The following is a 53,538-nucleotide window of genomic DNA, read 5'->3' as shown; positions in this document are numbered from 1 at the left end:
TGCCGAGGACACCTTCCGCCCGCCCTGGTTCCACCGCAACACGATGAGCGAGTGCATGGGGCTGCTGTACGGCGCGTATGATGCGAAGGCCGACGGCTTCGTGCCGGGCGCGCTGTCGCTGCACAACCAGATGAGCGGGCACGGCCCCGACGTCGCGAGCTGGCAGGGTGCCAGCGCCGCCGACCTCAAGCCGCACAAGCTCGACGGCACGATGGCCTTCATGATCGAGAGCCGCTGGGTCTTCACACCGACCGAATTTGCCTTGGAAACGAGCGCCCTGGACGTCGATTACGATCAAGCGTGGGACGGTTTTCCCAAGGCACAAGTTCGTGAAGCGTCTGATTGAGATCAACTAGGTTTTTGGGAACCTTACGCAGGCGGGAGTCGTCTTGATGGGCATGCCAGCCCCGTCCACTCCGCTCTTTCCCTGGCGCCACCGCGCGCAGGGCGATTTCCAGGCCTTGCTCGACGCGCACGTCGCGGCGGCCGATTTCCCGTGCGTTGGGGCCAAGGCCGCGCTGGCCAAGGGCACGCTCGCGGTCCTCGCCTGCGACCGGATCGACAGCGCGTGGGACGATTTGCGCATTCACGACGGGCTGATGCATTTCGCCGCAGACTATCGTGCCGAGCCCGGGCTTTTCCGCAGCTTTGCGGTGATCTTCGATGGACCCGATGCGCTCAGCGAAGACGCGTTCGAGACGGCGCTGTGGCAGCGTGCTCAATCGATCTCGGACAAGGACGTGTGGCGTGGTCAGGGCTATGACAAGGGCGTCAGCGCCGACCCGGACAGCCCGCATTTCTCGCTGAGCTTCGGCGGCGAAGCATTTTTCATTGTCGGTCTGCACCCCAACGCCAGTCGCCCTGCGCGCCGCTTTGCGCGTCCGACGATGGTGTTCAACCTGCACGACCAGTTCACCACCTTGCGCGACCAGGGCCGCTACGAGGGCATGCGCGAGAAGATCCTCGTGCGCGACGAGGCGCTGGCGGGCAGCCGCAATCCGATGCTCGCGCGCCACGGCGAAATCAGCGAGGCGCGGCAATATAGCGGGCGCGTGGTCGACGCCGAGTGGAAATGTCCGTTCAGCTATGCAGGCACGCCCGAATGAGCGCGACGATCGAAATCCCCGAACGCAGTGGCACTGCCTTCCGGCTGTCGCACGGCGAGACGCTGACGGTGATCGACCCACGCGGTCGGCAAGTTGCCGATTTGCTCGCGTTCAACGCTGAAGACCTCGATGAGGTGATATCGTCGGGCAGGACGCTCGATTATGCCGAGACGATCTTCTTGACGACGGGCCATTTGCTCTATTCCAACCGCTCGCGGCCGATGCTCGAGATTGTTGCCGATACCGTCGGGCGGCACGATTTTTTGCTCACGCCGTGCTCGTACGACACCTTCCACCACTTCTATCCCGACTTGCCGCCGCATCGCGGATGCTTCGGCAATCTGGCGGCGGCGCTCGAGCCGTATGGCGTCGCGCCCGACCGGATTCCGGTCGCATTCAACTGCTTCATGAACGTGCCGGTGGACGCGACCACCGGCAAGCTGTCGGTGCTGCCGCCGATCAGCCAGGCGGGCGATCACATCGTCTTTCGCGCGGCGATGGACCTGGTGATCGGCCTCACCGCCTGCTCGGCACCGGCGAGCAATGGCGGAAGCTTCAAGCCGATCCACTACCGGATCGACTCTGCTCGCTAACATTTGGTTCGAAGCCCTACTTCGTCACCCCGGCCTTGTGCCGGGGTCCACCGTCACGCACGCGCCGCGGCCGCAGCGCTCGCGGCCCGGTGGACCCCGGGACGAGCCCGGGGTGACGGTTAGACGGGGAAGCTGGTAACCGCCTATTTCATCTGCCGCTTGATGCTCGTCCACGTCGCCTTGCCGTAAGGCGGCTTGAGGCCGGCCAGTTTCGCTACGTCGAGCTTGGCTTGCTTAAACACCGCCTTGGCGTGGCTGAACGTCTTGAAGCCGTCAGTGCCGTGATACGATCCCATCCCCGAGGGACCGATCCCGCCGAACGGCAGTTCCTCCATCGAGACGTGGAACACCACGTCGTCGAGCGTCACCCCGCCCGAAATCGTCCGGTCGAGCACGCGCCGCCGCTCGTCGGCATCGGGCCCGAAATAATAGAGCCCGAGCGGCCGGTCGCGACGGTTGACCTCGCCGATCGCGGCGTCGATGCCGCTATAGCGCCGCACCGGGAGGATCGGTCCGAAGATCTCCTCCTGCATCACGATCATGTCGTCGGTCGCGTTGCGGACGATGTGGAGCGGCATCTTGCGGCTGTTCGAGCCGGCGAAATCCTCGCCCGCCGGATTGACCGTCTCGACCGTCGCGCCCTTGGCGCGCGCATCGGCGACCCATTCCTCGAGCCGCTGGTGATGCCGATCGTTGATGATCGCGGTGTAATCGGGATTGGCGAGCAGCGTCGGGTACATCGCCGACACCGCTGCCTTGAGGCCATCGACCACAGCTTGCTCCTGCGCTTCGGGCACGAGCATGTAATCGGGCGCGAGGCAGATCTGGCCGGCGTTGAGCATCTTGCCGATCGCGACGCGCTCGGTCGTCTTGGCGATATCGGCATCCTTGCCGACGATCACCGGCGACTTGCCGCCGAGCTCGAGCGTGACGGGCGTGAGATTGTCGGCGGCGGCATGCAGGATGTACCGCCCGATCCCGGTCGCGCCGGTGAAGATCAGATGATCGAACGGCAGCTCGGAAAACGCCTTGCCGACCTCGGCCGCGCCGCTGAAGAACGCGAGTTCGTCGGCTGCGAAATATTTCGGGCACACTGCTTCGAACAGCGCCGCCGTGCGCGGAGTGAATTCGCTCGTCTTGACCATCACGCGGTTCCCCGCCGCAAAGGCGCCGGCGACCGGGCCCATCACCAGATTGACCGGGAAATTCCACGGCGCGATCACGCCGACCACGCCCTTGGGCTGATATTCGACCCAGGCGCGCGCGCCGAGCAGGCCGAGCGGGAATTGCACCGCGCGCTTGTCACGCCGCATCCAACCCTCGACCGATTTGAGCGCATGGCGGATCGGCGCGACCGACGAGGCGATGTCGGTGAGCATCGACTGCTCGCGGCTGCGATGCCCGAAATCCTCGCTCAGCGCGTCGCAGAACGCGTCGGCATTGTCGGCGATCATCGCGGCGGCGCGCGTGAGCCGGTCCTTGCGGACCGCGAGGCTGACGGGCAGCTCGGCCATGAAGGCAGCGCGCTGAGCGTTCAGAACATCGAGCATCGTCATCATTTTCCCCTCACGTGCAGCCGATCAACCCCGCGACCGGCACTATGATCGTATCCTGCCCCGCTTGGTCGATCTCGAGCAATCCCTCGGGCACGACCGCTCCACCACTGATCGATTCGCGGGTTTCAACCTTCATCGTCAATTTCGCGACGAGCGGGCCGCCGCCATATTCGGCGCGTTCGGGAAATCCGAAGCCGCTCGCGCCGGTTTGCGCGCTGCGGTCGAGATCGGTCACCTTGCCCTGAACCGAGACGCGCAGGCGCGCCGGATCGGCCCCGACCATCGCGATCAGCGCTCGAGTCCCACTCGCGGTCCAGAGATAGGCAGCGCAGCCGCGTGCGGGCAAATCCTGCTTCGGAATCGCGCCGATCGGCAGGCCATCGACCGAAGCGAGCGGCTGGGCTGGCGGAACCGGCGCCGCCTGCGGGGCTGCGGCAATCACGAGCGGCGCGAGCAAGAGAAGCGCTTTCATGACGACTGGCCTAGCAGGAACAGCCAGGCCGGGTAAGCCGCGATCGCGAGCAGCGCCCCCAGCGGCATCCGATCGCCCAGCCCCGCTTTGCGCCCGTTCAGCATACCGGCCAGGACGATCGCCAGCCCGATAAGCGCGGCCAGCAAAACGACCGCCGGGAGCAGCCGCCAGCCGAGCCATAGCCCGATCGCGCCGAGCAATTTCGGGTCTCCCCCGCCCAGCCCCTCGCGGTGCCGCAGACGCTTATACCCTGCCCCGATCGCCCACAGCACGGCAAAGCCGCTCACCGCGCCGATCAGCCGGTCGACGAGCGAGGGCTCGACACCGAGTAACCCCGTTACGAGCCCGCCGCCCGCTAGCGTCGCCGTCAAAGCGTCGGGCAGCCAGAATTCTGCGATATCGAGTGCGGCAAGCGTCAGCAGCAGCCAGCCGAACGCGGCGCCCGCCAGCCCGACAGGCCCCGGCACCGCCCAACCGGCGAGCGCGCCGATCACCAGACAGCCAAGCTCGATCTGCCAATGCCGCGCGTCGATCGGCGCCCTACAGCGCCGGCATCGCCCTCCTGCCAGCGCCGCGCTCACCAACGGGATGAGATCGCGCGCGCCGAGCGACGCGCCGCAGCCGTCGCAGTGCGACCGCCCGCGCATCACCGATCGCCCCTCCGGCCAGCGGATCACGAGCGTTGCGACAAAGCTCCCGATCACGGCGCCGAGCAGCCCGAGCAGCGCCGGCCATAGGAGCATCTCCACCATGCGCCTCCTTATCGCCATTCCCGTCGCATCGGGAAGCCACCCGATCGCGGCTCGTTTGTAAAACCGCCGGCTCCGTCCTAAATCACGCGCATCCTTTATCCTCGCGAAAGATCGCCAATGTCCGCTGATCCCGTCATCATCGTCTCCTATGCCCGCACGCCGATGGGCTCGTTCCAGGGTGCGCTTACCGGCGCCACCGCAACCGAGCTCGGCGCCGCCGCCGTCGGTGGCGCGGTCGAGCGCGCCGGCGTTTCAGGCGACGCGATCGAGCGGATCTATATGGGCTGCGTCCTCCCTGCCGGACTCGGCCAGGCCCCCGCGCGCCAGGCCGCGCTGAAAGCCGGCCTCCCCGACCATATCGAGGCGACGACGGTCAACAAGATGTGCGGATCGGGCATGATGGCGACGATGCTCGCAGCCGATGCGCTGGCTGCCGGCTCTGCCGACCTGATCGTCGCGGGCGGAATGGAGAGCATGACCAACGCGCCCTATCTATCGCTGCGGCATCGCGGCGGCGCGCGGATCGGGCACGACGTGCTCAAGGATCACATGTATCTCGACGGGCTCGAAGATGCGTATCAGCCCGGCAAGCTGATGGGCAATTTTGCCGAGGACACCGCCGCCGTCTATCAATTCACGCGCCAGCAGATGGACGAGTACGCGATCGAGTCGCTCCACCGCGCCCAACGCGCGCAGCAATCGGGCGCGTTCGACCGCGAGATCGTCGCGGTCGAGGTGAGCGGTCGCAAGGGGCCGACCACCGTCAGCCTCGACGAACAGCCCGCCAAGGGCGATGTCGCGAAGATCCCGACGCTCAAGCCTGCATTCTCCAAGGAAGGCACGATCACCGCAGCGAACGCCTCGTCGATCTCGGACGGCGCCGCGGCGCTGGTGATGACGCGCGCGTCGGTCGCCGAAAAGCTCGGGCTCACGCCGATCGCCCGGATCGTCGCGCAGGCGGCACACGCGCACGCGCCCGAGCTGTTCACCACCGCGCCGGTGTTCGCGATGCGCAAGGCGCTCGCCAAGGCGGGTTGGTCGGTCGACGATGTCGATCTGTTCGAAGTCAACGAAGCCTTCGCCGTCGTCGCGATGATCGCGATGCGCGACCTCGGCATCGCGCATGACAGGCTCAACGTGCATGGCGGCGCGTGCGCGCTCGGACATCCGATCGGCGCGAGCGGCGCACGCATCCTCGCGACATTGCTGTCGGCGCTGCAGACCAGCGGGCAGAAGCGTGGCCTCGCTTCGCTGTGCATCGGCGGCGGCGAAGCGACCGCGGTCGTGGTGGAATTGATGAACTGAGGCGTAAGCCCGGCAGCGCCCTTCCCCTGCGCCCGGGGGAAGGACGTTATTCCAGCACGAGCGTGTAGTACCGCGCGAACACGCAATCGCTATAGCCCGCAAACGGATCGCATTCGATGAATCCAATGCGCTCGTATAGTGCATGCGCCGCGGCGAACGGGGCGGTCGTCCCCGTCTCGAGGCTCAAGCGTCGATAGCCGCGCCCACGCGCTGCGGCGATCACATGCGCAAGTATCGCGCCAGCGACACCGCGCCGCAGCTGCGCGGGCGCGGTGCGCATCGACTTGATCTCGCCGTGGCGCGCATCGAGCTGCTTGAGCGCACCCATGCCGAGCAGCGTCGCGCCTTCCCACGCTGTCCACAGCGTCACCGCGGGATCGCGCAGACCGGTGAGGTCGAGCGCGAAGACGCTGCCCGGCGGTGAGTTTTCGTTGGCGCTGCGCACGTGAAGTTCGAGCAAGGCGACCACCGCAGGATGGGTGAGATCATCCTCGACGATGCGCCAGCCGTTCACGGCAGCTCTTCGGTCGGCTCGACGCCCCACAGATGGTTTGCTTCGACATAGCCGCCGCGCCCGCGCACGTCGAAATGGCACCACCCGCGCGAACAGCGGCTCAACCGCCCGACGACGCCGGGCGCCGCGCGCCACAGGATCCGCCCGCCATCGCGCGGCGAATCGCGGAGCTCGGCCACCATTCCCAGCACCACCGCGGTGCGCTTCTCGCTCACCAGCGTGCCCATCATCCAGCCTTGCGTGCCGCCCGGATCCTCGACCTTGTACCACGCACCATGGTCGTAGACGTCGAGCACCTTCACCGGCAGGTCGGCGCGCTGGTACAGCCAGCTCGACGGATAACTCCGCGCCGGGCCGGTCCGCATCCGCGCCTTGCCCGCCGAGATCGAGGCGAAATAGGGCGGCTTCTTCTGGACGAGCCCGGCCAGCACCGGCGCCATCGCGCTGCCGCCGAGCGTGATCGCCGTTGCCGCCAGCAAAATTCTGGCCCCAATACGCATGCTATTTCCCCGTCTGTGTTCGCGCCCGTTTATCGTGCTTCGCGCGCACGCTTCAACACCGTTGACGAGGCCAAAGCGCTCCGCCAAGCCATGTCCATGCCCGAAACGAGACGCGTGCCGAACCCGAAAGTCGCCGTAACGCGCGAATTGCCCGACGCGGTGATCGAACGCATGACGCAGCTGTTTGACACCCGGCTGTTCCGCGGGCCCGTCGGCATGACGCGCGATCAGCTCGCCGCCGCGATGGCGGACTGCGACGTGCTGGTCCCGACCGTCACCGACGAGATCGATGCCGAATTGATCGCCAATGCCGGCGCGCAGCTCAAGCTGATTGCCAATTTCGGCGCGGGCGTGAACCATATCGCGCTGAAGGCCGCGCGCGCGCGCGGTATCATCGTCACCAACACCCCCGGCGTGCTCACCGAGGACACCGCCGACATGACGATGGCGCTGATCGTCTCGGTCCCGCGCCGCCTCGCCGAGGGCGAGAAACTGGTGCGATCGGGCGCATGGCAGGGCTGGTCGCCCGGCGGGATGCTCGGCCACCGGATCGGCGGCAAGGCGCTCGGTATCCTCGGCATGGGGCGGATCGGCCAGGCGGTCGCGCGGCGTGCGCGCGCCTTCGGGCTGTCGATCCATTATCATAACCGCCACCGCCTGCCGAAGGTGGTCGAGGCGGAATTGCAGGCGCAGTGGCACCCCAATCTCGACGAGATGCTGGGCGCGATCGACATTCTGACGATCCACACTCCACGCAATGCCGACAGCGAGGGCCTGCTGAACGCCGACCGCATCGCGCTGCTGCGCCCGCACGTCTATCTCATCAATGCCGCGCGCGGCGGGATCGTCGACGAGGATGCGCTGATCGACGCGCTCAAGGGCCGGCGCCTGGCAGGTGCCGGGCTCGACGTGTGGAAGCACGAGCCGCAGATCGACCCGCGGCTGCTGGCTTTGCCCAACGTCGTGATGACGCCGCACATGGGCTCGGCGACCTATGAGGGCCGGATGGCGACGGGCGAAAAGGTCATCACCAACATCCGCATGTGGGCCGACGGCCATCGCCCGCCCGATCAAGTGCTCGAGGGCTGGGCCTAAACCTCGCCTACCACAGCACGCCGCGCGCATCGGGCCGCAGCGGCTCTGGCGCTTGATCGCCGATCGCCTGAAGCAGATCGATCTCGATCGTCCGGCACATCGCCGTCAGCGGCACGTCGTGGACGGTGTTGGCGAACGGATCGACCAGATCGTCGCCGATCGCGAGCACCACGAGGAACATCAGCCCGGCGATGCTCGACCCGAGCGGGGTCGCGAAACCGAGCGTATCGACCAGCCCGATCGGCAGCAGGATGCACAACAGGTGCGTGAAGATCGTCGGGAAGAAGCGATACTGGCTCGGCAACGGCATGTTCTTGAGCCGCTCCATCCCGCCCTGCGCATTGGCGATGTCGACGAGGATGCTTTCCATCGATGCCTGCTGGATCGTGTCGATCCAGCCCTGCGCGCACGCCCCGTTGATCCGGCGACCGGTGCCGTCGACGATGCCGTTGGCGACATTGACGCGTCCCAGCGCGAAATCGGCCTCGCCGCGCGACAGAAAGCGCAACACCTCGCCGTCGGGCGCCTGACGCCGCAACTGGCAGCGCAGCGCGTTGACATAGGCGATCTGGCGCAAGACGATCGTGCGCTTCAGATCCTTCGCTTCGTCAGGCAGATAGTTGCGCGCCTGGCGTGCGAGGCTGCGGCTGGCGTTGATCATCTGCCCCCACAGCACGCGCCCTTCCCACCAGCGCTGATACGCCGAATTGCTGCGGAACCCGAGGAACAGCGCGAGCGCCGTGCCGAACAGCGTCAGCGGGAGCGATGGCGCGGTGAACGGCACGACGTAATAGGTGACCGTCACGATCACATCCCAGACGAACAGCAAGGCAGCAGGCCGCCAGATCTCGCGGAGGATGTGGCGATAGCCGGGGGTGTTGGTGACGATCATCGGTTCTCAGGGCTCTCAAGGGCGCTGCTGCGCGATAGGGCCGAATGGTGCCTGCGGCAAATCCACGCCATTACGGCGCGACGTCCGCGGCCGCCGCACCAACCCGTGCGGTCTCATGCGTATCGACCGGTTTGACCGACGCCTTGGCCAATGCAGCAGCGGTGCCCGATGCCGGACGCAGAACGAACCATTGCGGGCGGTCGATTGCAATCAGGAACGCCAGCAGCGCCAGACCGAACCCTAACAAGGACAGCGAAGCGCGCGCCGTTGGGGTGATCTTCGAGCGTTTCGGGGATTGCGACGTGTGCATAACGGAACTCCTCTTTCCAACGCCACCAAGCTGGGAAGAGGTCGCAACTCGCGTGTTAGCGAACGATGACGTTTTATTGCTGCGGCGCAGCATGAATAAGAGAGCGAGCAAAGACAAAACGATAGCGCGCCGCCATCGCTGCGGAATACTCCAGGTCTCGCGCCTTGAACTTTCCGATTGACGCCTACCGCACGGCGTTGCAGCTTGATGACAATTATAAAAGATGGAGAGTGATGATGGACCGAATGGGGTCGTTTGCCGTGGTCGCGGCGCTTGTCTTGGTATCAGCGCTGCACATCATCAGTGCCCCGGCGTATTTCAACATCGTTCCTGCCATGCTGCTTGTCGTCGGCTTCATCCGCCTCGTCAGCCATCCCGCCCCTTCCGAGACCGCCGCGAGCGAAGATCTTTCGCTCGCTCCCACCGCCGAAGCTTGATCCGAAAATCATAAGGCGGCGGCGCGGTCGAATAGACCGCGCCGCCGCTTTTCAGCGTGCGTGGAAGAAATCGTAAAGCTGCTGCGCGACCGCGGCACTCACGCCCGGTGCCTTCTGCAAATCCGCCAGACTCGCGCCGCGCACCGCGCGGGCGGTGCCGAAATGCATCAACAGCGCCTTCTTGCGCGCCGGACCAATTCCCGGGACATCGTCGAGCGGCGATGCACCGATCGCCTTCGAGCGCTTGTCGCGATGCGCACCGATCACGAAGCGGTGGACCTCGTCGCGCAGCCGCTGGAGGTAGAACAGCACCGGCGCGTTGACGGGCAACTGGAACTCGCGCCCGTCGAGCAAGTGGAACACCTCACGTCCGTCGCGGCCGTGCAGCGGCCCCTTGGCGACGCCGACGAGACATACGTCCTCGATCCCCATTTCCTCGAGCACAGCCTTCGCCGCGTTGAGCTGGCCGCGCCCGCCGTCGATCAGCACAAGATCGGGCCAGTCACCCGCATCGCGATCGGGATCTTCGCTTTGCGCGCGCGCGAAGCGGCGTTGGAACACCTCGCGCATCATGCCGAAGTCGTCGCCGGGGATCGTGTCGGGGTTCTTGATGTTGAACTTGCGATACTGCCCCTTGCGGAAGCCCTCGGGCCCCACGACGACCATCGCGCCGACCGCGTTGGTCCCCTGGATGTGGCTGTTGTCGTAGACTTCGATCCGGTCTGGCGGTTCGGCCAGATCGAACAGTTCGGCCACCTCGCGCAGCAGCTTGGCCTGCGTCGTGCTCTCGGCGAGGCGGCGGTCGAGCGCTTCCTCGGCATTGCGCTTGGCCTGATCGAGCAGCCGCCGTCGCGTGCCGCGCTGGGGCATCGATAGCGAAACCTTGAAGCCCACCCCTGCCCCAAGCGCCTCGCCGAGCAATTCGCCTTCCTCGAGTTCACGATCAAGGAAGATCGTCTTGGGCGGCGGCACTTCCTCATAAAATTGCGCGAGGAAGCCGGTGAGTATCTCGTCCTCGGGCACATCGGCGGTGTGCTGCGGGAAGAAGCTGCGGTGCCCCCAATTCTGCCCCCCGCGAATGAAGAATGCCTGGATCCCGATCACGCCGTTCTTGTTCGCCATCGCGAAGATGTCGGCATCCCCAAGACCCTCGGCGTTGATCGCCTGGCTGCCCTGGATAAAGGTCAGTGCACGGAGCCGATCGCGCAGGATCGCGGCGAGCTCGAAATCCATTGCCGCAGCGGCGGCTTCCATCTGCCCACCGAGCTTGGCCTGCACTTGGGTCGACTTGCCGCCGAGGAACGCCTTCGCGTCGTTCACCAGATCGGCATAGCCCGCCTCGTCGATCCGCCCGACGCACGGCGCCGAGCAACGCTTGATCTGGTAGAGCAGGCACGGCCGGTCGCGGTTGCGGAAGAAGCTGTCGGTGCATGAGCGGAGCAGGAACAGCTTTTGCAGCGCGTTAAGCGTATTGTTGACCGATCCTGCACTGGCGAACGGCCCGTAATAATTGCCCTTCGCGCGCCGCGCACCGCGATGCTTCTGGATCCGCGGGAATTCGTGATCCGCGCGCAGCAGGATGAACGGGAAGCTTTTGTCGTCGCGCAGCAGCACGTTGTACGGCGGACGATAGCGCTTGATCAGCTGCGCCTCGAGCAACAGCGCCTCGGCCTCGTTGTTGGTCGTGACGATCGTCATCGAACGCGTCTGCGCGACCATCCGCTGCAGCCGCTTCGACAGGCGATCGACTTGGGTATAGTTGGTCACACGGTTCTTGAGCGCCTTGGCCTTGCCGACATACAGCACGTCGCCGCGCGCATCCTGCATGCGATAGACGCCGGGACGGATCGGCAGCGTGGCCAGCACGTTGCGAATCGCGGCGACGCCCGCTGCGAGATCGGGCGTCTCGCCGGCGCCGCGGACGGCAAAGGTGGATTTCTCTTCGTTGAAACGATCAGGCGCATTGGGCGAGGACATGCGATTGATCTAGGGAGTCCGCGCGGCGGATGCCACGGTTATGCGCATCCACGCGCACACCGCGCGCTCGCCCGCGATGGAGAAGACCCGCGATGTACGTTTCGATCACCGGCCTGAAGCCAAAAAGCCTGTTCCAGGTGCCGCGCTTCTGGTGGCACGCCATCCGTTCGATGCAGCAGGCGCAGCGCGCGCCGGGCAATCTGTCGGTCGCGGCGCGGACGATCGCCGGGACGCACCATACGATGTCGCTTTGGCAGGATCGTGGGGCGATGTGTGCCTATCTGGCTGCCGGTGCACATCGGGACGCCATGCGTGCGTCGCGCAGCATTGGCACGGGTGCGGTCCATGGCTATGAAAGCGAAGCGGCGCCCGAGTGGGCCGATGTACCGGCGTTGCTCCGAGCGAATGGCCGTATCATCTGATGTGATGGTGGCGGTGCACCGGCACCGCCACCGCACGCACTTATTTGATCGCTTCGAGGTCGATCTTGACCTTGGCGAGCGCAGCGTCGGTCAACGCGCCCTGCGACATCGGCTGAACCTGCGCGAGCGACATCGACTTGAACTGGTCGTACATCGGGTGCGCGGTGATGTTCTGGAGGTCGGTGTCGAGCACCGCCTTGCCCTTGGGATCGGCAGCGATCGTCTCGATCGGGGTTTCGAGCGTGAATTTGGCGGTGGAGGCAGTAGTGGTCGTCGAGGTTGTGGTTACGGCGGGCGCAGGTGCGGTCTGGGCAGCGAGCGGCGCCGCGGTCAAAGCGACGAGCACGGGCAGAAGGACAGACGTCATGGGAGAGCCTCTTTCGAAAGCGAAAGCGGCGCGAATCGCCGCTGACCAGGGTTTACCCCGGCCAGTGGCGAAACGAAATGGACTGGATCAAGTGAAACCCTGCGGAATTGCCCCGCATGTGAGCGCCGGACGCCTTTAGTTCAGACGTCCAAGCCCAGCGATCGTACGATCGACCAGCGCTTTGTCGGCATCGACGCCGTGACGCTCGGCCAGGATGGTCGCCGCGGCGCGAGTCGCAGCTTCAGCCGCAAGCGCCCTGACTTCCGCGATAGCGCCACGCTCGGCGGCGGCGATCTTGTCTTCAGCCATCGTCTGACGACGCGCGACCAAATCGGCAAGATCGGCCTCGGCCTTGGCGAGCATCGCTGCTGCTTCGGCCTGCGCATGCGCCACGATCGCGGCAGCATCGCCGGCGCTTGCCGCATTGCGGGCCTTGGCTTCGGCAAGCTGCGCCTCGGCTTCGGCACGCAGCTGTGAGGCTTCGTCGAGCTGGGTCCGGATCGTCGCGATGCGCGAATCGAGCGCGCCCGCGATCATCTTCGGGACCTTCTTCCAGATCATCAGCCCGATCACGACCAACATCGACAAAGCGACGAAGCCCGGAGCGGTGATCCCGAAGACCGACGGTTCGTGGTGCAGTTCGGCGACGCCGGTCTGCGCCACGGTCTTGACTGTCGAGGACTCAGCCATGCGCCAATTCCGCCTTCACTTGCGTTTCGATCGTCGCACGATCGACCGCCACGCCCGAAAGCTTGGCGACGATCTGCTCGACCGCGTCGGTCGTCGCGGTCTCGATTTCGGCGAGCGCCTCGGTCTTGGAGGATTCGATCCGTCCGGTGGCCGCGTGCAATTGCGCGGCCAGACCTTCGTCGCTCGTCTTGAGTTTGGCCTCGGTGCTGGCGGTCGCCCGCGCCTTGGCTTCGCCGACCGCGATCATCGCTTGCGACCGGGCTGCTTCGAGCCCCGCCTGATAATCGCGCTCGGACGCCAGCGCGGTCGCCCGCGCCGCCTCCGCCGCGGCGAGGTCACCCGCGATCCGGCCGTTACGATCTTCGATCGTCGCCTCGATCTTGGGGACCATCGCCTTGCCGATCCCGAAATAGATCAGCGCGAAGACGATCGCGAGCCAGAACAGCTGCGACGCGTAGATCTCGCCGATTTGGGATAGCTGCGGCATTGGCTGGTTTCTCTTCTTACTTGACGACGAAGAGGATGAGGATCGCGACGACGAACGCGATCAGGCCGAGCAGCTCCGATGCTGCGAAGCCGATGAACAGACGGCCCTGCTGGCCGTCTGCTGCGCCCGGGTTACGGAGTGCGCCTTCGAGGAACGAGCCGAACACGTTGCCCACGCCGAGTGCGGCAAGACCAACACCGATCGCTGCCAGGCCGGCACCGATGTACATTGCACCAAGATCAGTCATGATAAGCTCCCTAGGAATACGTAGATTGGGTTATGGAAATTCTAGTGCAGATGCACTGCGTCGTGCAGGTACAGCGACGTTAGCAGGGCAAACACATAGGCCTGGATCGCGCACACCAGCAGCTCGAGCGCGCTGACGCCGACGATCATAATGAAGCTGAGCACGCCAACCACCGAGCCGAGGCCGCCGCCGGCGGTGAAGCCCTGGACGACGAAGCTGCCGAACACTTCGAGCAAGATGTGCCCCGCGGTCATCGCGACGAACAGTCGCAGTGCCAGCGAGAAAGGACGCACCATGAACGAGACGAACTCGACCGGGATGATCACCGGCATCAGCCACGCTGGCGCACCGTGCGGCACGAACAGCGTGAAGAACTTGAGGCCATGCTTCCAGAAGCCGACCGCGAGCACGATCGCGAACGACAGAAAGGCGAGGATCGCCGTCACCGTGATGTGGCTCGTCACCGCGAAGGTGTGCAGCCCCGGCAGGATCGCCAGCGGCATCACGCCGATCAGGTTGGCGAACAGGATGAAGTAGAAGAGCGAGAAGATGTACGGCGCGAACTTCTTGCCGCCGCTGCCGATGTTCACCGACACCATATTGTCGATGAAGCTTACCGCGTCCTCAGCGGCAACCTGCCAGCGACCGGGCACGAGCTGGCGCTTGAGGCCGCCCGAAATGAAGAGCGCGAGCAGCACGAACACGACGACCATGAAGAGCGCCGAGTTGGTGAAGGATACGTCATAGCCGAACAGGTTCAGATGGCGGCCCAGGATGGGCTCCACCATGAATTGTTCCATCGGATCGATTTTGCCGGCGCTCACTCTGCGCGCTCCTTCGAAATCTTCATGATGTTGAGGAACGCCCCGATGATCGCAAGTGTAAGCACGATCAACAGCGCCCAAGGCGACGTGCCGAGCCACTGATCAAGCGCCCAGCCCATGATCCCGCCGCCGAACAAGGCGCCGAGCAATAGCGCCAGGACCTTCGATCCCTGGCCATAGCCCTTCGCCTGCGGCAAGGGCCCCGACCCACGCGCCTGACCAGCCGCCTTTGCCGAAGCAATGCGGGCGTCCAGATCGTCGTTAGGGCGGTTCTCGGCCAAGCGGCGTGTATCCTGATAGAAAAACGCCGCCGTGCGTGCAGCACCGCGACGATGATATGCGGAGAGTTGGAGACCGACGCCCCCGCTTCCCGCGCCGTTTAGGAAGCTGTCTTGAGAGTGTCAACTCTTGTGGCCACCCCGGTCCTGCTGCGGCGTTGCGCGGGCGGCGCGCGAGGATTATCCAATGGTACGATGAACGCGCCCCTCCCCGACCACGCCGGACACCGCGCGCGGCTGCGACAGCGGCTGATCGAGCAAGGCGGCGACGGGCTGCTCGATTACGAACTGGTCGAATATTTACTCATGCTGGCGGTCCCGCGGCGCGATACCAAACCGCTGGCCAAGGCGCTGATCGCCGAGTTCGGGGGATTCGGCGGCGTGTTCAGCGCCGATGCCGCCGCGCTGATGCGCGTCCCCGGAATGGGCGAGACGACCGCCGCTGCGATCAAGATCGTCCAGGCGGCGGCGCTGCGCTTGCTGCAGGTCGAGGCCAAGGCGCAGCCGGTGCTGGCGAGCTGGCAGGCGCTGATCGACTATCTCCACGCCGACATGGCGCATCGCGGCACCGAGCGCGTACGCGTGCTCCACCTCAACACGCGCAAAATGCTGATCCGCGACGAAGTGATGAGCGACGGGTCGATCGACGAGGCCGCAGTCTATGTCCGCGAGGTGATCCGGCGCGCGATCGATCTCGGCTCATCGGCGATCATCCTGGTGCACAACCATCCGAGCGGCGACCCGAGCCCGAGCCGCGCCGACATCGACGTCACCCGGAAAGTCGCCGAGGCGGGGCGGCGGCTCAACATAACGCTCCACGACCACATCATCATCGGCGCGAACGGGCATTCGAGCTTGCGCGCGATGGGGCTGCTCTGAGCGTCACCCTTGCTGCGAGAGGAATGCCGTCAATTCGGCCTTCGAGACCGTCTTATTCTTGTCGGCATCGGCCTGCGCAAAGGCCTGGGCGAGATAGGTGTTCATCGCCGGCGAAGCCGAATCGGTCGTCGGGTCGCTCACTTTCTTGAGCGCGACCATCCACGCGCCGAACTCGGCTGCATTGAGAACGCCGTCGCCGTCCGTGTCGTAGCTGCCAAACTCGGCGTTGATGATGTCGGCCGCCGGCGTTCCCGCCGCTGCGGGCTTGGCGGCAGCCTCGGCTTCGGGGGCGACGATCGATGCCGGGATCGCCGCGTCGCGCGCCGCGCTGCTCTGCGGGGGCCCAGCTTGATCGACCGTGGTCGGCGCGGATTGCGGTGCGGGCGATGTCGCGGGCGGCGCGTCCTGCGCAAGAGCGGGGCTGGCAAGCGCGATGGCGCTCGCGAGCAGGGTAAATCTCACCATCGGTATCTCCTGTGCGAATCGATCGCGTCGGTTCCCCAACGCACCGGACCACGCGACGCTCCACGCGCCCGCATTTGAAGGGGCGGCTGGTCCCTGCTAACGCGCGGCTCATCGTCGATCGCGGCGATTCCGTGCCCGCCCGATCTCAAGCTCATCGAGGAATTCCCATGGTCCCCCGCTATTCCCGCCCGGACATGACCGCGATCTGGACCCCGGAGAATCGCTTCCGCATCTGGTTCGAGATCGAAGCGCACGCGACCGACGCGCTCGCCGAGCTCGGCGTGGTGCCGAAGGAAGCCGCTGCCGCGTTGTGGGCGTGGTGGAACACCAACCCGGTGATCGACGTCGCCGCGATCGACGCGATCGAGGCGGTGACCAAGCATGACGTGATCGCCTTCCTCACCTGGGTGGCGGACAATGTCGGCGACCAGGCGCGCTTCATGCACCAGGGGATGACGAGCTCGGACGTGCTCGACACCGCGCTCGCGGTCCAGCTCGCGCAGGCGAGCGACTTGCTGATCGCCGATATCGACGCGCTGCTCTTCGTGCTCGAGCGCCGCGCGCGCGAGCACAAGATGACCCCGACGATCGGGCGCAGCCACGGCATCCATGCCGAACCCGTCACCTTCGGGCTCAAGATGGCACAGGCGCATGCCGAATTCGCCCGCAACCGCGCGCGACTCGTCGCGGCGCGCGAGGATGTCGCGACCTGTGCGATCTCGGGCGCGGTCGGCACCTTCGCCAATATCGACCCGGTGGTCGAAGCACACGTCGCCGAGAAGCTCGGCCTGACCGTCGAGCCCGTCTCGACCCAGGTCATCCCGCGCGATCGTCACGCGATGTTCTTCGCCACGCTCGGCGTGATCGCCTCGTCGATCGAGCGGATGGCGACCGAGGTTCGCCATCTCCAGCGCACCGAAGTGCTCGAGGCCGAGGAGTTCTTCTCGCCCGGCCAGAAGGGCTCGTCGGCGATGCCGCACAAGCGCAACCCGGTGCTGACCGAGAACCTCACCGGCCTCGCCCGCATGGTGCGCGGCTACGTCACCCCCGCGCTCGAGAATGTCGCTTTGTGGCACGAGCGCGACATCTCGCACTCCTCGGTCGAGCGCTATATCGGCCCCGACGCGACGATCACGCTCGACTTCGCGCTGCAGCGGCTGACCGGCGTGATGGACAAGCTCGTCGTCTATCCCGCGCGGATGGAGAAGAACCTCAACAAGATGGGCGGCCTCGTCCATTCGCAGCGCGTGCTGCTCGCGCTCACCCAGGCGGGCGTCAGCCGCGAGGATTCGTATCGGCTGGTGCAGCGCAACGCGATGAAGGTGTGGGATTCGGACGGCGCGCTGTCGCTGATGGAGCTGCTCAAGGCCGATCCCGAGGTCACCGCGGCGCTGTCGGTCGCGGAGATCGAGGACAAGTTCGACCTCGGCTATCATCTGAAGCACGTCGACACGATCTTCGCACGCGTGTTCGGACAGGCCTGATTGCGACGGATTCGCAGGTAGCTTGACTCGATTGACCCCCGGACGCGCGATGTTCGGGGGCGATCGTTTCCGTTTCTGCACTTATGCGACGCGTGAACCCGACGATTTCAAAGAGCCGAATCGGTATACCCGAATCGGCCCTTGTAGGACAGCGCCCGTTCGAAATCGCCTGAGACGGAGCGCTCCGCGTCCGCCTGAAACCCTTCATCGATGATTTTGCACAGTTCAACGTGCAAATGCTGCACCTGCGAATGCTCGTAATAAAATTGCGTGGATAAGCAACAATCTCCACATGCCTCCTCGCCGGGACGAGCCCGGTATCGGAGACACCTACCATGCGCATTCTTCAAAGCCTTGCCGGCGGCCTGTTCGCTGTTGCAGGCGTCGCGCTGGTGGTCGAGGTTCTCATCCTCTGACCCATCGGCCCGCCCGCCCCTTCTTTTGACGGGGCGGCCAGGGCCGTGGGGTCGAGAGCAGGTTTAAAGAAAATTCTTGGCAACGCACCCAGCATGGCAGCCCCTCCCCTGACGGGGAGGGGCTAGAAATCGCTCAGCCCCAGGCGCTCTTCATCTTCTTGAAGAAGCCGCTCGTTTGCGGGCATTCCTTGCCCGTCTCGGTCGCGCGGAATTCCTCGAGCAGCTCGCGCTGGCGCGAGGTGAGATGCGTCGGCGTCTCGACCTCGATCTGGATGACGAGATCGCCACGACCGCGCCCTTGCAACACGGGCATGCCCGCGCCGCGCTGACGTAGCTCACGACCGCTCTGCGTGCCCGCCGGGATCTTGATCTGGTGATCGACACCGTCGGGGCCGGCAATATGGACTTCGCCACCCAGCGCGGCGGTGGTGAAGCTGATCGGCGTGCGCGCGAACAGCGTCGTACCTTCACGCTCGAACAGCGGATGCCGCGCGACGTGGAGGAAGATGTAGAGATCCCCCGCTGGCGCCCCGCGCAAGCCCGCCTCGCCCTCGCCGGTCAAGCGAACGCGCGTGCCCTCGTCGACGCCGGGCGGGATGTTGACGGTGCGCGTCTTGGTCTTCTCGACGCGGCCCTCGCCGTGGCAATTGCCGCACGGATCGGCGATCGTCTGGCCGGCGCCGTGGCACGTCGGGCAAGTCCGCTCGACGACGAAGAAGCCCTGCTGCGCGCGGACCTTGCCGTGGCCCTTGCACATCTGGCAGGTCTTGGCGGCGGTACCCTTGGTCGCGCCCGAACCGTCGCACACGTCGCACACGCCCGAGACATCGATCGTGATGTCGCTCGCCTTGCCGTGAAAGGCTTCCTCGAGCGTGATCTCCATGTCGTAGCGCAAATCCGCGCCGCGCTGGGGTCCGCGCGATCCGCCGCGCTGGCCGCCCATGAATTCGCCGAAGATGTTCTCGAAAATGTCGGAGAAGCCGCTGAAATCCTGCGCGCCGCCACCGCCGCCGCCCTGCTGCTTGAACGCAGCGTGGCCGTAGCGATCGTACGCCGCGCGCTTCTGCGGGTCCTTGAGGCAGTCATACGCCTCGCTGATCGCCTTGAAGCGCTCTTCGGAGTCGCCGCAGCCCGGATTCTTGTCGGGGTGATAGCGCATCGCGAGCCGGCGATACGAGGATTTGAGCGTGCCGTCGTCGGCAGTCCGCTCGCACTCCAGCAGTTCGTAGAAATCGATGTCGGTGGTCACGTTTCAGCCCCCGCCTCTCCGCCGTCACCCCCGCCAAAGCGGGGGTCCCGCCTCTCCACCGACCCGCAAAGGCCGGGAGAAGAAGCGGGATTCCCGCGTGCGCGGGAATGACGGGCTGGGCTCATTCCAGTTTACGCTTTGTGGTCGTCGACCTCGGAGAATTCCGCGTCGACCACGTCTTCCTTGGGCGCTTCGGCCTCGGCGGCGGGCGAGGCATCGGCCTGCGCCTGCTTCTCGTAGATCGCCTGGCCGAGCTTCATCGCGACCTGCGCGAGCGCCTCCGACTTGGTCTTCATCGCTTCGGGATCACCACCTTCGACCGCGGTCTTGGTCTCGGCGATCGCCGCTTCGATCTCGCCCTTGAGCGCGGCATCGACCTTGTCGGCATTGTCGGCAAGCTGGCGCTCGGTCGTGTGGATCAGCGATTCGGCGTTGTTCTTCGCCTCGGCCGCTGCACGGCGCTGCTTGTCGTCCTCGGCGAACTGCTCGGCATCGCGGACCATCTGCTCGATGTCGCGATCCGACAGGCCACCCGAGGCCTGGATGCGGATCTGCTGCTCCTTGCCGGTGCCCTTGTCCTTGGCCGACACGTTGACGAGACCGTTGGCGTCGATGTCGAAAGTGACTTCGATCTGCGGCACGCCGCGCGGCGCCGACGGGATACCGACCAGATCGAACTGGCCGAGCATCTTGTTGTCGGCCGCCATTTCGCGCTCGCCCTGGAACACGCGGATGGTGACGGCCTGCTGGTTGTCGTCCGCGGTCGAATAGGTCTGCGACTTCTTGGTCGGGATCGTCGTGTTGCGATCGATCATGCGGGTGAACACGCCACCCAGCGTCTCGATGCCGAGCGACAGCGGGGTCACGTCGAGCAGCAGCACGTCCTTGACGTCGCCCTGCAGCACGCCGGCCTGGATCGCCGCGCCCATCGCCACGACCTCATCGGGGTTGACGCCCGAATGCGGCTCATTGCCGAAGAAGTCCTTCACAACCTGACGGACCTTGGGCATGCGCGTCATGCCGCCGACGAGGACGACTTCCGAGATGTCGCTGGTCTGAATCCCGGCGTCCTTCATCGCCTTCTTGCACGGCTCGAGCGTACGCTGGATCAAGTCCTCGACGAGACGCTCGAGATCCGAGCGCGTGATCGCCTTGACGAGATGCTTCGGCCCGTTCTGGTCGGCGGTGATGAAGGGCAGGTTGACCTCGGTCGTCGCTGCCGACGAGAGCTCGATCTTCGCCTTCTCGGCCGCTTCCTTCAGACGCTGGAGCGCCAGCTTGTCCTTGGTGAGGTCGATGCCCTCGGCCTTCTTGAAGTCTTCCGACAGGAAGTTGAGCAGCTTGTTGTCGAAATCCTCGCCGCCGAGGAAGGTGTCGCCGTTGGTCGCCTTCACTTCGAACACGCCGTCGCCAATCTCGAGGATCGAGATGTCGAAGGTGCCGCCGCCGAGGTCATAGACCGCGATCGTCTTGTTGGTGTCCTTGTCGAGACCATACGCAAGTGCCGCTGCGGTCGGCTCGTTGATGATGCGGAGCACTTCGAGACCGGCGATCTGCCCGGCGTCCTTGGTCGCTTGGCGCTGCGCGTCGTTGAAATAGGCCGGAACGGTGATGACCGCCTGCGTGACCGTCTCGCCGAGATACGCCTCGGCGGTTTCCTTCATCTTCTGCAGCGTGAACGCCGAGATCTGCGACGGCGAATATTCCTTGCCGCCAGCGCCGACCCAGGCGTCGCCATTGTTGCCGCGCACGATGTTGTACGGGACCAGTTCGGTGTCCTTCTTGGTGATCGGGTCGTCGAAACGACGGCCGATCAGGCGCTTCACCGCGAAGATCGTGTTCTCAGGGTTGGTCACTGCCTGGCGCTTGGCCGGCTGGCCGACCAGCCGCTCGCCATCCTTGGCGAACGCGACGATCGACGGCGTGGTGCGCGCGCCTTCTGCGTTCTCGATCACCTTCGGCTTGCCGCCCTCCATCACCGAGACGCAGCTGTTGGTCGTGCCGAGATCGATTCCGATTACTTTTGCCATTGGTCCTCTGGGGCCCCCATCGCTAGAAAAATTGCCATTCCATCGCGCCCTTAGAATAAGCAGCGCGACACTTCACTCCGGCGATATAGGGGGGCTTTCGCTTGTCGCAAGATTTCACCGCACGTATGGCGCGACAAGTTGTTCCCAAAGCGGGAGTTCGTCGTTTGCGCAATCGTCTGGTTTTGATCGCTGCCCTGGCCCTGGGCGCGTGCGGCAGTGGGCCGCCCAAGCTCTCGGTCGAGAAGGGCTATATCCGCCTCGCCGCGGCGCCGCGCAGTCCGGCGGTCGCCTATTTCACGATCCATGGCGGCACCGCCGATACTGCGCTGATCGCGGTGAGCAGCGAGGTGTCGATCAAGAACGAGCTTCACCAATCGATGCAGTCGGGCGGCATGGCGTCGATGAAGCCGCTCGGCGATGTGCCGATCCCCGCGGGCGCGACCGTCGCGTTCGCGCCCGGCGGCAAGCATCTGATGCTGTTCGACATGAACCCGGGGATCAAGCCCGGGCGCGTCGTCACGCTGACCTTCACCTTTGCCAACAACCAGCGGATCCTGTTCGACGCGCCGACGATCGCGGCGGGCACCCCCGCCCCCGCATTCTAAGCGCGCGTCACGCCGCGAGCGTTTGTTCGATCGTGGGCGCGAGGTCGAGCGTCAGCAGGGCATAGGCCCCCTTCCCGACGCCTTCGCTTTCGAGCCGCAGCGAGCCGTGCATCGCCGCCATCGAATTGGCGCACCAGTGCAGCCCCAGCCCGCCCGATTTGTGGCGGCGGGTCGAAAAGCCGCGCTGGAACAGCGTTGGGGTATTCTCGGCGGCGAACCCCTCGCCATCGTCGCGGATCGCGATGACGGCGCGGCCGTCGGCCTCGGTGATGGTGACGGTGATCGATCCGCTGTCGGTGCCGGTCGCGGCGATCGCGTCGGCGGCGTTGGAGAAGAGATTGCCGATCACCTGGCTCAGGATGATCCGGCTCGCCATCACGTAACACGCTTGCGCGGGGAAGCTGAACGCGATCGACACGCTGCCCGAATAGCGCGCGATCGTCGCATTCTTGGCGAGGATCTCGGTCACGTCGCACGGCGCCACCTCGGGCCGCTCGTGCGCCGCGCTTTGCTGGGCACCGATGATCTCGAGCACATGGCTCATCGCTTCGCGGCCGATTTGCAATTCGCCGTGACGGTCGGCGCGATCCTTGGCTTCGGCCTCGATCGCCGCCGCGACGAAGGCGAGCAGTTTGGCGCGCCGCGCCGCTGGCAGATCGTCCTTGGCGAGCTCGGCGATCGCGCGGTCTAGCACGCTGCGCTCGACGGGCGGTGCTTGCGCGATCCCCTTGCTCAGGATCGTGCTGATCGGGTTGAGCGCGTTGCGGACGTTGTGCATCACCGCGACCGCGCTCTCGCTCTTGCCGAGCGCGAAGCTCTGCACTTCGACCTGTTCGCGCAGATCCTTCAATTGCTCGAGCATCGCATTGAAACTGTTACGCAAAGATCCGATTTCGTCCTTGCGCGGCTCATCGGGCAACAGCCCGAGCGAGCCCGAGGTGCGCACCATCTGCATATGGCTTTCGACGCGCGCGAGCGGGCGCAGCACGAGCATCGAAATCATCCGCCGCAGCATCGCGAGCACGAGCAGCAGCAACAGCGTCGACCCCGCGACCGCGAGCAGCAACATGCGCTGGCCAAGCAGCGAGAGATCGCGCGTCACGCTGAACGCCGCGCTGGCGACGGCGTGGCCGTCGGCGCCACGGATCGGCACCGCGATCCGCAGCGTCGAGCGCGCCGATACGATCGCATCGGTATCGGGGCGGTTGGCGAGGTCGATCGTCGCGGGCAGCTGAAGCACGTCGGACAGCGTCTTCGAAGTGATCCGCCGCGCCATCAGCACATAGCCGCGCGGATCGCCGGTGCCGTCGCTGCGCCGCACTTCGGCGACCCCGACCGCGACGAGCTCGTTGCCGAGCCGCAGGTAATAATGCCCCGAGTTCTTCTGGCCGAGCACGCGCTTGAAATCTGTCTGGCCAAGCGCGGCGACGAATTCGCTGCGACCCGGCGGCGTTCGCCAGCGCGCGATGACGATCCGGCCGTCCTTGCCGACATAGGCCATGCCGTCGACGTTGAGATTGACCATCGCGAGCGTCGAGAAGCTCTCCTTCTCGAACTCGGGCGTCGGGTGGACCATATAGTCGTAGCTGGCGGTCCAGTCGCCATAGTCGCGCACCGCGCCCTCGACCTTGGTCGCGAAATCGCCGAGCGCGGCGCGCGTCCGTTCGATATGCGCGGCGACCGACTTGTCCTCGAGCTGGTTGAAGCTCGGCACGATCAAGGCGGCGAGCAACGCCGTCAGCGCGACCGAACCGATCAGGCCGATCCCCATCAGGATCACGACGAGCTTGGCGCCGAGCGAACTCGGCTCGCGCAGCGCCTCGATCCGGCCGCGCGCGGTGCGCGGGGACGGCGGCGGGGGCGCGGGCATCAGCCGTGGGTTCCGTTACCCGGTTCGACCGCGTCGTCCGCCGCGGGATCGAGCATGTAGCGCGCCTGGGCGATTTCGCGCGCGCGGTCCTGCACGACCGGCCGCGAGAAGAAATAGCCCTGCATGTGGCTGCAGCCGGCGACACGCAGCGCCTGCAGCTGCGCCTCGGTCTCGACGCCTTCGGCGATCACGCCGAGCCCGAGCGCATGGCCGAGATGGATGATCGAATGGACAATCGCCGCGCTCTCGCGCTCGCGGCCCATGCCGTCAATGAAGCTGCGGTCGATCTTGAGGCAGTCGAGCGCGAACTTGCGGATGTTATAGAGCGAGGAATAGCCCGTGCCGAAATCGTCGAGCGCGATGCGGAAGCCCATCTGGCGTAATTTGTAGAGCGTGTCGGCGGCGCGATCGGCATCGTCGAAGATCGCGGTCTCGGTGATCTCGATCTGGACGCGGCGCGGGTCGATCCCGGCGCGCTGGACGGTCTCGACGAGCCTTGCCACGAAATTATGGCGGCGGAACTGGCGCGGCGAGAAATTGACCGAGACATATTGGCCCGGCCATTCGGCGAGCACTTTCAGCGATTCGCCGAGGACCCAGTCGCCGAGCTCGTGGATCAGGTTGGTTTCCTCGGCGATTGGGATGAACACCGCCGGGCTGATCGGACCATGCTCGTTGGTGTTCCAGCGCAGCAGCGCCTCGAAACCGATGACCTCGAGCTCCTCGCGCGCGACGATCGGCTGATAGACGAGGCTCAGCTCGCCCTTGGCGATCGCTTGCGACAGGCCTCCCTCGATCGCGCGGCGCAGACGGATGTTCTCGTCCATGCCCTCGTCGAACAGGCGCACGACGCCGCGGCCTTCGCGTTTCGCGTCGTTGAGCGCGAGATCGGCGCGGCGCATCAAGTCGGTCGGGTCGCGCGTCTCGCCGGGCTCGGTGACGATCAGCCCGAACGACGCGCCGCCCTGGACCGAATTGCCGAGCACCTTGAAGGTCCCGGTGCAGGCTTTCAGGATGCGCTGGCATTCCATTTCGGCCGCCTCGGCGCCGGGCGTGTCGAACAGCAGCCCGAATTCGTCGCCGCCGAGCCGCGCGACGAGGCCGCCTGCGGGAATCGAGGTCTGCAGGATGTCGCAGATCGTGCGGATCAGTTCGTCGCCGGCAAGATGGCCGAGCGTGTCGTTGACCAGCTTGAAGCGATCGAGATCGACCATCGCGACCGCGAATTGCCCCGAAAGCTGTGCGCGGTCGGTCAGCGCGCGGCGGAAGGCGAGCCGGTTGGGCGCCTCGGTCAGCGAATCGTGGTTCGCCATGTGGATCGCGCGGCTTTCGTTCGCGGCGAGCTCATGGCCTTGCTCCTGGAGCTGGACGACTTGCGCAGCGAGCGTCTCGCGGGCTTCGGCGAGTTCGCGGTCGCCGCGCCAGCGGTGCGCGAGCGCGCTTGCCATCTGCGTGACCTCGGCGACTTCGAACGGCTTGGCGATGTAGAAGATCTTGTCGGCGGGGCCGGCCGCCTTGGCGATCTCGATCGGCGAGAAATCGGAATAGCCCGTGACGATGACGAGATTGATGTTGGGATCGAGCTTGCGGATCCGCGTCGCGGTTTCCTTGCCGTCGATGCCGGGCGGCATGCGCACGTCGATGAAGGCGACGGCATAGGGTTCGTCGCACGCCAATGCGGCCTCGACCGCCGCAACGCCGTCGAGCCCCTGCATCGCGTGCGTCAGTGCGAAGTCGATCGTGGTATCGGGCGCGGGGTCGGCAGCGTCGTCGTCTTTGCCGAACAGTTCGGCAGCCATCGCCTCGAGCGCGCCGGTGTCGACGGCCGCCGGCGCGAAACTGCGCCGGTAGCTGTCGTGCATGGCCGGTTCGTCATCGACGATCAGAATTCGCATACCCACACCCGCCCGTAAGATAGTGGGCATCAAAGCCCGTTGCGAACTCGTATGCCAAGGCGGTTAATGCGTCGTAAACGACGATGCCAAAACTCAGTCGCGTTCGAGTGCCAGGACCCCGAGCTGGACCGCGCCGAGCGGCCCCGCCATTCCGCCCAGCTCGGCCGGAACGACGAAGCGGTCGATCGGCATCAGCCCGGGCGCTGCGACATAGCCGCCGAGACTCGCGACCAAGCGAGCGCGAATTTCGGGCAGCAGCTGCGGCACGCCGACCATCACGCCACCGCCCATCACGATCCGCCGCGGGATGCCGGTCAGCACCACCATGTGACAGAGCTGCGCAAGGGTATGCGCGACGGTTTCCCATGCCGGGTCGTTCGCCGCCAGATCCTGCGCGGCCGTTCCGGTGCGCGCGCGGATCGCGGTTCCCGACACCAGCCCTTCGACGCAATCGCCATGAAAGGCGCAGCTTCCGCGCCAGGCATCGCCCGTCATCCGCACCGGGCGGATATGGCCGAGCTCGGCATGCGTCATCCCCGCGACGGGGGCGCCGTGCAGCACGAGCCCGACGCCGACGCCCGTCCCCACCGTGATATAGGCATGGTCTTCGACATCATGCGCCGCACCCCAACGTCCTTCGCCGAGCGCGGCACCGTTGACGTCGCTGTCGAAGCCGAACGGCACGCCCGCAATCTTCGCGAGCCGCAGCCCGACATCGGTATCGGACCAGCCTGGCTTGGTGGTCGCGGTGATGAAACCGTAATTGGAGTCGCTCCGGTCGAGCGACACCGGGCCGAAGCTCGCGACGCCGAGCGCATCATAGCCCGACCAGCGCCGCAGCACGCCCTCGACCGCGCCGAGCGTTTCGTCGGGCGTGGTGGTCGGGATCTGGACGCGCTCGCGCACATCGTTGGGTCCGCTTGCCAGGACGCAAATGACCTTGGTTCCACCCAGCTCGACGCCGGCGATCAGGGGCGCGCTCATTCTACGGTCACCGACTTGGCGAGATTGCGCGGTTGGTCGACATCGGTGCCCTTGATGACCGCGACATGATAGGCGAGCAGCTGGACCGGCACCGCATAGACCAGCGGCGCGATCAGCGGGTGGACCTTTGGCATGGTGATCGTCGCCATGCAGCCGTCGCCCGCCGCCTGGATACCGTCGTAATCCGAGATCAAAACGACCTTGCCGCCGCGCGCCTGGACTTCCTGCATGTTGCTTACGGTCTTGTCGAACAGCGGGCCCGAGGGGGCGATGACGATGACGGGGACGTTCTCGTCGATCAGTGCGATCGGCCCGTGCTTCATCTCGCCGGCGGCATAGCCTTCGGCATGGATGTAGCTGATTTCCTTGAGCTTCAGCGCGCCCTCGAGCGCGAGCGGATAATCGGTACCGCGCCCCAGATAGAGCACGTCGCGCGCCCCCGCGATATGGTGCGCCATCGCCTCGATCGCCTCGTCATAGGCGAGCGCGCCGTTGAGCGCGGCGGGGGCTTCGGCGAGATGCTTGACGATCATCTTCTCCTCGGCCGGGCTGAGCTTGCCCTTGGCCCGCGCGAGGTTGGCAGCAAGCGCTGCGAGCACCGCGAGCTGGCAGGTGAACGCCTTGGTCGAGGCGACGCCGATCTCGGGGCCGGCATGCGTCGGCAGCAGCAGATCGGCTTCACGCGCCATCGAGCTGGTCGGCACGTTGACGACGACCGCGATGATCTGCCCCTCGGCGCGCGCATGGCGCAGCGCGGCGAGCGTGTCGGCGGTTTCGCCCGACTGGCTGATGAAGAGCGCGAGGCCGCCCTCCTCCATCACCGGCGCGCGGTAGCGGAATTCGCTCGCCACATCGAGGTCGACGGGCACGCGCGCGAACTGCTCGAACCAATATTTGGCGACCATGCCGGCGTAGAAGCTGGTGCCGCAGGCGACGATCGTGACGCGCTTGATCGTCGACAGGTCGAATTCGGGGATCGGCAGCGTGACGCGCTCTTCCATCCGCTGCAGGTACGAGCGCAGCGTCTGCGCGACGACGATCGGCTGCTCGTAGATTTCCTTGAGCATGTAATGCTTGTGGTTGCCCTTCGACACGAGGTCGCCGGTGACGCCCGAGATCGTGATCGCGCGTTCGACCGGCGTATTGGCACGGTCATAGACCTGCGCGCCCTCACGCGTGAGGACGACCCAGTCGCCTTCGTCGAGATAGGCGATTCGCTGCGTCAGCGGCGCGAGCGCGAGCGCGTCGGAGCCGAGATACATCTCGCCCTCGCCATAGCCGACGACGAGCGGCGAACCGAGCCGTGCGCCGATCAGCAGATCGGGATGCTGGCGGAACAGGATCGCGAGCGCGAAGGCGCCGTGGAGCCGCGGGAGCACCTCGCGCACCGCATCTTCGGGGGCGAGCCCGGCCTCGACCTTCTCGCTGATCAGATGCGCGACGACCTCGGTGTCGGTCTCGCTGGTGAAGGTGCGGCCGCGCGCGATGAGTTCGTCGCGCAGCGGCTTGAAATTCTCGATGATGCCGTTGTGGACGACCGCGACTTCGCCGGTCGCGTGGGGGTGGGCGTTGTTTGTGGTCGGGCCGCCATGCGTCGCCCACCGCGTGTGGGCGATGCCGGTCTTGCCGGGCAGCGGATGCGCGGCGAGTTCGTTGGCGAGGTTGATCAGCTTGCCCGACGCGCGGCGGCGCTCGATCGCGCCATCGAAATCGGTGGCGATGCCGGCCGAATCATAGCCGCGATATTCGAGCCGCTTAAGACCGTCGAGCAGACGATCGGCGACGTCTTCGGTACTCAGGATGCCAACGATGCCACACATGGAATGTCTCGACCTTAAAGGGTGTAGGGGATGCGGATGCCCGGCATGGTCGCCGGAAAATCCTTGGTGTTGCGGGTCACTAGAATGCGTCCGTGAACTTGTGCTGACGCGAGGATGACCGAGTCCGCAAGCTTCAGGCGGCACTCGTTGCGCAGTTCCGCCGCGCGCGTCGCAATCGGTATATCGAGCTCATCGATCAGGAACCCCGCCAACAGCGATTTCGTTCGCGGCATCGTGATCTGGTCGACCCGGGACATGACCTCGATCCACGTCACCCGACTGATCCAGCGATCGTCAACCGACTCGAGCTCGAGCTGCGCTGACACGTTGCCGTTAAGGGCATCGATCAGGATATTGCTGTCGAACGACGTGGCGCTCACGATTTTGGCGACGGCTGCACGCCCCGAAGCTGATCGAGATAGATCGCGCGCTGACGATCATCTTCCGCGTCGAAGAGATCGGGAAACTCGGCTTTGACGTCTTCGTAATCGTCGTCCCAGGGACGGGTCCAGCTCGCGCGTTCGCGCCGCTGCCATGCGACGGCGTCACCAATGTCAGCGCGATCCTTCCAGGCTCCGAAACCGGCGCGCAGAGCCGCCAGTCGCCGTTGCCGGTTCCCCTCTTCCGCGTCGCTCGCAATCAGCCGATCGACCGCGTCACGGATCACCGCCGCGCGCGACTGACCGTGCTCGGCCGCGATCTGATCGAGCCGCGCAATGCGATCGTCGCCGAGCGAAACCAGGGTCCTGCTAGCCATTATCGACCGATATCACCGGGTGATATCACTTGCCAGCTTTCTTCGCCGTCATCGCGTCGCGAAAGCGCTTGGCCCATCCGGGTTTGGAGACTTGCTGCGGCCGCACCAGCGCGAGCGCGTCGGCTTCGACGTCGGCGGTGATCACAGATCCTGCACCGACAATCGCGCCCGCGCCGATCGTCACCGGGGCGACCAGCGCCGAGTTCGACCCGATGAACGCGCCCTCGCCGATGATCGTCTTGTATTTGAAGAATCCGTCGTAATTGCAGGTGATCGTGCCCGCGCCGATGTTGGCGCCGGCCCCCACTTCGGCATCGCCGAGATAGGTCAAGTGGCTCGCCTTGGCACCCGCGCCGAGCACGGCCTTCTTCATCTCGACGAAATTGCCGATCTTCGACTTCTCGCCCATCACCGCGCCGGGGCGCAGGCGGGCGAACGGGCCGACCTCTGCCTTCGCGCCGATCTGCGCGCCCTCGATATGGCTGAAGGCGTGGAGCAGCGCGCCGTCGCCGACGGTGACGCCGGGGCCGAACACGACGTTGGGCTCGATCACGACGTCTCGGCCGATCACCGTGTCGTGCGCGAACCAGACGGTCTCGGGGGCGATCAGCGTGGCGCCGTCGGCCATCGCCTGCGCGCGGCGCTGCGCCTGCCACGATGCCTCGACGCCCGCGAGTTCGCCGCGGCTGTTGACGCCGGCGACTTCGGTCGCGCCGGTCTCGATCACCGCCGAGCGACGACCGTCAGCGGCGGCGAGCATGACGATGTCGGGGAGGTAATATTCGCCCGCGGCATTGTCGTTGCCGACGCGCGCGAGCAGCGCGAACAGATCGGCGCTACGCACCGCCATCAGCCCGGAGTTGCACAAATCGACCGCGCGTTCGGCGGGGGTCGCGTCCTTGAACTCGACCATCTTTGCAATGACGCCATCCTCGGCAATGATCCGGCCATAGGCGCCGGCATCGGTGGGACGAAAACCGAGCACGACCGCCACCGGCGCGTCTTCCGCGTTCAGTCGGTCGAGCATAGCCTGCATCGTCTGCGAGGAGACGAGCGGGACGTCGCCGTACAGGATCAGCACATCGCCGACGAAACCAGCGAGCGCCGCCTCGGCCTGCGCCACCGCATGCCCGGTGCCGAGCTGCTCGGCCTGCAGCGCGGTCGCAATGCCGAGCGGCGAGACCGCCGCCTCGACCTGCTCGCGCCCCGCGCCCGTCACGACGACGGTGCGCGCCGGATCAAGCGCCGCGACGCTCGCCGCCAGATGCAGCAGCATCGGCCGCCCGGCGATCGGATGCAGCACCTTGTGCAGATCCGATTTCATGCGCGTCCCCTTGCCCGCGGCAAGGATGATGGCGGCGATGGGGGGGCGAGACGGGCTTTCCATAACGCCAGCCCTGCCACGCCGGACTTGCCAATTCCATAGCAACCCTGCCAGGCGGGGCCGCATGACGACGAATTCATTTCAGATCGTGGGGTTCGACCTCGATGGCACCCTGGTCGACAGCAGCGGCGATCTCACCGCCGCGGTCAATGACACGCTCGACTTCGCTGGGCGCCCGCTGCTGACGGTGGCGCAGGTCAAGACGATGGTTGGCGGCGGCGCCAAGCATATGCTGGCGCAGGGGCTGGAGGCGACCGGCGGTTGCACGCCGGAGGAATTCCGCCCGCTCTACAAGCGGATGCTGGCCTATTATGCCGCGCACCTTTCGGTCCATACGCGCCCCTTCCCTGGCGTGATCGACGCGCTCGACCAGCTCGACGCGCGCGGCATCAAGAGCGCGGTCGTCACCAACAAGTTCGAGAGCCTTGCACTTACGCTGCTCGCCGATCTCGGGCTGACCGAGCGCTTCGCGTGCATCATCGGCGGCGACACGATGGGGCCGGGCCTGTCCAAGCCCAACCGCGCGCCGATCGACGAGATGATCCGGCGCTGCGGCGGCGAAATCGGCACGACCCGCGCGGCGTTCGTCGGCGATTCGATCTACGACATCATGGCAGCAAAGAACGCCGAAATCCCCGGCATCGCGGTTAGCTTCGGCTTCCTGCTTGAGCCGGTCGAGGAGATGGGCGCCGACGCGGTGATCGATTCGTTCGCCGATCTGCTGCCGACGCTCGATCGCCTGTCAGCCTGAGGCGGGCCCGGCGCCGCCCTTGCGCCACTTGGTCCATAAGTGCCGCGCGAGCATCGCGGGCGGCATCCGCAGCCAGTGCGAGCGGATGTAGAACGCCATCCGCGTCATCGGACGGGTGGTGCGCCCCCAACCGTCGCGCGCGGTGACGCGGCGGAGATAGAGGCGGTCGACGAGCCTTGAACCGGCGCCGTCGCCATACAGCGCGGCCGCAAGCCGCAGCGCGCGCGCGACCTCGCGGTTCAATCCGTGCATTGCGGCTCGCTCGGCCAATCCCGCGACACCGTCTTGCTCGACAAGACAGTGGACGTCCCACAAATTGCGCATCCCGCCCGCCAGATCGCCGTCGGCAAACAGATGTGCGGCGGCATGCACGACCATGTCTTCGGGCGACAGCGCCCACAGCCCCGGCGCGACCTCAACCGCATCGGCGAGCAACGCCGCAGCATTGGGGGTGATACGCGCGGTCAGGGGCAGGATCGTGTGGTGGACGTCGATCATCCGATCGCGGTGGCGGTGGATCAGCGGGGGGAGCTCGTGCATCCACTGGCGGTAATAGGCATCGTCATACGGATCGGGCTTGACCCATTCCCACCCCGCGTCGAGCAAAGCCGCCTCGACCCTATCCAGCGATGCGCGTGGCACGAGGATGTCGAGATCGCCGATCGACCGCCCCTGCCCCGCCAGCAGATCGGCGGCGACGAAGGCGGTGCCCTTGAGCAGCACGACGCGCTCGTCGATCGGCGCGAGTGCGCGGCGGGCAGCCTCGGCTTCCCACAAGGCGACGACCCGGCCCTGTTCGACCGAGCGCCACGCATCTTCGAGAATGCGCCCGACATTCGGTGGAACCGCCATTCCATCGAGCCGCCATGCGAGCGTGCCGAGCATCTGCTCCGCGCGGGCGATCGCGAGCAACGCGGTCCAGTCCTCCGCGTCGAGCGCGAGCGTGCTTTCGGGCAAGCGCAGCGCGCGCGCCAGCAGCCAGCCGTCTGGCGCGCGGCGCATCATCGCGCCGCCCACGCCGCTTCCACTTGCGCGATCGCGCTGGCGGTATCGGGATAGTCGATCGCGCGCGCCGGGACCGAGGTCACGAGCTTGGTCAGCGCATCGAAGCCGCGCTCGCCGAGCGCGACATAGTTGGTCGAGGCTTGCGTCAGCCGAACGAACACCTCGCTCGCCGCGACGTCGCGCGCGGCGGGTTCGAAGCCGAAGCTCGGGAAGAGGATCAGCGCCGGGCGCGCCGGCTGGATCATCGTCGCGATCGCGTGCGCGTCGGGTACGAAATGGCGGATCGTGCCCTTGGGGGTGCCCTCGAGCAGTGGCCCGAAGCGATCCGCCGGCGCCTCGGCCGCGACGGTCGCGATGCTCGCATTCTTCAGGCTGACGAGCCGCGGAAAGGCATGGAGCTGTCCCGTTTCGGGATCGAGCAAGGCAAATTCATCGCCCATCAGACGCCATCCGCGCAGCGACAGCAGCGCCGCGAGCGTCGATTTGCCCGCGCCCGAAACGCCCGTCATCATCAGAGCATCGCCGTCGCGCTCGACGACCGAGGCGTGGAGCAGCAGATAGCGGCGCTGGCCGAGCGCCATCTGCAGGTTCATCCCCATCTCGGCGGCGAGCAGCCCCTGCGCGAGCGGCAGCGGTGCCGCCTCGGGCAGCACGAAATCGCCGCCGATCATCACGGAGGGGCGCAGCACGCGCCGCCACGGCCGCGCGGCGAAGAGGCGCACGGTGAAATCGGGGACACCATCGGTGGGCTTGGGATAGGCGCGATACAGCGTCTCGAGCTGCGCGATCGGCGCGCGCCAATCGGAGCCGATGCGGAAACCGACAGGCCCGATCGCAACGCTGAACTGGTGGTTCATGCGCGCGACACCAGGCCGGTCGCGACGAGTTCGTCGAGCCGCTCGCGCAGCACATCCATATCGGCATCGCCGAGCGCATAGTCGCGCGCCAAGCGGTCCAGCAGCGCCGCGCGCGTCATCCCCGCCTCGCCCAAAGTCGCGAGAATCTCGGGCGCTGGCGCGGTGATGAGGTGCGTGATGCTCGAGGCGCGGTGATAGACTGCGGAAAAACTGTCGAGATGGACGATGCTCAGGCTCTCGGCCCGCGCCATGCGGTAGAGGACGGTGTCGTCCGCCAGGGCCACCGGCTCAGCCGCGCGGCATCTGCAACGACGCGAAGCAGGTGAAGCCGCTCGTCCCCGATTGCAGCCGCCGGATGTAATTGGTGTAGGCGCGGCTCTGCTGATAGCTCGTTCCCGGCAGCTGTCCGCCGGCCAGCGCGGTCTTCACCTCTTCGCCCTTGAACGGCCTTCCGGGCGGCGCGAACGCCCCCAGCGTCCCACGCGGCACGGTGGTGCCGTCGGCGGCGATGTAGCTGCCCGCCCGCCCCGGATCGGGCACCGGAATCTCGCAGGTCGAGATCGACGCGGTGGTCGCGGCGAGCGCCGGGCGGATCGAGACGACCGCGGCGGCGCCGGCCGCGCCGAGCATGAGCGCGCGGCGGCGCGTGGCGTTCGGGGTCTCTGGCGGAACGTCGGTCATGGTGACAGCCATTTCACATTCGCAAATCGCTGGCAAGCAAGGCTATCGAGCTTAAGCATCTTTGGGCTAAGGCGGCGAAATGCTCCAGGGTTTCGGTTCTCGGACGATCACGGCGATCGGTCTCATCGTCGTCGCGGCGATCGCAGTGTTCCTGCTTGCGGGCGATCTGCAGCCCGCGTTGGTCACGCTGGTCGGCGGGATTGCCGCGGCGCTCGTCGCGACGGGCACCGGCGACGGCCCGATCGAGCTGCCCCGCCCCGTCCCCGCTGCCGCCGCGCTCGCCCCGCCCGAGACGCAAGACGTGATCGAGGCGATCGTCGAGCCGGTGCTGATCGTCGCCGAAGGGCGCGTGACGCATGCCAATGCCGTCGCGCTCGGGCTGCTCGGCAAGCATATCGTCGGCGAGGACGTGCGCGTCGCGATCCGGCACCCCGGCGCCGCCGAACGCCTCGCCGGTCCGTCGACGGGCAATCTGCAGGGCCCGACCAATCTCGTCGGGCTCGGCGCGCTCGACCAGCATTGGGAAATGCATGTCAGCCGCGCTGGGGGTGGTCAGCGGATCGTGCAACTCGTCGACCGCACCGGCAATTACGCCGCCGAGCGGATGCGCGTCGACTTCGTCGCGAACGCGAGCCACGAATTGCGCACCCCGCTCGCCTCGATCCTCGGTTATATCGAGACGCTCGGCGACGAGAAGGCGGGCGAGGACGCGCAGGTGCGCGGGCGCTTCCTCAAGATCATGTTCGACGAGGCGCGGCGGATGCAGCGCTTGGTCGAAGACCTGATCTCGCTCAGCCGGATCGAGGCGGAGAAATATCGTCTGCCCGATCGCGCGGTCGATGTCGGCGCGCTGATCGGCGAAGTCCGCTCCGAACTGCTCGACGCGCAGGACACGCGCAGCGCCGATATCGTCGCCGACCTCGACCTCGGGGTGCCGCCCGTGGCCGGCGACCGCGCGCAATTGAGCCAGGTGCTCCACAATCTCATCGGCAATGCGATGAAGTACGGCCGCGCCGGTACGCCGGTGACGGTTCGGCTGTGGCGCGATCCGGCGGGAATGGTGCGGATCAGCGTGACCGACGAGGGCGAAGGGATCGCGCCCGAGCACATCCCGCGCCTGACCGAGCGCTTCTACCGCGTCGACCCGGGCCGCAGCCGCGCGGCGGGCGGGACCGGGCTCGGGCTCGCGATCGTCAAGCATATCATCGAGCGCCACCGCGGTCGGTTCGATGTGACGAGCACCGTGGGCAAGGGAACCACGGTGACAATTCTGCTTCCAGCGCACGGCCAGACGGGCGCTGTCATCAAACGGTAACGACAGTGTCACACAGGCGGTCCGTCGCGATGGTATTGCGATTCTACGGACCCTTCGGTCCGAGGGGAGAATCCATGAACCGGAAACGCGCGATCGTCGCCTTTGCCGCCAGCAGTGCGGCAGCGTTGGCACTCAGTGCCTGCCAGGACCAGGCCAATGGCGGGGGCGCCGGCTCGCGCGACCATATCACCGTCGTCGGATCGTCGACTGTCTTCCCCTTCACCACGATCGTCGCCGAGCAGCTCATCAACAAGACGCCGGGGATGAAGTCGCCCGCGATCGAATCGACCGGCACGGGCGGCGGGATGAAGCTGTTCTGCGCCGGCGTCGGGGCGGCGCATCCCGACATCGAGGACGCCTCTCGCCGGATGAAGGCGAGCGAGTATCGTACCTGCAAGGACAATGGCGTCGACAATATCATCGAGGTCCAGATCGGGCTCGACGGCGTCGCCTTCGCCGAATCGATGAGCGGCCCCAAGCTGCAGTTGACCGCAGTCGACCTGTACAAGGCACTCGCCGCCACGCCGATGGGCCAGCCCAACACCGCCAAGACGTGGAAGGACGTCAACCCAGCGCTGCCCGCGATCCCGATCCAGGTCTACGGCCCGCCCTCGACCAGCGGCACGCGCGATGCGCTCGCCGAGCTGATCCTCGCCAAGGGCTGCGACGCGATCAATCCCGCGCTCGCCGACAAGAAAGAGACCGACGCCGCCGGCTATGCCAAGGGCTGCACCGCGATCCGCGAGGACGGCGCCTATGTCGATGCCGGCGAGAACGACAATCTGATCGTCCAGAAGCTCCAGTCGAACCCCAATGCGATCGGCATCTTCGGCTATTCGTATCTCGAGCAGAACAAGGACAAGTTGAACGGCGTGCCGATCAACGGCGTCGAGCCGACCTATGAGACGATCGCGCGCGGCGCCTATCCCGGGTCGCGCCCGCTCTACCTCTACGTCAAGAAGGCGCATCTCACCGCGATCAAGGGGCTGCGCGAATTTCTCGCAGTCTATGCGCAGTCGTGGGATCCCAAGGGGCCGCTCGTCGCCAAGGGGCTGATCGCCGCGCCCGACGACGTGCGCAAGCGCAGCGCAGCCATCATCAAGGCCGAAGCGTCGCTGGATCCGTCCAAGCTGCTCTGACCGCCTTTCCCACACCTCGAACACGAAATCGAACCACCCGCTTTGTCGATCCTTACTCTTTCCCTCGTCATTGCCGGGCTCGGCCTGATCGGCTGGCTGACGGCGCGGATGCGTGCCGTCGGCTTCCGCCGCGGCAGCACCGCCCGGTTCAGCTCGCTGCCGTCGCATTTCGGCGGCTATGTCGCCTTGTGGACGGTGTTGCCCGCCGCTCTCTTCCTGTGCGTCTGGGCGTCGACTTCGCCAGCGCTGGTGACCGACCGCGTGCTGCGTGATCCCGCCGCCGCGCAGCTGCCGCCGCCGGGGTTCGACCGCGCGGCGATCCTGTCCGAAGCGCGCAGCCTCGCCGCGGGCAACAGCTTCGGCGCGTTCAACCCGTTGTCGCAAAAGCTCGCGCCCGCTTATGCTGCGGCGCAGAACCGCAACGACTGGATCGGCTCGGCGGTCGCCTTGCTGCTCGCCTTTGCGACCGGCGGGTTCGCTTATACCCGCGTCCGCCCCGATTTCCGCGCGCGCAGCAAGATCGAGCGCGTCGTGATGGCGTGCCTGCTCGCCGCCTCGCTGATCGCGATCGTCACGACGATGGGGATCGTCGCGTCGCTGCTGTTCGAATCGTGGCGCTTCTTCAGCGTCGTGCCGATCGGCGACTTCCTGTTCGGGACGCATTGGAGCCCGCAAGTCATCGACCCGGCCGACCCCGGCAAGACGCTCGGCGCAGTGCCGTTGTTCTGGGGCACCTTCTTCATCGGCGCGGTGATCGCCATGCTCGTCGCGATCCCGTTCGGGCTGATGAGCGCGGTGTATCTCACGCAATATGCGACGCCGCGCGCACGGCGCTGGATGAAGCCGATCCTCGAAGTGCTCGCGGGCGTGCCGACCGTGGTCTACGGCTATTTCGCCGCGCTGACGGTGGCGCCGGCGGTGCGCGATGTCGCGGTGTCGCTCGGCATTACCTGGGCGAGCTCGGAAAGCGCGCTCGCCGCGGGGCTGGTGATGGGGGTGATGATCATCCCGTTCGTCTCCTCGATGGCAGACGATTCGCTGGCGGCGGTGCCGGGCGCGATGCGCGACGGGAGCCTGGCGATGGGCGCGACCTCGTCCGAGACGATCAGCCGCGTATTGCTTCCCGCGGCGCTTCCCGGTGTCGTCGGTGGCGTCTTGCTCGCGGTCAGCCGCGCGATCGGCGAGACGATGATCGTGGTGATGGCGGCGAGCGGCGTCGCGACGCTCACGCTCAACCCGTTCGCCAGCGCGACCACCGTGACCAAGCAGATCGTCGACCTGCTCACCGGCGAAGCCGAGTTCGACAGCCCCAAGACGCTCGCCGCCTTCGCGCTCGGGCTCACGCTGTTCGTCATCACCCTGCTCCTCAACATCGTCGCGCTGACGGTCGTGAAACGGTATCGCGAAGCTTATGAGTGACGCCCCAATCCTGAGCGGGCTCGTCCCCGATGTCGCGACCACCGCCACCGGCCCGGCCGAGCGCGCGCCGACCGACTGGCGGACGCAGTCGATGCAGCGCCGAATCCGCAAGCGTTATGCCGCCGAGCGACGCTTCCGCTGGCTCGGGCTCGGCGCGGTCGTGCTTTCCGCCGGCTTCCTCGCGGTGCTGCTCGTGACGATGGTGTATAACGGCGCCAGCGGATTCCTGCAGACGCAGATCGCGCTGCCGGTCGATTTCGCGCATTCGGGGCTGTTGCTGACGCCGGCCGACCTGCGCGGACCCGGCGCCGATCTCGCGCTGTCGACCGCCAATATCGAAGGCTTGACCGATTCGTCGGCCAAGGCCGCGTTCGGGACCGACGGCGATCGCTGGGTGTCCGACGGCGGCTGGCTGCGCGTGCGCCAGGCGCTGAAGCGCGACCCTGCGCTGCTCGGCGCGCGCGCGACGATCTGGGTGCCCGCCGCCGATGCGATCGACGTCGCCGCCAAGCGCCAGGGCGATCCGGCCTCCGAGGCAATCGTCGCGAAGCTTAAGGCGCGGCATGCGATCTCGACCGGCTTCAACCTCCCCTTCCTCACCGCATCGGACTCGAACGATCCGACGCGCGCGGGGATCTGGGGCGCGTTCAAGGGCTCGCTGTTCACGATGCTGGTCACGCTGCTGATCGCCTTCCCGGTCGGGGTGCTGTCGGCGCTCTATCTCGAGGAATATGCGCCGCGGAACCGCTGGACCGATCTGATCGAGGTCTCGATCAACAATCTCGCCGCGGTGCCCTCGATCATCTTCGGCTTGCTCGGGCTCGCGGTCTTCCTCGGCACCTTCGGGCTGCCGCGCTCGGCGTCGATCGTCGGTGGTCTCACGCTCGCGCTGATGACGATGCCGGTGATCGTGATCTCGGGCCGCAATGCGATCAAGGGCGTCCCGCCGTCGATCCGCGATGCCGCGCTCGGCGTCGGGGCGAGCCCGATCCAGGTCGTCTTCCACCACGTCCTGCCACTCGCGCTGCCCGGCATCCTCACCGGCACGATCATCGGCATGGCGCGCGCGCTCGGCGAGACTGCGCCGCTGCTGATGATCGGGATGCGCGCGTTCATCGCCTCGCCGCCCGCGCGGCTGACCGATCCGGCGACCGTGCTGCCGGTGCAGATCTTCCTATGGTCCGATCAGATCGATCGCGGCTTTGTCGAAAAGACCAGCGCGGCGATCATCGTCCTGCTCGTCTTCCTGCTCGCGATGAACGGCTTCGCGATCTACCTCCGTAACAAATTCGAGACCCGCTGGTGAGCATTCCCAACCAACACAAGATTTCGGCGCAGCACGTGAACGTCTGGTACGGCGCCAAGAAAGCGATCGACGACGTGTCGCTCGATTTCGGTTCGGACCACGTCACCTCGCTGATCGGCCCGTCGGGCTGCGGCAAATCGACCTTCCTGCGCACGCTCAACCGCATGAACGACACAATTCCTGCGGCCAAGGTCGAGGGCGACATCACGCTCGACGGCGAGGACATCTACGCCCCCGAAATGGACGTCGTGCAGCTCCGCGCGCGCGTCGGCATGGTGTTCCAGAAGCCAAACCCCTTCCCCAAGTCGATCTTCGAGAACGTCGCCTACGGCCCGCGCATCCACGGCCTTGCCGGCAACAAGACCCAACTCGGCGAGATCGTCGAACGCTCGTTGCGCCGCGCGGGGCTGTGGGACGAGGTCAAGGATCGCCTCACCGACAGCGGCACTGCGCTGTCGGGCGGCCAGCAGCAACGGCTGTGCATCGCGCGCGCGATCGCGGTCGACCCCGAGGTGATCCTGATGGACGAGCCGTGCTCGGCGCTCGACCCGATCGCCACAGCCAAGATCGAGGAGTTGATCCACGAATTGAAGGGCCGCTACGCGATCGTGATCGTCACGCACAACATGCAGCAGGCCGCGCGCGTGTCGCAACGCACCGCCTTCTTCCACCTGGGCACGCTGATCGAATATGGCGCGACCTCGGACATCTTCACCAATCCTCGGCAGGAACGCACCAAGGATTACATCACCGGCCGCTACGGGTGAACAGGACATGCCATTGAACGACCATACAGTTAAGGCGTTCGACGCCGATATCGGCCAGCTGCGCGGCCTCATCGCGCAGATGGGCGGAATGGCCGAACACGCGATTGCCGGCGCGATGGAAGCGCTGCGCCGCCACGACCTCGAAGGCGCGCAGCTCATCATCGCGGGCGACAAGAAGCTCGACGCGCTCGAGCTCGAGGTCGAGCAGCTCGCGGTCCGCATCATCGCGCTGCGCGCGCCGCTCGCCGACGACCTGCGCGAAGTCGTCGCCGCGCTGAAAATTGCGGGCGTGATCGAACGGATCGGCGACTATGCCAAGAATATCGCCAAGCGCGTCCCCTCGATCGACAGCCATGGCGAGATCGAGCCGCTCTCGGTGCTCCCCGCCATGTCGGCGCTCGCGGTGCGGATGGTGCACGACGCGCTCGACGCCTTCGCCGCGCGCGACGCCGATGCCGCGGTCGAAGTGTGCCAGCGCGACCGCGAGGTCGACGATTTCTACAACAGCCTGTTCCGCGTGCTCGTCACCCACATGATGGAGAACCCGCGGACGATCGGCCAGGTCACGCAATTGCTCTTCATCGCCAAGAATCTCGAACGCGTGGGCGACCACGCAACGAACATCGCCGAGATGATCTACTATGCCGCAACCGGTACGCACATGGTCGAACGTGACCGCGGCACCCTTCTCAGCCTGACGGAGTAAACGATATGGCACGCGCGAAAATGCTGCTGGTTGAAGACGACGCCGCGCTCGCCGAGCTGCTGATCTGGCACTTCAAGCGCGAGGATTTCGAGATCGCGCAGACGCCCGACGGCGAGGAGGCGCTGCTGCTGGCCAAGGAGAATACCCCCGACATCGTGCTGCTAGACTGGATGGTCGAGGGCCTGTCGGGGATCGAAGTGTGCCGCCGCCTGCGCCGCATGCCAGAGACCGCCAACGTCCCGATCATCATGCTGACCGCGCGCGGCGAGGAAGAGGACCGTGTCCGCGGGCTCGAGACCGGCGCCGACGATTATGTCACCAAGCCGTTTAGCCCACGCGAACTCGTCGCGCGCGTCGGCGCGGTGCTGCGGCGGGTGCGCCCGGCGCTCGCTGGCGAGCAGCTGACCTATTCGGACATCGAGATGGATACCGTCGGCCACAAGGTGCGGCGTTCGGGCGAGGTCATCCCGCTCGGGCCGACCGAGTTCCGCCTGCTGAAACACTTCCTCGAACATCCCGGCTGGGTCTTCTCGCGCGAGCGGTTGCTCGATGCGGTATGGGGCCATGACAGCGACATCGAGAGCCGCACGGTCGACGTGCACATCCGGCGGCTGCGCAAGGCGATCAATTGCGGCGACCGCCCCGATATCATCCGCACGGTGCGTTCGGCGGGCTATGCACTCGATTCGGGTGCGTAAAGAATATTGGGACCCATGCGGCACAATGTGCGTTTGACCCGACGAGCAGCACACAATGCTGCCCGTTCGCAGGAGACTGTTTATGAAAATCATGATGTTTGCGGCGCTCGCCGCTGCCGTCGCAATGCCCGCGCTGGCGCAGACCACGCCAGCACCGGCGACCCCTGACGCGATGAGCCAGCCGGCCCCGGCGCAAACCATGCCTGCTCAGCCCGCCCCGGCAGCAGACCCCGCAATGGCACAGCCCGCCGCCCCCGCCGCTGATCCGGCAATGGCGCAGCCGGCCACGACGCCTGCCGCCAATGCATCGATGGCGACGCCGTCGGCACCGATGGCAGCGACCGGCGACTACCCGCCCTGCTCGCGCACGCTGAAGGATGGCTGCACCGAGCGGTCGAACGCTGCCGGCGCGCGGATGCACTCGGGCAAGCGCATGCACAAGCGCTGAGGCCGCGCCGGATTTTTCCGGCCGCAGCCTTCAAGACTTGCCGTTACGGCCGGCGTGCAGAAGCTCTGCACGCCGGCTTTTTCGTATCGGGAGTATGCCGATCGCGGCTTGCACGCCGCGCGCAATTGCCTAGGACGCGCCTCAAACCACCTAGAGGAGTCCATCCATGTCCATCCGTTTCGATGATAAGGTCGCCATCGTCACCGGCGCCGGCGGCGGTCTCGGTCGCGCCTATGCGCTCGAACTCGCCAAGCGCGGCGCGAAGGTCGTGGTCAACGATCTCGGCGGTTCGCGCGATGGCACCGGCCATAGCGACGCGGCGCTGAAGGTCGTCGAGGAAATCAAGGCGGCCGGCGGCGAGGCGATCTCGAACGGCGGCAGCGTCACCGAATATGAGCAGATGGTCGAGATGGTCGCCAAGGCCAAGGAAACCTGGGGCGGCGTTCATATCCTCATCAACAACGCCGGCGTGCTGCGCGACAAGAGCTTCGCCAAGATGGAGCCGGCCGACTTCAAGTTCGTGATCGACGTCCACCTCAACGGCTCGGCCAACGTCACCAAGGCGGTTTGGGAGACGATGCGCGCCCAGAATTATGGCCGCATCCTGATGACGGCGTCGTCGACCGGCCTTTACGGCAATTTCGGCCAGGCGAATTACGGCGCGGCCAAGCTCGGCCTTGCCGGCCTCACCAAGACGCTCGCGATCGAAGGCGCCAAGAACAACATCAAGGTCAACACGATCGCGCCGACCGCGGGCACGCGGATGACCGAAGACCTCTTCCCGGCCGAGGCGTTTGCCGCCTTCGCCCCCGAGAAGGTCGCGCCGGCCGCGCTCTATCTCGTGTCGGAGGAATCGCCGACCAACATGATCATCGGCGCGGGCGCCGGTGTGTTCCAGGCAGCCTATGTCACGCTGACGCAGGGCAAACTGCTGAGCGGCGACGATCTCTCGCCCGAGGGCATCGCCGCGCACTGGGCCGAGATCACCGACCGTGCTGGCGAGATGACCCCGCAGAACGGTGCCGAACAGTCGATGAGCATCCTCAAGAAGCTCCAGGGCGGCTGACCTCGCGCGTCGCCCCGGCCTGTGCCGGGGCGACGATAGTTACTGTGTTGCTACACTGATACACGCGTGATACGCTCCCCATCGACAGGGAGACGATTATGTACAGCGAAAGCGATATCGACGGGGCGGTGACGGCAGGCGCGATTTCGCGCGAGGCGGCGGCCGCGCTGCGCAATCATATCGCCGCGCGCAACGCAGCCCCCGCGGTCGATGAAGAGAGCTTTCGGCTGCTGTCGGGCTTCAACGATATTTTCGTCTCGATCGCGATCGTGCTGGTGCTCCTCGCGGTCGGCTGGATCGGCGAATCGATCACCCCCCCGCTTGCCGGCGCGCTGGTCGCGGTCGCGGCCTGGGGGCTCGCCGAATATTTCACGCGCCTTCGGCGGATGGCGCTGCCGAGCATCCTGCTGCTGCTCGCCTTTGTCGGCGGTGTCGGTGCGACGCCGGTCGGCGTGCTCGTCGCGCTGCACGCCAATTCGAGCGACCAGGCCGGCGCGGCGATCGGCGCTGGCATCGGCCTGCTGATGGCGGGCGCCGCATGGCTGCACTGGCGGCGCTTCATGGTGCCGATCACCGTCGCCGCCGGCGCATCGGCCTTGGTCGGCGTCGTCGTCGCGCTGGTGATCGCCGCGATCCCGTTGGTGAAGGAAGCGGTCTATCCACTTGTCTTCATTTGCGGGCTCGGCATGTTCGCGCTCGCGATGACGTGGGATCTGTCGGACCGCGAGCGCCGCACGCGGCGTGCCGACGTCGCCTTCTGGCTCCACCTCGCCGCAGCACCGATGATCGCGCATCCCGTCTTCCACATGCTCGGCGTGTTCGGCGGGGCAATCGCGATCGGCACCGCGCTGATCGTGCTCGCGCTTTACCTCGCCTTCGCCTTCGTCGCGCTCGCGGTCGACCGGCGCGCGCTGCTCGTCTCGAGCCTCGCCTATGTCCTCTATGCGCTCTACGCGCTGTTCCAGACGGCGGGCGCGGTCGAACTGGCGTGGGCGTTCACCGCACTGGCGATCGGCTCGGCCTTGCTGACGCTCTCCGCCTTCTGGCCGGCAATGCGGCGGATCGTGGTCGGCCTGCTCGGCGGTCTTGGCGAGCGCCTGCCCCCGGTCGCGACGCTGGTTGCCGCCTAGCGGCCGACTCGCCCGGCGGCGTTCGTCGTGCGCCTTGTTGCAAACCGGAATCTCGCGTATTCCTTTGAACGCAGGCGGATATTTGCGCCGTTTGCGCCGTTCAACGCAACGAAAGAGGCACCGAGTGACCTCGGCTCTGATCGTCGACCGCCATTCCAGAGTGCGCACTTCGCTCCAAGCGGCGTTCGAGCGCGACGGCGGCGCCTGCGCGACGCTCGATCCATTCGTAGCGCACGACGCCGTATCGCGCGCAGCGCTCGACCGTGACGGAGTCCTGGTTCGAATCGATGACGATGCGCTGCCGCGCGGGTGGGAGGTGGCGCGCCAGGCCCGCGCTGCCAACCCGGCGGTCGCGATCGGCTATCTGTCGACGCGGGGGACCAGCGACTGGGCAGCGTCAGGTGTCCCGGACAGCGTGGTCTATGCGCCGACGTCCGATCCGATCGAGATCACGGCGGCCTTCCTCGCTTTGTGCCGCCCGGCAAGCATCCAGAAAGCGATGGGCGAGCCGCATGGCGAACGTCCGTCAGGCACCGCGCGCGCGCGGCTCGGTCCGCTGGGAAACGACCTGATTCACGGATCACGCCGCAATGCGATGGGAATGATGGCGACGACGATCGCCAACGAACTCACCCAGCCGCTGACGACGATCGGCAATTACCTGGCCGTCGCGCGTGCGGTCGTCGAAAGCCGGGGGGATTCCGCGCTGGTGCTCGAGTCGCTGCAGGCAGCGATCGAGGCAAGCCGCACGGCGGGCCACATCATCCGCACCCTGCAATCGCTGACGACCCGCCCCGAAGCACGGCTGGAACAGGTCGCGCTCACCGACACGCTGCGCGACGCCGCCGATATCGTCACGCTGGGGCGACCAGACGCGCGGATCACGCTCGACCTGCCGCACTCGCTTATCGTGCTCGGCGATCGGATCCTGCTCCAGCAGACGCTGCTCAACCTTTTGCAGAATGCCGTCGAGGCCGCCGCCGGCACGCCGGTCGACATCCTCGTCACCGCGTCCGACAAGGGGCAAGTCGTCGAGGTCTGCGTGGCGGATTCGGGTCCCGGGGTCGACCGGATGCTGCTCCCCAATGTCTTCGAGCCGTTCGTCACGACCAAGGCCGACAGCCTGGGAATCGGCCTGTCGATCTGCAAGGCGATTATCGAAGCGCAAGGCGGGGTGATCACGCTGCGCAACCGCGCCACCTGCGGAGCGATCGCGTGCTTTACCGTGCCGGGTATAGCCTAAGCGCTCAGTCGACCACCTTCATCAGGCGCCGCTCGACCGGGGCAAGGACCGGGCCGAGTTCGGGGCCGCGCTTGAGGACCATGCCATGTTCGCCGATCAGCGCCCACATCCCCTGCTTGTGGCGCAACGCGGGACGCTTCTCGATCCGGAATTCGGGGCGTTCGGCGGCGCGGCGGAAGGCGGCGAAGACCGCGGCTTCATAGCCGAGATCGATCGCGTAGTCGCGCCACAGGCCCGCTGCGACCATCCGCCCATAGAGATCGAGGATGCGGTTGAGTTCGAGCCGTTCGAAGCCGATCTGCAGCGGCGTACCGCGTGGCGCCGGAAAGGGTGTTATCGTCCCCATCAAGCCCGATCGCGCAGGTCGTGATTTTCCACCAGCAAGGCGTCGAGCCGCTTGCGCATCGTCTCGAGCTCGCAGCGCAGCAGTTCGACCTTCTGCGTCGCAGGATCGAACATCTCGCTGCACGGCGTGCCGTATGCGAGGAACTCGACGGGCTTCTGCCCGCCTTCGACCATCGTCGCGCGCGCCGGGATGCCGACCATGACCGCGCCCTCGACCACGTCACGCGTCACGACGGCGTTCGCGCCGACGCGCGAGCCCTTGTTGAGCGTGATCGGGCCGAGCACCTGAGCACCAGACCCGATGATGACATTGTCGCACAAGGTCGGGTGGCGCTTGCCGGCAATGCCATTGTCCGGGCTCGTGCCGCCGAGCGTGACGCATTGATAGATCGTGACGTTGTCGCCGATCTCGGCTGTCTCGCCGATCACGACAAAGCCGTGATCGATGAAGAAATTGCGGCCGATCGAGGCGCCGGGGTGGATATCGATCGCGGTCATCAAGCGCGAGAAATGGTTCACCGCGCGCGCAAGAAAGAACAGCCGCGCCTTGAACAGCCGGTGCGCGATACGGTGATAGCCAAGCGCCCAGACGCCAGGATAGGTCAGGATCTCGAGCCGCGAACGCGGGGCGGGATCACGAGCCTTGATCGAATCGAGATAGGCGATCAATCGTCCCATCATTGCGGTTTCCCCTTCATCTGCGCGATATCTAGTCCTTCGGTCGGTCGAATTAAAGGCGCGTCCGGTCGCTAACTTTATCGAACAAAACCCCATCTTTCTTGTGGGATTTCAAAAAAGGCGCGATCTGCTTAGCATGCCAGAGGTTTCGACCATCGATTTCCCCGCGATTTTCGCGGCGATGCTGCCCTTCATTCTGATCGGCTTTGCCGCGCAAGTGGTCGATGGTGCGCTCGGCATGGCGTTCGGGGTGATCAACAATACGCTGCTCGTCGTGCTGCTCGGGATGCCGCCGGCGCTCGCTTCGGCAAGCGTCCACGCGGTCGAGACCTTCACCACGGCGGCCTCGGGCGTGAGCCATATCGTGCATCGCAACGTCGACTGGCGGTTGTTCCGGCGGCTGGTCATCCCGGGGATGATCGGTGGTGCGCTGGGTGCCTATGTGCTGAGCAACATCGACGGCGCGGTCGCGCGGCCGTTCGTGATGGCGTATCTCTCGCTGATGGGGCTCTATTTGCTCTACCGTGCCTATCGTGGACCGGTGACGCCCAGGCAGCCCAAAATCATCGAGCCGCTCGGTCTCGTCGGTGGCTTCCTCGATGCCGCGGGCGGCGGCGGCTGGGGGCCGGTGGTGACCTCGAACCTGCTCGTCCAGGGCGCTGCGCCGCGCACCACGATCGGCACGGTCAATACGTCCGAATTCTTCCTCACCGCGACGATCTCGGCGACGTTCATCGCGACGCTCGGGCTCAAGGCGTTCACCTTGCAGACGCTCGGGATCCTGATCGGCGGGCTGCTCGCCGCGCCGATCGGCGCGGTCGTCGCCAAGCGCGTCCCGGCGCGCAAGCTGATGGCTATGGTCGGGATCCTGCTGACGGTGACGAGCGCCTATTCGATATGGTCGGCGCTCGCCACCTGAACGTCAGTTGATCGCCGAATGCACCGTGGCAACGGCCTTCATCACCGCGCCGATCCGCACCGCGGTCTGGATCGCCTCGGCGGTGGCACCGGCCTTCTTGAGGATCTGCTCATGGCTGTCGATGCACATGCCGCAGCCGTTGATGGCCGAGACCGCCAGGCTGAACAGCTCGAAATCGACCTTTTCGATTCCCGGCTGGCCGATCACGTTCATGCGCAGCTTGGCGGGCATCGTCTGGTACTCGGCATTCCCGGCGAGATGCGTGAAGCGGTAATAGACGTTGTTCATCGCCATCACCGCAGCGGCGGCGCGCGCGGCGTTGGCGGCCTCGGGCGAGAGCTTGGCGGCGACTTCGGCCTCGGTCACGTCGACCAGCGGCTTATAGCCGGTGGCGTGCGCGCAGCACAGGAACAGGCCGAACTTCTGCTGGTCGGGCAGATGCGCCTCGTTGAGCAGCGAGCCGACGTTGAGGCGGATGTCCTTGGCGAAATCCGGGAGCGTCCCGGCGAAATCCTTGAGCGACATTGATGTTTCCCTATCCACAAACACGTCACCCCAGCGCAGGCTGGGGTCTCTCGAGGGCGAGCGTCAGGCCCGCCCCATAAAGACCCCAGCCTACGCTGGGGTGACGATGATGGCGGGCACGACCGTCAGGCCGCGCCCGCGCGTCCAATTTTACGCGGCGATCTGGAGGACGTCGTCGCCCTTGTTCCAGTTGCACGGGCACAGCTCGTCGGTCTGCAGCGCGTCGAGCACGCGCAGCGTCTCGGCGGGGTTGCGGCCGACGTTGAGGCCGTTGACCTGGACTGCCTGGATCACATTGTCGGGATCGATGATGAAGGTCGCACGGAACGCGACATGCTCGTGCTTGTCGAGAATGCCGAGCTGCGCGGCGAGCACGCCACCATTATCGGCCAGCCACGGGAAGTCGGCAGCCGCCAGATCGGGATCCGACTTGCGCCAGGCGAGGTGGACGTGCGCGGTGTCGGTCGATGCGCCGATCAGCACGGCGTCGCGATCCTCGAAGTCACCCTTGAGGCCAGCATAGCCGACGATCTCGGTCGGGCAGACGAAGGTGAAATCCTTCGGCCAGTAGAACAGCACCTTCCACTTGCCCGGGAACGCGTCCTGGCTGAGCGTCTCACCGGCGGGGAGCGCGGATACGCCCTGCTGGACGGGAACGGTAAAGTCGGGGAGCTTGTCGCCGATGGTCAACATGTTGTGGGCCTCCTGGAAAAATTGGGGCCTCGTCGGACATCCTCATGCGCGGCGCTGAACGCCGTCTCGTTGCAGGGCCCATATAGGGACTGTTCTTATCGATCCAATGGGTTATTTGTCGCCGTGTGATCGATTGGAGCGATAAATGGCGACGTACCTGCCGACCTTGAAGCAGTTGCAATATCTGGCGGCGCTCCAGGACCACGGCCATTTCGGCCGCGCGGCCGAGGCGTGCTTCGTGACGCAATCGACACTATCGGCGGGAATCCGCGAGCTTGAGACGCTGATCGGCGTGACGCTGGTCGAGCGAACGCGCCGCGTCGTGCGCTTCACCCCGCTCGGCGACCGGATCGCCGACAAGGCGCGGCGCGTGCTGCGCGAGGCCGAGGAACTGGGAGACATGGCGCGTGCTGCCGGGCGCCCGCTGTCGGGCGAGATGCGGATGAGCGTCATCCCGACGATCGCGCCGTTCATGCTGCCGCGCATCCTGCCGCGGCTCCGGCGTGATTATCCCGACCTCAAGCTGTTCCTGCGCGAGGAGCCGAGCGGGCCGGCGTGCGAGGGGCTGCATCACGGGCGCGCCGATTGCGTGCTGCTCGCTTTGCCCTTCGCGTGCGGCGAAGTATCGTCGCAGACGCTGTTCGAAGACCGGTTGTTCGTCGCGGGGCAGCCGGCCGAAATGGGCAATATCGACCGGGCGATGCCGCCCTCCGAGATCGACGAGACGCGGCTGCTGTTGCTCGAGGACGGGCATTGTCTGAAGGACCATGCGCTGTCGGCTTGCGCGCGTCCCGAATTGCGCGCCGAGGCGACGATGCTCGGGACATCGCTCCACACGATCGTGCAGATGATCGACAACGGCCTTGGGCTCACCATGCTGCCCGAAATGGCGCTCAAGGCAGGCATTCTCGATCATACCAGCCTAGTCGCGCGCCCGCTCGACGCGGCCAATCCGTCGCGCAAGATCGCGCTCGTCTGGCGACGCGGATCTCCGCGCGAAAAGGACTTCAAGCTGCTTGCCACTGCACTCGCCGAAGCGGTGTGACGAAACCATTTCGGCTCTGAACCGTATTTGTGACACGCCGTTCATCGAGCGCGCGTCCCAATCGAGTGGAGAATCGCGATGACCTTCAAGACCAACCTGTATCTTTCGGCGATGGCCGGTGCCATGATCATCGGTGCCGCAGCGACCGCGCAAACCGCGCCCGCCCCCGCCGCTGGCGCGACCCCGATGGCCGGCGCACCGATGGCGGCCGCCCCCTCAGCCGGCGCCAACCCGACCGTCGGCGGCGCCGTGATGGACGCGACCAAGCCGATTGCCGTCAACGCCTCGGCCGCACCGAACCTCAGCACGCTCGTGACTGCCGTGAAGGCCGCTGGTCTCGCCACCACGCTTTCGGGCCCAGGTCCGTTCACCGTGTTCGCGCCCACCAACGACGCCTTCACGCGTCTCGCCCCCGGTACGGTCGACACGCTGATGAAGCCGGAAAACAAGGCGACGCTCGCCAAGGTGCTGACGTACCATGTCGTGCCGGGCACGCTGACGCTGGCTGATCTTCAGGCGAAGGTGACCGCGGGCGGCGGCAAGGACTCGCTCGTCACGGTCGAGGGCGATCCGCTCGTCGTCGAAACGGTCGGCAGCGCGGTGCAGCTGACCGACGTCAACGGCAACAAGAGCTATATCGAGACCGCCGACGTCAAGCAGTCGAACGGCGTCGTTCACGTCGTCAACGGCGTTGTGCTTCCCAAGCTCAACTAACGCTCTCGCGGGCGGCACTCCGGTGCCGCCCGCGTTTGCTTCAATCCATATATTTCAGCCCGGCGCGGAGATAATCCCAGCCGGTGATGGCGGTCAGCGCGGCGGCCACCCACAGCAGGGCCAGTCCGATCTGACCCACGACCGGATAGGCCGGCACCGCGCCGCCGAGGATCAACCCGCCGAGCGCGACGAGCTGGATCGTCGTCTTCCACTTCGCCAGCTTCGACACAGGGACCGAGACCTGCAATTGCGCGAGGAACTCGCGCAATCCCGACACTGCAATCTCGCGCAGCAGGATGACGAGCGCCGCGATTTGGTGCACGCCCTGGATCATCGCGGGATTGCCGTCGCGTGTACCCACCAGCAACAGGATCACCGCCGCGACCATGATCTTGTCGGCGATCGGATCGAGGAAAACGCCGAGCTTCGATACCGTCCCCTGCGCGCGCGCGAGATAGCCGTCGAAATAATCGGTGATGCCCATCAGGCAGTACAAAGCGAACCCGGCGGCATAGCCATCCGACCAGCCCGGCCACCACAGGAACCAGGCGAGCAAGGGCACCGCGACGATCCGCGACAGGGTGAGCAGGTTGGGCAAGGTGAGCACGCGTCACGCTCTAACCGTCCGATCGGCTTGGTGAAACCCCATCCGCACCGCGCGCAATCGAGAAGCAGGTTGCTGGCGGCATACCGCCTAGTCTATGGGCAGCCCTTATTCTGCCATTTCGAGGCCGTGAACACACCATGCTCAACGCGCTCGGCTTGCTGAAAGAGCGCCGATTTCTGCCATTGTTCGTCACTCAGTTCCTGGGCGCGTTCAACGACAATCTGTTCAAGACCGTGATGGTGCAATTCGCGATCTACAAGATTTTTGCAGACCCCAAGCTCGAACAGAATTTCACCGCGTTCGCGACCGCGATCGGGATCCTGCCCTTCTTCCTGCTCTCGGCGCTGGCCGGGCAGCTCGCGGATACGCACGACAAGGCCAAGATCATCCGGATCGTCAAGCTGGCCGAGATCGGCATCATGATCGTCGGCGCGGCGGGTCTGATGATCGCGTGGGGCGGCTATACCGTTCCCGGCCTGATCCTGATGCTTGCCGCCGTGCTGTTTCTCGGCGTGCACTCGGCGTTCTTTGGCCCGATCAAATATGCGATCCTGCCGCAGCATCTGCACGAGGACGAAGTTCTCGGCGGGACCGGGCTGGTCGAATCGGCGACGTATATCGCGATCCTGATCGGCACCGTGCTCGGCGGGTTCATGGCGGTGCAGCATGCCGCGATCGTGGTGCTGGTCGTCGCGGTCATCGGCTGGGTCGTCTCGCTCCAGGTTCCGCCCGCCTTGCGCGAAGGCAAGGAGCTGGTGGTCAGCTACAATCCCTTCACCTCATCGTGGCGGCTCATTTCGGGCACGATGCACATCCGGCGGCTGTTCCTGGCGATCTGCGCGATCAGCTTCTTCTGGACGATGGGCGCGGTGTTGATCATCGTCTTCAATCCGCTCGCCAAGAACGTGCTGACCGCCGACAAGCATGTCCTCACCCTCATGATCGCGCTGTTCTCGATCGGCGTGGCGATCGGCTCGGTACTGATCAATGCGCTGCTGAAAGGGCACACTTCGGCGAAATATGGCCCGGCCTCGGTGCTCGCGATGGGCGGCTTCATCGTCGCCTTCTCGTTCCTGTGCCGCTCTTGGCCCGCGGCGCCCGCCGGCACGCTGTACGACGTGATGACCTTCATCGAGACGCCGCGCGCCGCGCTCGTCATCGCTTCGCTGATCGGTATCGCGGTGACCGGCGGGATGTTCGTCGTGCCGCTCTACGCCTTCCTTACGACGACCGTCGCGAAGGACGAGACCGCGCGGACCGTGGCGGCGAACAATGTCGTCAATGCCGGCGCAATGACGATCGGCGCGATCGGCGTGCAGGGGCTCGCGATCGCGGGTGTCTCGCCTGGGAACACCTTGCTCGTCGTGGCGGCGATGTGCCCGATCTCGGCGTGGCTCGCCTATAAGCTCCACCTCGCCTGCGACTGAGCGGCGCGCGGCGCCTTCAGAAGATGAAGGTGTAGAAGCAGATGAAGAACGCCGCGAAGCTCAACGCGAACAACCGCACGTCGCTGTCATCGCGATCGCGCGCGCGCGCGATCCGCGATTCGACGAAAGCCTGGCGGAACGGGTGACGTGCGCTTGGCGCCTTGAGCGAAATCGTATCCTGCATGACGCTAGTTAACGCGCCGTTTACGATTTCGAAGCACGATTCTTATGGTTAGCAATGTCTAAATCCGGGACGGGGCCCCTACCGCCCGCGCCGCGCCCGCCGGGTCAGCGCGCTTCGTAAAGTTCGAGCGGCAAGCCGTCGGGGTCACTGAAAAAGGTGAAACGCTGATCGGTATAGGGATCGATCCGGATCGGCTCGACAGCAACTCCCGCAGCCTCGAGCCGAGCGACGACCGGGTCGAGCGCGGCGACGCTGAACGCCAGATGCCGCAGCCCGGTCGCCTCGGGATAAGACGGCCGCGGTGCCGGTGCGGGGAAAGAGAACAGCTCGATCTGCGCCGTCCCGATCCGCAGATCCGCCTTCCACGATTGCCGCTCGGCGCGGTACACTTCGCGGATCAACTCGAGCCCGAGCAGCTCGACATAGAAGCGCCGCGAGCGATCATAATCGGTGCAGATCAGGGCGACATGGTGGAGCGAGTCGAGCATCCGCGTGGCTCTACGCGGGCGGATCCTCGGGGCCAAGCCGTCGCGTCGCAAGGTGCGCCTCGCGGCACCTGGCGTCGTATCCCGCCCCGAATGTCGTCGAAGCGGCTGGGCTCCTATGGTCGCTACGCTTCGCGCGGCATGTCGGCTTTCCGAACCCCGTTCGGCAGCACCGGGATATCGGAAACCCTGCAGACTTCATAAGGATGAATGGTGGGCCCGGCAGGACTTGAACCCGCAACCTAGCCGTTATGAGCGGCCAGCTCTAACCAGTTGAGCTACAGGCCCCCCGCCCGCTCGTTAGCGCCCTGCCCCCGAAGCTGGCAAGCCCGCAGCGACAATCACATCCTCGAGCGACGCCGCCTGCACCCCGCGCCGCGCGAGATCCGTCAGCACCGCGTCCCACCACGCGTAAAACCGCGCCAGGTCAGCCGCATCGCGGACATAGGGGGTGTGGCCCGGCGCGAGTGACGGCGAGTGGAAGGCAAAGTTCAGCAAGCGAAGGCCCTCTCCCGTCGCCACCGCGATCGCCTCGAGCGCATCGCGCAGCGGCATGTCCTCGGGCGTCAGCGCGACCCGCGACAGCAACCCAGCCCGCGCGAACAGCCCGCGCCCCTTGGGCACGGCGCCCAGCGCGCGATACAGCCGCGTCCCGCCACTGCGCAGCCAGCCGGTGTGGATCGTCGTCAACGGCAGCTCGACCAGCTGTGCGTCGGGGCCGGT

The 53,538-nt window shown here is 66.1% G+C and carries 62 protein-coding genes and 1 tRNA gene (2 of these 63 cut by a window edge); 26 read left to right on the top strand and 37 right to left on the bottom strand.

Going from position 1 to position 53,538, the window contains the following annotated elements:
- The 3 genes in view from hmgA to ACP7C5_RS05385 are tightly spaced (at most 52 nt apart) and all read left to right on the top strand, a layout consistent with a single transcriptional unit that may run on beyond the window.
- Positions 1–346, top strand: partial view of a homogentisate 1,2-dioxygenase gene (gene hmgA / locus ACP7C5_RS05395; protein ID WP_426263456.1) — the 3' portion only. It extends 947 nt beyond the left edge of the window; only the last 346 of its 1,293 coding nucleotides appear in the window; the start codon falls outside the window, past its left edge; it ends in the stop codon at positions 344–346.
- A 52-nt stretch (positions 347–398) separates the two neighbouring features.
- Positions 399–1,106 carry a guanitoxin biosynthesis heme-dependent pre-guanitoxin N-hydroxylase GntA gene (gene gntA, locus ACP7C5_RS05390; protein ID WP_133191983.1) on the top strand — a complete coding sequence of 236 codons (708 nt, stop codon included), beginning with the start codon at positions 399–401 and terminating at the stop codon, positions 1,104–1,106.
- A complete protein-coding gene (locus ACP7C5_RS05385; RefSeq protein WP_426263455.1) occupies positions 1,103–1,699 on the top strand; it encodes a DUF1989 domain-containing protein in 597 nt (198 codons plus the stop codon). Before gntA ends, ACP7C5_RS05385 begins: the two co-directional genes overlap by 4 nt.
- Before the next feature lie 143 nt (positions 1,700–1,842).
- On the opposite strand, the gene ACP7C5_RS05380 is transcribed toward ACP7C5_RS05385, so the two are convergent.
- Genes ACP7C5_RS05380 through ACP7C5_RS05370 form a run of 3 tightly spaced genes read right to left on the bottom strand, consistent with a single transcriptional unit; the run spans position 1,843 to position 4,479 of the window.
- Positions 1,843–3,255 (bottom strand): coniferyl aldehyde dehydrogenase, encoded by a 1,413-nt coding sequence (locus ACP7C5_RS05380; RefSeq protein WP_354286087.1) that lies wholly within the window; start codon positions 3,253–3,255, stop codon positions 1,843–1,845.
- 10 nt (positions 3,256–3,265) lie between these two features.
- On the bottom strand, positions 3,266–3,727 hold the full coding sequence (locus tag ACP7C5_RS05375) for a hypothetical protein (RefSeq protein ID WP_133188823.1): 462 nt from the start codon (positions 3,725–3,727) through the stop codon (positions 3,266–3,268).
- Positions 3,724–4,479, bottom strand: a complete 756-nt coding sequence (locus tag ACP7C5_RS05370) for a prepilin peptidase (protein WP_426263454.1) — start codon at positions 4,477–4,479, stop codon at positions 3,724–3,726. Before ACP7C5_RS05370 ends, ACP7C5_RS05375 begins: the two co-directional genes overlap by 4 nt.
- A gap of 117 nt (positions 4,480–4,596) precedes the next feature.
- Here ACP7C5_RS05370 and ACP7C5_RS05365 point away from each other — a divergent pair, with 117 nt between their 5' ends.
- Positions 4,597–5,784, top strand: a complete 1,188-nt coding sequence (locus tag ACP7C5_RS05365; protein ID WP_426263453.1) for an acetyl-CoA C-acyltransferase — start codon at positions 4,597–4,599, stop codon at positions 5,782–5,784.
- Between the two features lie 46 nt (positions 5,785–5,830).
- Here ACP7C5_RS05365 and ACP7C5_RS05360 read toward each other — a convergent pair whose 3' ends face one another.
- The gene (locus ACP7C5_RS05360; RefSeq protein WP_426263452.1) at positions 5,831–6,298 is read right to left on the bottom strand and encodes a GNAT family N-acetyltransferase; all 468 of its coding nucleotides are present in this window, start codon (positions 6,296–6,298) and stop codon (positions 5,831–5,833) included.
- Entirely contained in the window at positions 6,295–6,798 is a 504-nt protein-coding gene (locus ACP7C5_RS05355) for an SH3 domain-containing protein (RefSeq protein ID WP_133188829.1), read from the bottom strand. Before ACP7C5_RS05355 ends, ACP7C5_RS05360 begins: the two co-directional genes overlap by 4 nt.
- Positions 6,799–6,894: 96 nt before the next feature.
- Here ACP7C5_RS05355 and ACP7C5_RS05350 point away from each other — a divergent pair, with 96 nt between their 5' ends.
- A complete protein-coding gene (locus ACP7C5_RS05350) occupies positions 6,895–7,893 on the top strand; it encodes a 2-hydroxyacid dehydrogenase (RefSeq protein ID WP_426263451.1) in 999 nt (332 codons plus the stop codon).
- 7 nt (positions 7,894–7,900) lie between these two features.
- On the opposite strand, the gene ACP7C5_RS05345 is transcribed toward ACP7C5_RS05350, so the two are convergent.
- Both ACP7C5_RS05345 and ACP7C5_RS05340 read right to left on the bottom strand, forming a co-directional pair.
- Complete coding sequence (locus ACP7C5_RS05345; protein WP_426263450.1) at positions 7,901–8,785, bottom strand: bestrophin family protein; 885 nt, start codon at positions 8,783–8,785, stop codon at positions 7,901–7,903.
- 70 nt (positions 8,786–8,855) lie between these two features.
- Positions 8,856–9,188 (bottom strand): hypothetical protein, encoded by a 333-nt coding sequence (locus tag ACP7C5_RS05340; RefSeq protein WP_426263449.1) that lies wholly within the window; start codon positions 9,186–9,188, stop codon positions 8,856–8,858.
- Between the two features lie 71 nt (positions 9,189–9,259).
- Between ACP7C5_RS05340 and ACP7C5_RS05335 the strand changes: the two genes are divergently transcribed.
- Positions 9,260–9,532 carry a hypothetical protein gene (locus ACP7C5_RS05335; RefSeq protein WP_229839188.1) on the top strand — a complete coding sequence of 91 codons (273 nt, stop codon included), beginning with the start codon at positions 9,260–9,262 and terminating at the stop codon, positions 9,530–9,532.
- Between the two features lie 51 nt (positions 9,533–9,583).
- Here the strand turns inward: ACP7C5_RS05335 and uvrC are convergent, their stop codons facing one another.
- Positions 9,584–11,509, bottom strand: coding sequence for an excinuclease ABC subunit UvrC (gene uvrC / locus ACP7C5_RS05330; protein ID WP_426263448.1), 1,926 nt, complete (start codon positions 11,507–11,509; stop codon positions 9,584–9,586).
- A 92-nt stretch (positions 11,510–11,601) separates the two neighbouring features.
- On the opposite strand from uvrC, the gene ACP7C5_RS05325 reads away from it, so the two are divergent.
- Positions 11,602–11,931 (top strand): hypothetical protein, encoded by a 330-nt coding sequence (locus ACP7C5_RS05325; protein ID WP_189674964.1) that lies wholly within the window; start codon positions 11,602–11,604, stop codon positions 11,929–11,931.
- A gap of 40 nt (positions 11,932–11,971) precedes the next feature.
- On the opposite strand, the gene ACP7C5_RS05320 is transcribed toward ACP7C5_RS05325, so the two are convergent.
- From ACP7C5_RS05320 to ACP7C5_RS05295, 6 genes are all read right to left on the bottom strand, one after another.
- Entirely contained in the window at positions 11,972–12,298 is a 327-nt protein-coding gene (locus tag ACP7C5_RS05320) for a hypothetical protein (protein ID WP_133188841.1), read from the bottom strand.
- A gap of 135 nt (positions 12,299–12,433) precedes the next feature.
- Positions 12,434–12,988: a hypothetical protein gene (locus tag ACP7C5_RS05315; RefSeq protein ID WP_133188843.1), complete on the bottom strand. Its 555-nt coding sequence runs from the start codon at positions 12,986–12,988 to the stop codon at positions 12,434–12,436.
- Positions 12,981–13,475 carry an ATPase gene (locus ACP7C5_RS05310; RefSeq protein WP_133188845.1) on the bottom strand — a complete coding sequence of 165 codons (495 nt, stop codon included), beginning with the start codon at positions 13,473–13,475 and terminating at the stop codon, positions 12,981–12,983. The genes ACP7C5_RS05315 and ACP7C5_RS05310 overlap by 8 nt, the downstream gene beginning before the upstream one ends.
- 16 nt (positions 13,476–13,491) lie before the next feature.
- On the bottom strand, positions 13,492–13,704 hold the full coding sequence (locus ACP7C5_RS05305; RefSeq protein WP_010164404.1) for a F0F1 ATP synthase subunit C: 213 nt from the start codon (positions 13,702–13,704) through the stop codon (positions 13,492–13,494).
- A gap of 59 nt (positions 13,705–13,763) precedes the next feature.
- On the bottom strand, positions 13,764–14,546 hold the full coding sequence (locus tag ACP7C5_RS05300; RefSeq protein ID WP_426263447.1) for a F0F1 ATP synthase subunit A: 783 nt from the start codon (positions 14,544–14,546) through the stop codon (positions 13,764–13,766).
- The gene (locus ACP7C5_RS05295) at positions 14,543–14,827 is read right to left on the bottom strand and encodes an AtpZ/AtpI family protein (RefSeq protein ID WP_133188849.1); all 285 of its coding nucleotides are present in this window, start codon (positions 14,825–14,827) and stop codon (positions 14,543–14,545) included. Before ACP7C5_RS05295 ends, ACP7C5_RS05300 begins: the two co-directional genes overlap by 4 nt.
- A 192-nt stretch (positions 14,828–15,019) precedes the next feature.
- Here ACP7C5_RS05295 and radC point away from each other — a divergent pair, with 192 nt between their 5' ends.
- The gene (radC, locus tag ACP7C5_RS05290; protein ID WP_426263446.1) at positions 15,020–15,703 is read left to right on the top strand and encodes a RadC family protein; all 684 of its coding nucleotides are present in this window, start codon (positions 15,020–15,022) and stop codon (positions 15,701–15,703) included.
- 3 nt (positions 15,704–15,706) lie between these two features.
- Here radC and ACP7C5_RS05285 read toward each other — a convergent pair whose 3' ends face one another.
- Positions 15,707–16,168, bottom strand: a complete 462-nt coding sequence (locus ACP7C5_RS05285; protein WP_426263445.1) for an EF-hand domain-containing protein — start codon at positions 16,166–16,168, stop codon at positions 15,707–15,709.
- A 167-nt stretch (positions 16,169–16,335) separates the two neighbouring features.
- Between ACP7C5_RS05285 and purB the strand changes: the two genes are divergently transcribed.
- Entirely contained in the window at positions 16,336–17,652 is a 1,317-nt protein-coding gene (gene purB / locus ACP7C5_RS05280) for an adenylosuccinate lyase (RefSeq protein ID WP_426263444.1), read from the top strand.
- Positions 17,653–18,201: 549 nt separating this feature from the next.
- On the opposite strand, the gene dnaJ is transcribed toward purB, so the two are convergent.
- Complete coding sequence (gene dnaJ, locus ACP7C5_RS05275) at positions 18,202–19,317, bottom strand: molecular chaperone DnaJ (protein ID WP_133188857.1); 1,116 nt, start codon at positions 19,315–19,317, stop codon at positions 18,202–18,204.
- Positions 19,318–19,448: 131 nt separating this feature from the next.
- Positions 19,449–21,347, bottom strand: coding sequence for a molecular chaperone DnaK (gene dnaK / locus ACP7C5_RS05270; protein WP_426263443.1), 1,899 nt, complete (start codon positions 21,345–21,347; stop codon positions 19,449–19,451).
- A gap of 164 nt (positions 21,348–21,511) precedes the next feature.
- On the opposite strand from dnaK, the gene ACP7C5_RS05265 reads away from it, so the two are divergent.
- Entirely contained in the window at positions 21,512–21,952 is a 441-nt protein-coding gene (locus tag ACP7C5_RS05265; RefSeq protein WP_426263442.1) for a copper chaperone PCu(A)C, read from the top strand.
- A 7-nt stretch (positions 21,953–21,959) separates the two neighbouring features.
- Here the strand turns inward: ACP7C5_RS05265 and ACP7C5_RS05260 are convergent, their stop codons facing one another.
- From ACP7C5_RS05260 to glmU, 7 genes are all read right to left on the bottom strand, one after another.
- A complete protein-coding gene (locus ACP7C5_RS05260) occupies positions 21,960–23,822 on the bottom strand; it encodes a CHASE4 domain-containing protein (protein WP_426263441.1) in 1,863 nt (620 codons plus the stop codon).
- Complete coding sequence (locus ACP7C5_RS05255; RefSeq protein ID WP_426263440.1) at positions 23,822–25,717, bottom strand: putative bifunctional diguanylate cyclase/phosphodiesterase; 1,896 nt, start codon at positions 25,715–25,717, stop codon at positions 23,822–23,824. Before ACP7C5_RS05255 ends, ACP7C5_RS05260 begins: the two co-directional genes overlap by 1 nt.
- Positions 25,718–25,810: 93 nt before the next feature.
- Complete coding sequence (locus ACP7C5_RS05250) at positions 25,811–26,701, bottom strand: ROK family protein (RefSeq protein ID WP_426263439.1); 891 nt, start codon at positions 26,699–26,701, stop codon at positions 25,811–25,813.
- A complete protein-coding gene (glmS, locus tag ACP7C5_RS05245) occupies positions 26,698–28,521 on the bottom strand; it encodes a glutamine--fructose-6-phosphate transaminase (isomerizing) (protein WP_426263438.1) in 1,824 nt (607 codons plus the stop codon). Before glmS ends, ACP7C5_RS05250 begins: the two co-directional genes overlap by 4 nt.
- Before the next feature lie 14 nt (positions 28,522–28,535).
- Positions 28,536–28,901, bottom strand: a complete 366-nt coding sequence (locus tag ACP7C5_RS05240) for a type II toxin-antitoxin system VapC family toxin (RefSeq protein WP_133188869.1) — start codon at positions 28,899–28,901, stop codon at positions 28,536–28,538.
- Positions 28,898–29,278, bottom strand: coding sequence for a ribbon-helix-helix domain-containing protein (locus tag ACP7C5_RS05235; protein WP_229839191.1), 381 nt, complete (start codon positions 29,276–29,278; stop codon positions 28,898–28,900). Before ACP7C5_RS05235 ends, ACP7C5_RS05240 begins: the two co-directional genes overlap by 4 nt.
- Positions 29,279–29,303: 25 nt before the next feature.
- Entirely contained in the window at positions 29,304–30,665 is a 1,362-nt protein-coding gene (gene glmU, locus ACP7C5_RS05230) for a bifunctional UDP-N-acetylglucosamine diphosphorylase/glucosamine-1-phosphate N-acetyltransferase GlmU (protein ID WP_426263437.1), read from the bottom strand.
- 61 nt (positions 30,666–30,726) lie between these two features.
- On the opposite strand from glmU, the gene ACP7C5_RS05225 reads away from it, so the two are divergent.
- Entirely contained in the window at positions 30,727–31,413 is a 687-nt protein-coding gene (locus tag ACP7C5_RS05225) for an HAD hydrolase-like protein (RefSeq protein ID WP_426263436.1), read from the top strand.
- Here the strand turns inward: ACP7C5_RS05225 and ACP7C5_RS05220 are convergent.
- Genes ACP7C5_RS05220 through ACP7C5_RS05205 form a run of 4 tightly spaced genes read right to left on the bottom strand, consistent with a single transcriptional unit; the run spans position 31,405 to position 33,956 of the window.
- Positions 31,405–32,415 carry a nucleotidyltransferase domain-containing protein gene (locus ACP7C5_RS05220; protein WP_426263904.1) on the bottom strand — a complete coding sequence of 337 codons (1,011 nt, stop codon included), beginning with the start codon at positions 32,413–32,415 and terminating at the stop codon, positions 31,405–31,407. The two genes, ACP7C5_RS05225 and ACP7C5_RS05220, sit on opposite strands and share 9 nt — an antisense overlap.
- Positions 32,415–33,275 (bottom strand): HprK-related kinase A, encoded by an 861-nt coding sequence (locus ACP7C5_RS05215; RefSeq protein ID WP_426263435.1) that lies wholly within the window; start codon positions 33,273–33,275, stop codon positions 32,415–32,417. The genes ACP7C5_RS05220 and ACP7C5_RS05215 overlap by 1 nt, the downstream gene beginning before the upstream one ends.
- Entirely contained in the window at positions 33,272–33,559 is a 288-nt protein-coding gene (locus ACP7C5_RS05210; RefSeq protein WP_426263434.1) for an HPr-rel-A system PqqD family peptide chaperone, read from the bottom strand. Before ACP7C5_RS05210 ends, ACP7C5_RS05215 begins: the two co-directional genes overlap by 4 nt.
- 4 nt (positions 33,560–33,563) lie before the next feature.
- Positions 33,564–33,956 carry a hypothetical protein gene (locus tag ACP7C5_RS05205; RefSeq protein ID WP_133188879.1) on the bottom strand — a complete coding sequence of 131 codons (393 nt, stop codon included), beginning with the start codon at positions 33,954–33,956 and terminating at the stop codon, positions 33,564–33,566.
- Positions 33,957–34,035: 79 nt separating this feature from the next.
- On the opposite strand from ACP7C5_RS05205, the gene ACP7C5_RS05200 reads away from it, so the two are divergent.
- The 11 genes from ACP7C5_RS05200 to ACP7C5_RS05150 all read left to right on the top strand — a co-directional run bounded on the left by ACP7C5_RS05200 (position 34,036) and on the right by ACP7C5_RS05150 (position 45,193).
- The gene (locus ACP7C5_RS05200; RefSeq protein WP_322163229.1) at positions 34,036–35,271 is read left to right on the top strand and encodes an ATP-binding protein; all 1,236 of its coding nucleotides are present in this window, start codon (positions 34,036–34,038) and stop codon (positions 35,269–35,271) included.
- A 74-nt stretch (positions 35,272–35,345) separates the two neighbouring features.
- Positions 35,346–36,410: a substrate-binding domain-containing protein gene (locus tag ACP7C5_RS05195; protein ID WP_426263433.1), complete on the top strand. Its 1,065-nt coding sequence runs from the start codon at positions 35,346–35,348 to the stop codon at positions 36,408–36,410.
- 42 nt (positions 36,411–36,452) lie between these two features.
- Positions 36,453–37,829 (top strand): phosphate ABC transporter permease subunit PstC, encoded by a 1,377-nt coding sequence (pstC, locus tag ACP7C5_RS05190; RefSeq protein ID WP_322163226.1) that lies wholly within the window; start codon positions 36,453–36,455, stop codon positions 37,827–37,829.
- Entirely contained in the window at positions 37,822–39,135 is a 1,314-nt protein-coding gene (gene pstA / locus ACP7C5_RS05185) for a phosphate ABC transporter permease PstA (protein WP_426263432.1), read from the top strand. The genes pstC and pstA overlap by 8 nt, the downstream gene beginning before the upstream one ends.
- Positions 39,132–39,902: a phosphate ABC transporter ATP-binding protein PstB gene (gene pstB / locus ACP7C5_RS05180; protein WP_133188887.1), complete on the top strand. Its 771-nt coding sequence runs from the start codon at positions 39,132–39,134 to the stop codon at positions 39,900–39,902. The genes pstA and pstB overlap by 4 nt, the downstream gene beginning before the upstream one ends.
- A gap of 7 nt (positions 39,903–39,909) precedes the next feature.
- Positions 39,910–40,608 carry a phosphate signaling complex protein PhoU gene (gene phoU / locus ACP7C5_RS05175; RefSeq protein ID WP_133188889.1) on the top strand — a complete coding sequence of 233 codons (699 nt, stop codon included), beginning with the start codon at positions 39,910–39,912 and terminating at the stop codon, positions 40,606–40,608.
- Between the two features lie 5 nt (positions 40,609–40,613).
- The gene (gene phoB, locus ACP7C5_RS05170) at positions 40,614–41,306 is read left to right on the top strand and encodes a phosphate regulon transcriptional regulator PhoB (RefSeq protein ID WP_133188891.1); all 693 of its coding nucleotides are present in this window, start codon (positions 40,614–40,616) and stop codon (positions 41,304–41,306) included.
- Between the two features lie 82 nt (positions 41,307–41,388).
- Positions 41,389–41,754: a hypothetical protein gene (locus tag ACP7C5_RS05165; RefSeq protein WP_133188893.1), complete on the top strand. Its 366-nt coding sequence runs from the start codon at positions 41,389–41,391 to the stop codon at positions 41,752–41,754.
- A gap of 166 nt (positions 41,755–41,920) precedes the next feature.
- Positions 41,921–42,820 carry an SDR family NAD(P)-dependent oxidoreductase gene (locus ACP7C5_RS05160; RefSeq protein ID WP_133188895.1) on the top strand — a complete coding sequence of 300 codons (900 nt, stop codon included), beginning with the start codon at positions 41,921–41,923 and terminating at the stop codon, positions 42,818–42,820.
- A gap of 98 nt (positions 42,821–42,918) precedes the next feature.
- Positions 42,919–43,950 carry a hypothetical protein gene (locus tag ACP7C5_RS05155; RefSeq protein ID WP_426263431.1) on the top strand — a complete coding sequence of 344 codons (1,032 nt, stop codon included), beginning with the start codon at positions 42,919–42,921 and terminating at the stop codon, positions 43,948–43,950.
- A gap of 124 nt (positions 43,951–44,074) precedes the next feature.
- Positions 44,075–45,193, top strand: coding sequence for a sensor histidine kinase (locus ACP7C5_RS05150; protein WP_426263430.1), 1,119 nt, complete (start codon positions 44,075–44,077; stop codon positions 45,191–45,193).
- Positions 45,194–45,197: 4 nt separating this feature from the next.
- On the opposite strand, the gene ACP7C5_RS05145 is transcribed toward ACP7C5_RS05150, so the two are convergent.
- Both ACP7C5_RS05145 and epsC read right to left on the bottom strand, forming a co-directional pair.
- A complete protein-coding gene (locus ACP7C5_RS05145; RefSeq protein WP_133188901.1) occupies positions 45,198–45,539 on the bottom strand; it encodes a DUF2794 domain-containing protein in 342 nt (113 codons plus the stop codon).
- On the bottom strand, positions 45,539–46,219 hold the full coding sequence (gene epsC, locus ACP7C5_RS05140) for a serine O-acetyltransferase EpsC (protein WP_189674985.1): 681 nt from the start codon (positions 46,217–46,219) through the stop codon (positions 45,539–45,541). Before epsC ends, ACP7C5_RS05145 begins: the two co-directional genes overlap by 1 nt.
- A gap of 133 nt (positions 46,220–46,352) precedes the next feature.
- Here epsC and ACP7C5_RS05135 point away from each other — a divergent pair, with 133 nt between their 5' ends.
- A complete protein-coding gene (locus ACP7C5_RS05135) occupies positions 46,353–47,135 on the top strand; it encodes a sulfite exporter TauE/SafE family protein (RefSeq protein WP_426263429.1) in 783 nt (260 codons plus the stop codon).
- A 3-nt stretch (positions 47,136–47,138) separates the two neighbouring features.
- Here ACP7C5_RS05135 and ACP7C5_RS05130 read toward each other — a convergent pair whose 3' ends face one another.
- Together ACP7C5_RS05130 and ACP7C5_RS05125 are read right to left on the bottom strand one after the other, a co-directional pair.
- Positions 47,139–47,660, bottom strand: coding sequence for a carboxymuconolactone decarboxylase family protein (locus tag ACP7C5_RS05130; RefSeq protein ID WP_322163211.1), 522 nt, complete (start codon positions 47,658–47,660; stop codon positions 47,139–47,141).
- A gap of 150 nt (positions 47,661–47,810) precedes the next feature.
- Positions 47,811–48,353, bottom strand: coding sequence for a peroxiredoxin (locus tag ACP7C5_RS05125; protein WP_426263428.1), 543 nt, complete (start codon positions 48,351–48,353; stop codon positions 47,811–47,813).
- Positions 48,354–48,498: 145 nt separating this feature from the next.
- Here ACP7C5_RS05125 and ACP7C5_RS05120 point away from each other — a divergent pair, with 145 nt between their 5' ends.
- Both ACP7C5_RS05120 and ACP7C5_RS05115 read left to right on the top strand, forming a co-directional pair.
- Positions 48,499–49,398 (top strand): hydrogen peroxide-inducible genes activator, encoded by a 900-nt coding sequence (locus tag ACP7C5_RS05120; RefSeq protein ID WP_322163209.1) that lies wholly within the window; start codon positions 48,499–48,501, stop codon positions 49,396–49,398.
- Between the two features lie 78 nt (positions 49,399–49,476).
- Positions 49,477–50,112 (top strand): fasciclin domain-containing protein, encoded by a 636-nt coding sequence (locus ACP7C5_RS05115; protein ID WP_426263427.1) that lies wholly within the window; start codon positions 49,477–49,479, stop codon positions 50,110–50,112.
- 40 nt (positions 50,113–50,152) lie between these two features.
- On the opposite strand, the gene pgsA is transcribed toward ACP7C5_RS05115, so the two are convergent.
- Entirely contained in the window at positions 50,153–50,719 is a 567-nt protein-coding gene (gene pgsA / locus ACP7C5_RS05110; RefSeq protein WP_133188913.1) for a CDP-diacylglycerol--glycerol-3-phosphate 3-phosphatidyltransferase, read from the bottom strand.
- Between the two features lie 137 nt (positions 50,720–50,856).
- Between pgsA and ACP7C5_RS05105 the strand changes: the two genes are divergently transcribed.
- The gene (locus ACP7C5_RS05105; RefSeq protein WP_426263426.1) at positions 50,857–52,146 is read left to right on the top strand and encodes an MFS transporter; all 1,290 of its coding nucleotides are present in this window, start codon (positions 50,857–50,859) and stop codon (positions 52,144–52,146) included.
- Positions 52,147–52,162: 16 nt separating this feature from the next.
- Here ACP7C5_RS05105 and ACP7C5_RS05100 read toward each other — a convergent pair whose 3' ends face one another.
- From ACP7C5_RS05100 to ACP7C5_RS05085, 4 genes are all read right to left on the bottom strand, one after another.
- Positions 52,163–52,330, bottom strand: a complete 168-nt coding sequence (locus ACP7C5_RS05100; protein ID WP_322163205.1) for a hypothetical protein — start codon at positions 52,328–52,330, stop codon at positions 52,163–52,165.
- A 104-nt stretch (positions 52,331–52,434) separates the two neighbouring features.
- Positions 52,435–52,818, bottom strand: a complete 384-nt coding sequence (locus tag ACP7C5_RS05095; RefSeq protein WP_133188917.1) for an SMU1112c/YaeR family gloxylase I-like metalloprotein — start codon at positions 52,816–52,818, stop codon at positions 52,435–52,437.
- A 208-nt stretch (positions 52,819–53,026) separates the two neighbouring features.
- Positions 53,027–53,103: transfer RNA gene (locus tag ACP7C5_RS05090), tRNA-Ile, on the bottom strand.
- A 12-nt stretch (positions 53,104–53,115) separates the two neighbouring features.
- Positions 53,116–53,538, bottom strand: partial view of a polysaccharide deacetylase family protein gene (locus ACP7C5_RS05085; RefSeq protein ID WP_426263425.1) — the end only. The gene runs 603 nt beyond the window's last position; 423 of the gene's 1,026 nt are visible here — the last part of the coding sequence; its start codon lies off the right edge, out of view — the gene reads right to left on this strand; its stop codon occupies positions 53,116–53,118.

Source organism: Sphingomonas sp. PWP1-2 (assembly GCF_049898305.1).
GTDB lineage: Bacteria > Pseudomonadota > Alphaproteobacteria > Sphingomonadales > Sphingomonadaceae > Sphingomonas > Sphingomonas glacialis.
Note: the sequence above shows the minus strand (reverse complement) of the source record. Positions and strands in the feature narration are given on the sequence as shown.

Excerpts from the sequence above, each read along its gene's own strand:
- gntA (WP_133191983.1), top strand. The coding sequence starts at position 399 with ATGCCAGCCCCGTCCACTCCGCTCTTTCCCTGGCGCCACCGCGCGCAG.
- ACP7C5_RS05385 (WP_426263455.1), top strand. The coding sequence starts at position 1,103 with ATGAGCGCGACGATCGAAATCCCCGAACGCAGTGGCACTGCCTTCCGG.
- ACP7C5_RS05380 (WP_354286087.1), bottom strand. The coding sequence starts at position 3,255 with ATGACGATGCTCGATGTTCTGAACGCTCAGCGCGCTGCCTTCATGGCC.
- ACP7C5_RS05375 (WP_133188823.1), bottom strand. The coding sequence starts at position 3,727 with ATGAAAGCGCTTCTCTTGCTCGCGCCGCTCGTGATTGCCGCAGCCCCG.
- ACP7C5_RS05370 (WP_426263454.1), bottom strand. The coding sequence starts at position 4,479 with ATGGTGGAGATGCTCCTATGGCCGGCGCTGCTCGGGCTGCTCGGCGCC.
- ACP7C5_RS05365 (WP_426263453.1), top strand. The coding sequence starts at position 4,597 with ATGTCCGCTGATCCCGTCATCATCGTCTCCTATGCCCGCACGCCGATG.
- ACP7C5_RS05355 (WP_133188829.1), bottom strand. The coding sequence starts at position 6,798 with ATGCGTATTGGGGCCAGAATTTTGCTGGCGGCAACGGCGATCACGCTC.
- ACP7C5_RS05350 (WP_426263451.1), top strand. The coding sequence starts at position 6,895 with ATGCCCGAAACGAGACGCGTGCCGAACCCGAAAGTCGCCGTAACGCGC.
- ACP7C5_RS05345 (WP_426263450.1), bottom strand. The coding sequence starts at position 8,785 with ATGATCGTCACCAACACCCCCGGCTATCGCCACATCCTCCGCGAGATC.
- ACP7C5_RS05340 (WP_426263449.1), bottom strand. The coding sequence starts at position 9,188 with ATGCTGCGCCGCAGCAATAAAACGTCATCGTTCGCTAACACGCGAGTT.
- uvrC (WP_426263448.1), bottom strand. The coding sequence starts at position 11,509 with ATGTCCTCGCCCAATGCGCCTGATCGTTTCAACGAAGAGAAATCCACC.
- ACP7C5_RS05325 (WP_189674964.1), top strand. The coding sequence starts at position 11,602 with ATGTACGTTTCGATCACCGGCCTGAAGCCAAAAAGCCTGTTCCAGGTG.
- ACP7C5_RS05320 (WP_133188841.1), bottom strand. The coding sequence starts at position 12,298 with ATGACGTCTGTCCTTCTGCCCGTGCTCGTCGCTTTGACCGCGGCGCCG.
- ACP7C5_RS05315 (WP_133188843.1), bottom strand. The coding sequence starts at position 12,988 with ATGGCTGAGTCCTCGACAGTCAAGACCGTGGCGCAGACCGGCGTCGCC.
- ACP7C5_RS05310 (WP_133188845.1), bottom strand. The coding sequence starts at position 13,475 with ATGCCGCAGCTATCCCAAATCGGCGAGATCTACGCGTCGCAGCTGTTC.
- ACP7C5_RS05305 (WP_010164404.1), bottom strand. The coding sequence starts at position 13,704 with ATGTACATCGGTGCCGGCCTGGCAGCGATCGGTGTTGGTCTTGCCGCA.
- radC (WP_426263446.1), top strand. The coding sequence starts at position 15,020 with ATGAACGCGCCCCTCCCCGACCACGCCGGACACCGCGCGCGGCTGCGA.
- ACP7C5_RS05285 (WP_426263445.1), bottom strand. The coding sequence starts at position 16,168 with ATGGTGAGATTTACCCTGCTCGCGAGCGCCATCGCGCTTGCCAGCCCC.
- purB (WP_426263444.1), top strand. The coding sequence starts at position 16,336 with ATGGTCCCCCGCTATTCCCGCCCGGACATGACCGCGATCTGGACCCCG.
- dnaK (WP_426263443.1), bottom strand. The coding sequence starts at position 21,347 with ATGGCAAAAGTAATCGGAATCGATCTCGGCACGACCAACAGCTGCGTC.
- ACP7C5_RS05260 (WP_426263441.1), bottom strand. The coding sequence starts at position 23,822 with ATGCCCGCGCCCCCGCCGCCGTCCCCGCGCACCGCGCGCGGCCGGATC.
- ACP7C5_RS05255 (WP_426263440.1), bottom strand. The coding sequence starts at position 25,717 with ATGCGAATTCTGATCGTCGATGACGAACCGGCCATGCACGACAGCTAC.
- ACP7C5_RS05250 (WP_426263439.1), bottom strand. The coding sequence starts at position 26,701 with ATGAGCGCGCCCCTGATCGCCGGCGTCGAGCTGGGTGGAACCAAGGTC.
- glmS (WP_426263438.1), bottom strand. The coding sequence starts at position 28,521 with ATGTGTGGCATCGTTGGCATCCTGAGTACCGAAGACGTCGCCGATCGT.
- ACP7C5_RS05235 (WP_229839191.1), bottom strand. The coding sequence starts at position 29,278 with ATGGCTAGCAGGACCCTGGTTTCGCTCGGCGACGATCGCATTGCGCGG.
- glmU (WP_426263437.1), bottom strand. The coding sequence starts at position 30,665 with ATGGAAAGCCCGTCTCGCCCCCCCATCGCCGCCATCATCCTTGCCGCG.
- ACP7C5_RS05225 (WP_426263436.1), top strand. The coding sequence starts at position 30,727 with ATGACGACGAATTCATTTCAGATCGTGGGGTTCGACCTCGATGGCACC.
- ACP7C5_RS05220 (WP_426263904.1), bottom strand. The coding sequence starts at position 32,415 with ATGCGCCGCGCGCCAGACGGCTGGCTGCTGGCGCGCGCGCTGCGCTTG.
- ACP7C5_RS05215 (WP_426263435.1), bottom strand. The coding sequence starts at position 33,275 with ATGAACCACCAGTTCAGCGTTGCGATCGGGCCTGTCGGTTTCCGCATC.
- ACP7C5_RS05205 (WP_133188879.1), bottom strand. The coding sequence starts at position 33,956 with ATGACCGACGTTCCGCCAGAGACCCCGAACGCCACGCGCCGCCGCGCG.
- ACP7C5_RS05200 (WP_322163229.1), top strand. The coding sequence starts at position 34,036 with ATGCTCCAGGGTTTCGGTTCTCGGACGATCACGGCGATCGGTCTCATC.
- ACP7C5_RS05195 (WP_426263433.1), top strand. The coding sequence starts at position 35,346 with ATGAACCGGAAACGCGCGATCGTCGCCTTTGCCGCCAGCAGTGCGGCA.
- pstA (WP_426263432.1), top strand. The coding sequence starts at position 37,822 with ATGAGTGACGCCCCAATCCTGAGCGGGCTCGTCCCCGATGTCGCGACC.
- phoU (WP_133188889.1), top strand. The coding sequence starts at position 39,910 with ATGCCATTGAACGACCATACAGTTAAGGCGTTCGACGCCGATATCGGC.
- phoB (WP_133188891.1), top strand. The coding sequence starts at position 40,614 with ATGGCACGCGCGAAAATGCTGCTGGTTGAAGACGACGCCGCGCTCGCC.
- ACP7C5_RS05165 (WP_133188893.1), top strand. The coding sequence starts at position 41,389 with ATGAAAATCATGATGTTTGCGGCGCTCGCCGCTGCCGTCGCAATGCCC.
- ACP7C5_RS05160 (WP_133188895.1), top strand. The coding sequence starts at position 41,921 with ATGTCCATCCGTTTCGATGATAAGGTCGCCATCGTCACCGGCGCCGGC.
- ACP7C5_RS05155 (WP_426263431.1), top strand. The coding sequence starts at position 42,919 with ATGTACAGCGAAAGCGATATCGACGGGGCGGTGACGGCAGGCGCGATT.
- ACP7C5_RS05145 (WP_133188901.1), bottom strand. The coding sequence starts at position 45,539 with ATGGGGACGATAACACCCTTTCCGGCGCCACGCGGTACGCCGCTGCAG.
- epsC (WP_189674985.1), bottom strand. The coding sequence starts at position 46,219 with ATGATGGGACGATTGATCGCCTATCTCGATTCGATCAAGGCTCGTGAT.
- ACP7C5_RS05135 (WP_426263429.1), top strand. The coding sequence starts at position 46,353 with ATGCCAGAGGTTTCGACCATCGATTTCCCCGCGATTTTCGCGGCGATG.
- ACP7C5_RS05130 (WP_322163211.1), bottom strand. The coding sequence starts at position 47,660 with ATGTCGCTCAAGGATTTCGCCGGGACGCTCCCGGATTTCGCCAAGGAC.
- ACP7C5_RS05125 (WP_426263428.1), bottom strand. The coding sequence starts at position 48,353 with ATGTTGACCATCGGCGACAAGCTCCCCGACTTTACCGTTCCCGTCCAG.
- ACP7C5_RS05120 (WP_322163209.1), top strand. The coding sequence starts at position 48,499 with ATGGCGACGTACCTGCCGACCTTGAAGCAGTTGCAATATCTGGCGGCG.
- ACP7C5_RS05115 (WP_426263427.1), top strand. The coding sequence starts at position 49,477 with ATGACCTTCAAGACCAACCTGTATCTTTCGGCGATGGCCGGTGCCATG.
- ACP7C5_RS05105 (WP_426263426.1), top strand. The coding sequence starts at position 50,857 with ATGCTCAACGCGCTCGGCTTGCTGAAAGAGCGCCGATTTCTGCCATTG.
- ACP7C5_RS05100 (WP_322163205.1), bottom strand. The coding sequence starts at position 52,330 with ATGCAGGATACGATTTCGCTCAAGGCGCCAAGCGCACGTCACCCGTTC.
- ACP7C5_RS05095 (WP_133188917.1), bottom strand. The coding sequence starts at position 52,818 with ATGCTCGACTCGCTCCACCATGTCGCCCTGATCTGCACCGATTATGAT.